Source organism: Prevotella sp. FD3004, from assembly GCF_000746155.1.
Classification (GTDB): domain Bacteria; phylum Bacteroidota; class Bacteroidia; order Bacteroidales; family Bacteroidaceae; genus Prevotella.
Window position 1 is genome coordinate 699,807 of sequence record NZ_KN050819.1, and the last position, 57,671, is coordinate 757,477.

The following is a 57,671-nucleotide window of genomic DNA, read 5'->3' on the forward strand; positions in this document are numbered from 1 at the left end:
CAGATCGCTATGCGCCTCAACAACATCGGCCTGGGGGAATGTCTCGCGCAAAAGCGAAGTCATCAGCGGCTCCATCTCAGGGCGTACGCCGCTACCATAAAAATATACAGCATAAGGAAACTGAGGGGTCAGGATATTAGAACTTTTCAAACGTCTCACATCAGGATCTTCAGTCATCTTTGTTCCAAACTCTTCACGCAGGATACGGACTATCTCTTCACGCGATTGATGAACAGGGTTGATGCCTTGGGTATTAATGACTACAGGTTCTTGACCGCTGGTGACGATGGCCCAATCAGTCTTAGTGCTTCCGCTATCGGCTATTAGAATCATATTATTTATGTTTAAGTGGTTTCTGACTGCAAAAGTAATCAAAAAAGATATAAAACTGCAAGATTATGGCGGAAAACTTTCTTTTAGTCATATTTTTTTTGTACCTTTGCAGTGCTAAATTCACATCAAGATAAACGAACAATATGAAACGCTTTCTACTGACATTCGCCATCCTGCTAGGCTGTGCCGTCGAGGCTAGTGCCGTGCTGAAAGAGAAGGATTTGGAGCAGACACTCATGATTCTTCAGGCAGAATTGGAACAATATAACAACGAGCTTATTATGCGCTCCACCGTACGGAAGGCACGCACCAAGCAGATGATCACTCAACTGTTTCTCACCATGAAGCAGGCCGACCAGAATGCTCTGATGTTATATTCACAGGATCAGGATAACGTGTTCAACATGACCTACGCCTGTCAGGAAGCCACGAAACAGTACAGAAGTTTTCACAAACGTCAGATACCGTTTACGGCATTTCTGGAAAGGAGTGAGCGCGACCGTGCACGCTACGACAGTCTGGTAAGAAGACTGGAGGCGCTGCCTGAGATCATGACCACGAAATACGGCGCGCAACGACGCGACTCATGTCTGAAACTGGCCAAGAGCATACGCTCGACGCTGATTGAGAACGAGAGCCAGCTGAAGCGCAACATACGCTACTACAATCAGACAGAACAGCGATTAAGCGAACTCAACGACTATGCACAGAAGCGATACAGCGACATTCAGCGCAGCATCTTCATCAACGGTGGCGACAGCTACCCTACCCTGCTAAGCAATATCGGACGGCGCTGGAACTCGATGGTCGAGACGGTAAAGAAGAAGTACACCATCAATGACAACGACAACTCGCAGTGGAGCTCGCGATGGATTTTCGGCCTGTTCGTAGCCATCGCCTTCTACATCATCATCGCCGTGGTACTCAACCTGCTGTTCTTCCGTTTTATATTGCCCAAGCGGTTCAAGACCGAAGAGTTCAAGGAGAAGCAGGGCGCCATCACAATGGCCACCACCACGATCACGTTTGCCATCATACAAGGGGTATTGATGAACAACGCCAGCCAGAACTTCCTCATCATGGCCTCAAACCTGTTGGTGGAATATGCCTGGCTGCTGGGCGTCATTCTTATCTCACTGCTCCTGCGCGTAAAAGGGGACCAACTGGGTAGTGCATTCCGTATCTATGCACCACTGATAGCCGTAGGCTTCATCGTGATAGGATGTAGAATCATCCTGATTCCTAACGAGTTGGTGAACATAGCCCTCCCGCCAATTCTGCTCGCCTGCACCATCTGGCAATGGCTCGTTATCAGGAAGCATAACCAGAACATCCCCAAGTCAGACATCTTCTACACTTATATCTCACTCACTGTATCCATCGCCTCGGTCGTCTGCTCGTGGGTGGGCTACACGCTACTTGCCGTACAACTCATCACCTGGTGGATCATGCAGCTGACATGCATTCTCACCATCACTTGTGTGAGCAAGTATCTGGCTATCTACGCAAAACGTAAGGGCTACGACAAAAAACCAATCACACAGACCTGGGCCTATCTGTTTATAGAGAAGGTGGTGATGCCTGTGCTGAGCGTTTACTCTGTCATGTTCTCCGTCTACTGGGCAGCCAAAGTGTTCAACCTCAGCGAACTGTGCTGGCGGATATTCAAATACAACTTCATCAACATGGAGAACCTGCTAGTGAGCATTCTGAAGCTTGCGATGGTCATCACCCTGTGGTATGTGTTCCGTTATATCGTAAAAACCGTGCTAGCGCTGCTGAAGCTACACTACGAAGATAGCGACCCCACCACAGCAGCCTCGAAAGAGGTAATGGGCAAGAACGTGATTCAGGTATTCGTATGGGGTATCTGGCTCATGATATCGCTCTCGCTGCTCCACATCAGCGTAGGCTGGCTGCTCGCCATCTCTGGCGGTTTGTCGACAGGTATCGGTTTCGCTTCGAAAGATATCATCGAGAACATCTACTACGGTGCCACGTTGATGACAGGACGCATAAAAGTGGGCGACTGGATTGAGGTCGACGGACGCATGGGAAAAGTTGCCAGCATCAGTTACACTTCAACGGTGGTAGAGTCGATTTACGGCGAGGTTATCACATTCCAGAACGCACAGCTCTTCGCTAAGAACTACAAGAACCTGACACGAAACCACAACTACGTGCTCACCATCGTGCCCTTCGGTGTAGCCTATGGTTCAAACCTAAAGCAGGTAACCGAACTCGTGGAGACGGCTGCCAACCAGCTGGACATAGAATGGATGGACAAGGAGAAGCCTGTAAAGTGCGTTGTCTCTGAGATGGGCGACTCGAGCGTAAACTTCAAACTTACCGTTTGGGCTGAGGCTCCGAAGAAATCCTACGTGACAAGCGAAGTGCTGAAATGTGTCTATGACACTCTGTATCAGAACAACATAGAGATACCGTTCCCACAGCACGATGTACATATCATCAGCGAAAAGTGAGCCATCAACAGACATGAGCGAACTTTTTTTGCCAAAAATTTGGTAGAATTGATTAAAATAAGTATTTTTGCAGCAATAAAATGAATAGAAAAACAACAATCATAGCTGGTCCCTGCGTCATAGAGTCGGCCGAGCTGCTTGACACCGTGGCACGTAAACTGGTGGAAATCAACACCAAGTTGGGCACCGACATTATCTTTAAGGCTTCGTTCGACAAGGCGAACCGCACCTCAATCCACTCTTTTCGCGGCCCAGGATTGGAGCGTGGACTCCAGATGCTGGCCGACGTAAAGGAGAAGTACGGACTGAGGATTCTGACCGACATTCACGAGCACCATCAGGCCGGTCCTGCTGGCGAAGTGTGCGACGTGCTGCAGATTCCCGCTTTCCTCTGCCGACAGACCGATCTGCTAGTAGCAGCCGCTAAGACGGGATGTATCGTAAACATCAAGAAAGCACAGTTTCTGAGTGGAAAAGACATGAAATATCCAGTAGAAAAGGTACGCGAGTCAGGAGCTAAAGACGTATGGCTTACAGAACGAGGCAACATGATGGGCTACAACAACTTGGTAGTAGACTTCCGTAATATCTCTGATATGCTTGAGATAGTACCTACGGTCATCATGGACTGTACACACAGCGTACAGCGCCCAGGCGGCAGCGACGGAAAGACTGGCGGCGACCGCCGTTTCGTGCCTCAGATGGCACTTGCAGCCAAGGCTTTTGGAGCCACAGGCTATTTCTTTGAAGTACACCCTGACCCAGACAAGGGTCTGAGCGACGCAGCCAACATGCTGGAGCTGGAAAAGCTGGAGTCGCTGGTAGAGAAACTAATATCAGAATAAAACCATGACATCAAGAGAATACGCAATACAATGTTTCAAGGACGAGGCTGAAGCCGTAGTCGGATTGATTTCACAACTCGACGAGAACTTCGACGAAGCCATACGTCTGATATTCGAGTGCAAAGGAAAAGTCATCGTAACAGGTGTAGGCAAGAGCGGGCACATCGGCGCTAAGATAGCCGCAACACTCTCATCTACAGGGACCCCCTCGTTCTTCATCAACCCACTCGACGTGTTTCATGGCGACTTAGGAGTGATGACCTCCGACGATGTGGTGCTTGCCATCTCAAACTCAGGACAGACTGACGAACTGCTACGTTTCATCCCCATGGTACTTCATATGCATATTCCCATCATCGGCATGAGTGGCAATCCAGGGTCACTGCTGGCCAAATATTCTACCTACCATCTGAACGTAAGCGTTGAGAAAGAGGCTTGTCCAATGAATCTGGCTCCAACAAGTTCTACGATGGCCCAGCTGGCCATGGGCGATGCTATCGCCATCGCACTGATGGAGAAGCGTAACTTCCAGCCACGCGACTTCGCACAGTTCCACCCAGGAGGTGAACTCGGCAAACGACTGCTTACAACAGCACAGGACGTAATGTTCAAGGACGACCTGCCCACTCTGCCGCCTGAGATGCATCTGGGCGAGGCCATTATCCTCGTGAGCAAAGGTAAACTGGGACTTGGCATCGCAGAGGTAGAAGGGAAAATCGTTGGATTGATTACCGATGGCGACATCCGTCGCGCAATGGAAAAGTGGAGGGCAGAGTTCTTCGACAGAACGGTGAGCGATATCATGACCCGTACACCGAAGACTGTAAGACCTGAGACTAAGATTACTGAGATACAACGAATCATGAACCAGTATAAAGTACACTCCGTTCTGGTGACTGACGATGACCATCATCTGCTGGGCGTTGTCGACCACTACTCGTGTATGATTTAATTTAGGAAACCGAAGCCTTATGAAAACTATAAAGAAACTTCTGATTGTGTTGTTGCTGACCCTGCCAATGGCGGTGGTAGCCGACTATCTGTTCAAGACCCTGGATGCCCGCGACGGACTGACATCCAGCCAGGTGAACTGCATTCTGAAAGACTCACGTGGCTATGTATGGTTTGGTACGCCAGCAGGATTATACCGTTTCGACGGCTATACCTTCCGCAATTTCCAAAGCGACTCGCAAGACGGTTCGTCGCTGAACGACAGTTACATCAACTCCATTCAGGAGATGCTCGACGGAAACCTGCTGATCTCGACCTCCTCGGGTTATTGCATCTACCACCCGCAGACAGAGAGTTTCGAGCGCGACATGAAGCAGACCTTTGCACGCATGGGTATCGAAACCATCCCATCGATAGTTTTCATAGACCATCATAAGAATCTCTGGGGCGCCATTCCCAACAAAGGTGTGGTATGTTACAATCAACAGCAGCAGTTGCTTTATGAATTTGGCTATACCGACGATGCTCACGGCGTTCCGCAGGGTACGGTCTGCTCTATTGGCGAGTGTCGCGACGGCGCCATCATCGTCTACGACGACGGCCGACTGGTATGTTGCGACGTGATGCATCAACAGCATACGGTATGGGCAACAGAAAGTTTCCCCTCCCTGAAGCGTAAGCGCACTAAGTCGCTGAAGGTCTATGCTGATCAGCAAGACAACATCTGGCTCTACGGACAAGGTACACTGATGATGTACAATAAAAACACTGCGACTTGGGACACCAGCGTTGGCGAACGTCTGGGATTAACAGGCATCGGTGTGGATCGTAACATCAACGGTATGACAGGCGATAAGAACGGAAACATCTGGATTGGCTCCGATCAGCTGGGACTTATCAAGATGGACCAGAACACGCACACAACAGAAAATGTTCAGCCACGTAACATCAACGACAACCAGTGGATCAAGGAAATCATCAGCATCCAAAGCGTCTATGTCGATGATACCGACCTTCTGTGGGTTGGTACGGAGAAATCTGGCGTAGCCTATTGCGGACATTTCATCTACCGCTTCGGCTCTAACCTCATGGGCGACATCACTGCCATGACACAAGATGCAAACGGCACCGTCTGGTATGGAACAAGCGACAAGGGTATCATCGGCTATGATGGTCCACTCGCCAGTTTAAAGGTTTCTTGTATGGAGACAACGCCTGACGGCAGCTTGTGGATAGGATCTAAGCGAAATGGTCTGACTCGCATCAAGAACGGTGTGTCGACCGTGTACTCGTTGGCCCGCGACAGTACGGCAACCCTTATCGATGATCACATCAACGACCTGTGTAAGGATAAGATCGGCAACCTATGGATTGCAACCAATGGCGGCCTGCAGGTGTATAATCCTAGGATGAACTCATTCTCTTCTTATACACGCGAAAACGGCAAACTGACCACCAATAACATCACCAGTCTTTTCTACAACGCCAGCGGCACGACTAACAACCTGCTGATTGGTACAGCCGAGGGACTTATCATCCTGAATCTGTCAACCACGGAGAAGAAACTCGTGACAGGCAATTCGAACAATATCAAGCCGTTCACCAACAACTATATCACTCAGATATTACAGGACTCACGAGGCCTCATCTGGGTGGGAACACGCGAAGGTCTGAACATTCTGAACCTCGAGACCGATGACCTCGAGTACCTCACAGAGAAACAGGGACTCTGCAACAATAACATCTGTGGCATCGCAGAAGACAAGAACCACAACATCTGGGTGACTACCAGTCGTGGCGTAAGCCGTATCGTCGTACAGCGCAATCACGAAGACGGTACAAACAACTACGGTATGTATAACTACACTACCGCTGACGGTTTGCAGAGCAACGAATTCAACATAGGCTCCATTCTCACCAAAGATGATGGCAACGTGCTTTTGGGTGGTCTCTACGGTGTCAACTGGGTATTGCAGAAAGCCGTTGAAGATAATAATGCCCTGCCACGCGTTATGCTGACTCAGCTGTACATTGGCGAGGAAGAAGTGCTGGTTGGACATGAGTATAACGGCAGAGTCATTCTGACACAGGCCATGAACGAGACAAATAAGATTAACCTGGCTCATGACCAGAACACCTTCACCATCAAGTTTGCCGCAGGTAACTACAACCAGAGTGAGCGCCTGCAGTTCATGTACTGGATGGAGGGCAAGGATGAAGACTGGCGCAATGGTAATGCCCTGACCCATGGTGTGACTTTCAAGGATCTTGGAAGCGGACATTATACACTCCACGTTAAAGCGATTAGTGCCGAGGGCGCTGTCAGCAACCAGGAGCGCACACTCGACATAACCGTTGAACATCACTGGCTGCTGTCATGGTGGATGATTATAGCATATCTCATCGTGCTGCTCGTCATTATCTACTTCTGGCGCATCGGAATAAAACAAATGAGAGCCATCAAGGCCAGAAAGGATGCCGTAATCACGGAACTGAAACTTCAGCGCGAGGAAATCAAGGCTGCCAGCGATGACCTTCGCCAGCCGATGGCCCGTATGACCTCTATCATCGGCAACCTCTCAGAGAAAGAAAAGTCGCTCGAAGAAAAGGAACAGCTCAATGCCCTCCACTCACAGATGTTGCAGATCATCACCCGTGTGACTGATATGCAGATGAACCTCGAGCACCCAGAAGTGAGAGCCAAGAACGTGGTACAGGATCGTATGGAACTGAATAACAAGGGCGAAATCGAACTACCAGAGATAGCCAGCGAGGCTCTGACATCAGAAGCTACTCGTTCGCATTCAACCATCGACTCGCCTACATCTAAGTTCATCGTTGTCATGATCGACGATAACGAAGACTTCCTGAAGTTTGCCTCAGCACGTCTGAAGTACGTATACGACTTCCACATCTATAATGACATCATGAAGGCTGCCGACGACCTCGACGAGATGAAGTGCGACATCGTAGTCTGCAAGCAGGAGATGCCAGGTATGACGGGTAGTGAGTTGTGCAACCAGCTTAAGACCAACTTCGCTACGCAGAACATCAAGTTCGTACTTATGACCGACGGTGTGCTTACGCCGCAGGATATGCATACCAAGAATATCACGGTTTCTGCTGACGATTATCTGGCCAAGCCCTTCAATATGCAGGAAGCCACCATGCGCTTCAATCAGGTGCTCGGATTAGGTCCCATTAAGATGAACAGCAACCTTATCGAGGGAGCAGAGACGCGCATGCTTGAAGAGCATAACACCAGTATGACCACCGCTACCGAGAACATCGGTATGGAGGACATCGCTATCGATACTGATACGGAAATCTCTGCCGACGACCCGATGAACAAGGTTGACACGACAATTGTAAGAAAGACGTCGCTGACAAAGATGAACAATCTGCCAGAGGGCATTCTCCCAGAAAACGAGTTGGGCGAAGAAGTCTCTTCAGATTACTCGATGCTCGACGCCATGGATCAGCAACTCATCAAGAACATCGAGCAATATGTGATGCAGAACATGAGTCGCGGACAGATCAGTCTTGAAGAGATGTCGAGCGCTATGGGAATGGGACGCGTGCCGTTCTTCCACCGCATTCGCAACCTGACGGGCAAGACTCCAGCCGAGCTCGTTCGTGACATGCGACTCAAGCACGCCTGCATTCTGCTGAAGCGTACAAATATAAATATGAGTGAGCTGGCCGTCAACGTAGGTTTTATGACTGCGGAGAATTTCATCAACATCTTCCGCGAGAAGTTCGGCATGACGCCACTTGAATATAGATTGAAACACCGAAAATGATAAATGAATACCATCGGATAGCAGGAATAGTCGGCACAGCACTATTCCTGCTACTCTCTCTAACAGGACACGCGCAAACCAGCGATTCCCTTATCGTCGGCGATATGCGGAATCAAGGCATCGATTTCTACAAAAACAACCAGGTGAAGGTCATCACCTCTGGAGTCGAGAAGTTCGAACTGATGTTCGACGATATCCGACGAGCCAAAAGCAGTATACATCTGGAATACTTCAACTTCCGCAATGACTCTATAGCCTCGCTACTGTTCGACATACTCAGAGAGAAGAGAAAGGAAGGCGTAGAAGTCAGAGCCGTTTTCGACGGGTTCGGCAATGACTCTAACAATCAGCCGCTGAAGAAAAAACACCTGCGGAAACTTCGTGCAGACAGTATCGACATCTATGAGTTCGACCCCATCCGTTTCCCTTGGGTGAATCATATCTGGCCAAGAGACCATCGTAAGATTGTAGTCATCGACGGCCGAATCGCCTATACAGGTGGTATGAACGTAGCCGACTACTATCTGGTGGGAACAGAGCAGGTGGGCGAATGGCGCGATATGCATTGCCGTATCGAAGGTCCTGCGGTCAATGAATTGCAAAGAATCTTCGTACGTTTTTGGAAACTCGTAGCAAAAGAAGAGCTCACCAACCAGAAATATTTTCAGGGCGTGCCCAGCGGCTCTAAGATGATCGGCATCGCCAACCGTGAGCCTCACACCTCCAACGAGATCATGCGCCGCTTCTACGTCAGTATGCTCGACAATGCCAAGGATTCCGTCAAGATTATCAATCCTTACTTTGTCCCCACTAATCAAGTTATCAAAGCGCTGAAGCGTTGCGCTGAGCGAGGTGTGAAGATGGACATCCTCATATCTTCGAAGTATGACGAGCCACTGACCCCCGACGTCGTGATGTACAACATGAAGAAACTCATCAAGCGAGGTGCCAACGTATGGCGTTACCGCCCAGGGTTCCATCACTCTAAGATTATGATGGTCGATGGAAAAGTCTGCACTATTGGCAGCACCAATCTCGACTCACGCAGCCTTCGTTATGACTACGAGGCAAATGCCATCATCGCAGACGAAGCCACCACCCGCGAACTCGATAGTCTGTTTATAGAAGACACGAGGAAAAGCGACCTCCTGACTCTTGAAGAATGGAAGAAGAGCCGCACCACCTGGCAGCGGTTCAGAGGTTGGCTGGGTCATTTACTAACATTTGTACTATAGCCACATGAAACGCGACACCGTCATATCCATCGCTAAAGGTATTGCTATCATCTTGATGGTGATAGCCCACGCAGAAGCTCCAGGCTGGTTGTGTAAGTTCATCTTTGAATTCCACATGCCGCTGTTTTTCATTACGGCTGGCTATTTCTTTTCACTGAAATACCTCAACGACGAAGCGACCTTCGTCAAGAAAAGGGTGAAAGGGCTTTACTGGCCCTTCGTCAAATGGTCTGTGTTTTTCCTCGTCATCCACAACTGGATGTTCGACCTTGGCGTACTCAACGAGCGTTTTGGCAACGATGCCGGAGGCGTTACTCATCCCTACACGTGGCATCAGATACAACAGAACCTCTGGACCATCCTTACCGCTATGGGGGGCTACGACCAGTTTCTCTGCGGAGCCTTCTGGTTCTTCCGCGGACTTTTCGTGGCCAGCATTCTGTACCTTATTATATATAAACTCACGATCCGTATCCTTCCCACCAAGATTCACCATGCCGCGCCTTATGTCATCTGTCTCCTCATGTTATTGATATGCGCCTGGAAAACATACGAAGGACTGAAGATCATTACCCTTGTGCAAGGTGGCTATCGCGACCTGATGGGATGCTTTTTCTTTGGCTGCGGTTTTATCTTCAAACAGTATGTTGAGCAATACCGTTCGTTTATATCCAAATATGGCCTCGCTTTATGGATGACTATAGTCTTCGGACTTATCGTATTTCTCTTTTCCAAGTATCTGACGGCCAACATGAACTGGCGCTCTACTTATAAGCAGTTCCTCTCTTTGCCCGTCCCTGCCCTCCTAGGGTTCCTCATGACATACAACATAAGTCTATGGCTCGACAGGCACGATGGGTGGCTTAAGCGTTTCCTCGTCTACACTGGCGACAATACGCTAAACATCTTCATTTTCCACATTGTGGCCTACAAGGTGGTCAGTCTCATAAAGATATGGTATTACGGTCTCGACATCCGACAGGTAGGATGCCACATGGTGATTCACGAATACTCTCAGCAAGACTGCTTCTGGGTACTCTACACCATCGCAGGCGTAGGCCTGCCATTGACGTTTACCTGGCTGAGTCAGAAAATCAGAAAGAGGTATCAGAGTATATAGAGCATCATCAAGGTCTCAGCCTCTGAGATGCCTTTTTCACTCAATAGTTTTGCCTCATTATCTATGATATAACCCTTTTCCTCACCCGTTTCTTTCAGGTAACGGCGGAAGCAGTTGGCTGCCTCGTCGATCTTTCCGCTAAACCACAGGCAGTAGCCAAAGTTCAACAGATCTTCGTTTTCTACCTTCTCTTTCGCAAGTAACTGTGAGTAGAGCCTCTCGGCCTGCTCATATTTTCCATTACACGTCAGCACCCATGCCAGCGAACGAGCCACATTCACATCGTCAGGCTCCTCGTAGTTCAGCTTAAACAGCATTTTCTCTGCCTCTTCATACTGATGCAATTCTATCTGGCAGACTGCCTTATAGAGTAAGTACGACTTTTTCTCTGGCTGTATCTTCAATAGTTTCTCATACACCTCCAGCGATTTTTCATACTCCTCATTTGAGTAGAGCGCTCTGGCATAACCCGCCAACGCCCGCTCGTTCTCAGACTCCAGCTCCACAGCTTTCATGAAATAATCCAGATTATATGGATTCAGATAACCTTGCATCATGTAGTACTGGAAATCGCGCTTATCAACATCCACATACTTCATCACGCGTTTGGCATCTTTGCGTCGCTTCTTCTTAAGCAAGAAAGCTGTTATCTCGTTATAATAGCGCTGTAACGGTGTATCCGAGAACATGTCGTTAGCAAACAACAGATAATCACGTTCCTCCGGATTGAACACATTCTTAAACGCTTCATGCTGTGCGTTCAGTCTGAAGAATCTGTAGAGGTCTTGCAAATATATTCTTCTGAGATAGGTAGGCTTATCAAAGTCCTTATTCACGAACTGGTCGAGGGGGAAGAGTTTATTATCACGACGATCCAATAGCTTTCTTACGCTTTTGGGAATTGAGGCCATTACTTGCTCAAATGCCAGCATAAACGAATACTTGTCGCTATTGCAGAATGGTCCTGTACCCAGCATAGACTTCAAGAGCATATTGTGCTTGTACTTATCGTATATCTCGCTCATTTCCGGATGCTCAAAGTAGAATGGTACAAACCAGTTCACGAGTTCGTTGAAGAACGGATAGCGTTTCATCTGCGCAAAACCCGAGAAGTAGATGTCTGAGCCCTGCTTCTGCATATTTATCATCCGCATAAAACTGCTTTCCATCTTCTCCAGTTTCTCTTCCGCCTCGTTGGGGTGCAGAATATCATCCAGCTGACTCTCCAAATCCTCCTCATCTATCAGCTTGATGGTAATGGGCGAATCAGAGTTCTTACTTGTCGTCGGCGACAAGTTTGGTATAATCTCGCGCTGAATCGTCATATTGTCCTGCTCTGCGGTGACGCAATAGATTAGCTGACGCTGTAACTCTGCCAGTTCTTCACAACAGTGTTCATCCTCCAACAACTGCTTTACAAGCTCCTCTTCTTCAGGATATATGCTATGTGCAATGTCTGCATTCAGCGAGAGCGCCCAGCCAACCAGTGCCCTCTGTTGCACCCGATCGTCTGTAGCTCGCTGATACACATGTACCAGCGTTCTGAACTTCGCGATATCAAAGAAGGTCATTGTCGAGAGCATCACGCTACTCAGAATCTGCTGCTGGTCTACCGTGTCGATGGTTGGCGAGAGCAATATATCTTCTATACCTGCAGCAAACGTGTCGCTCCACAGGTCTGAAGTCAGAATATAATAAAACAGATCCGCCATCTGCTGCTGATGCTTAGCATATAGTTCTTTCTGTTTCGACTCTGCTGTATGAGATGGTTCCAGTTCTAACATTGCCACATCCGACACAAACGATTCAAGTTCCTCCTTTATGGCCAGAGGAGACCAGTCTCTCAGTGATGCATGAACCTTGAAGAGCATCGACGACAGATAAGGTGTATGCCTGATATTATAGTTACTGGCTATGTTAGCATAAAGCATATACATGCGCCTCAACAGGTTGTTGTAAAGGCTGTCCAGCTGCGGGTCCTTAAACCCGTGTTGCCAGTAGTCGGTCATCAGCTGCAGGTCTGTTCTGATGGCATGCAGCCGGTCCGAGTTTATCTGATGCGGATGAACAGCCAAGAAAGCTTCCAACGCAATAATGGCTTCACCGAGATTGCGGTGAAGCAGATGATCATATACAACAGTTAAAGCATCATTCTTAATCATAGCTCCGTTATCCTATTTTCTTGCGAGCCATTGCCGAGCCTTCTCCACATCTTTCTGGCGTGGAGCCACAGCATGCTCAAATTTCAGTGAATCTGGCAGTTGTTTCAACGCCTGTTCCGACAATTTATAATTCTTCTTGATGACATCACTATAATGGCGGACCCCATAATGATTGATTGAGTCACATGCCTCGTTATAGCCTTTCAGGAATGCGTCCATCTGACGCATGCGGTTCTTATCGTTCAATTCTTTCTCACGAAAAGCCAACACCCCCATCTGCATATCCATCTGACGGGTGTCGAGCAGCACCTTATGCTTGCCAAGCAGAGCCTGAGTGACTTGCGGCTCTGTCATCAGCAGAGCGTCCATCTCGTTGTTTTCAAGCATCTTCAGGCGGATGTTCACGTCGTTCACCTGTATGCGGAACACTTGTTCTGGTTTTAGTTTGGCACTGTCGACAGCGATATCGCCTAGCATATCCGTCACTGAGTATCGCGTCATAGCCAGCATGCGGTCGTTCAAGTGCTTCAGGTTCGACATTCTCAACTGGCGATTACTGATCAGCAGCCAGTAGGCATTCGTGGCAGCCACATATCTCAGGGGTATGCCCTGCTTGATGATACGCTCTGTTCTCACCAAGTCACTGACAATCCCTTCCACCCTTCCACGTATCAGGGCTGTATCACAGTCCATCTGGGCATTGAAATGCTTCAGGCGGATATCCACCGCAGTGTCAAACATCTGGTGATCCTTGGCTATGAATATAGGCAGACAATCGAGCGTGGGCATCACGGCAATCTTCAGCGCAGCCGAGTCCTCGCGCCACAACTTCAGGCGCTGAGCCCTTGTGAGTCGCTTTGTTTCCTCATACGACTGTCCGCAGCCTATAACCAGCAGCGCAGTCACGATAAAAATCATCAGTTTCTTCATAAACACTGCAAAGGTAGCAATTTTTTGGCACAGACGTCATAGATTATCACAGATTTATGTTTTTTTTCCTTTTGAATCAGCGAAATCTGTGGCATTTTTATTACTTTTGCACCAATTATGGCAAAAGACAAGATAGCATACGTTTGTTCCAACTGCGGCCAGGAGTCGCCGAAGTGGATAGGCAAATGCCCTGCATGTGGGCAGTGGAATACGTTTAAGGAGATTCGTGTGGCTGCCGACACCAAGCAGCAGGCTGCCACTACGGCTGCCGCCTCAGCTGGCCATGCCCTGCGCAAGAACAAGGCCTTGAAACTGAGCGATATTTCCAACCACGACGACCCTCGCATCGATATGCACGACAACGAGCTCAACCGCGTACTGGGCGGTGGCCTCGTTCCTGGCAGCATCGTACTTCTGGGTGGCGAGCCAGGCATTGGCAAGTCCACTCTCTCGCTTCAGACCATGCTCCGCATGCCAGAGAAGCGCATCCTATACGTCAGCGGCGAGGAGAGCGCCCACCAGCTTAAGATGCGAGCCAACCGTATACCCCATGAGGAGAACGACCACTTCCTCATCCTCTGCGAGAATTCGCTTGAGCATATCTACGACCATATTAAAGAGGTGCAGCCCGAACTGGTCGTCATCGACTCCATTCAGACCATCATGACCGAGGATGTCGAGTCTTCAGCAGGCTCTATCGCTCAAGTACGAGAGTGCGCCTCTTCGCTACTACGTTTTGCCAAGACCAGCGGTGTACCCGTGATCCTCATTGGGCACATCACCAAAGAAGGCACTCTGGCAGGTCCCAAGATCCTTGAACACATTGTCGACACCGTCATCCAGTTCGAGGGCGACCAGCACTACATGTACCGCATTCTCCGCTCTATCAAGAACCGTTTCGGCTCTACCGCCGAACTGGGCATCTACGAGATGCAGCAGAGCGGTCTGCGCCAAGTGAGCAACCCTTCTGAACTGCTGCTTTCACAAGACCATGACGGTCTCTCCGGCATTGCTATCTCGTCGGCCATCGAGGGTGTACGTCCCTTCCTTGTCGAGACACAGGCCCTTGTCTCTACCGCAGCCTACGGCACCCCCCAGCGCTCTGCTACGGGCTTCGACCAGCGCCGTCTCAACATGCTGCTGGCCGTGCTCGAGAAACGTGTGGGTTTCAAGCTCATGCAGAAGGATGTGTTTATCAATATCGCCGGCGGTCTTCGTGTCACTGATCTCGCCATGGATCTCAGTATCATCGCTGCCGTACTGTCCTCGAATGTCGACACCCCCATCGAGTCGGGCTGGTGCATGTGTGGTGAGGTGGGACTCTCGGGCGAGGTACGCCCTGTGAACCGCATAGAGCAGCGCATCGCCGAGGCCGAGAAGCTGGGCTTCACCGATATGATTATCCCCAAGCACAACCTTCAGGGCTTCGATCAGAAGAAGTTCCATATCCGTCTCCACCCTGTGCGTAAAGTCGAAGAAGCCCTCCGTGAGCTTTTCGGATAAAGCTCTTTTGCAATGCGTACCTTACAATATACAGACCGTTACGTAAAAAAAGTATAAATTCTCAATTCCCGATTCTCATTTTTCATTTCATTTTTGTAACTTTGCAGGCGTTTCAAAAATGAAGTTTTATACATATTAAAATATTAAGATCATGACAATCAACGAATTCAACTTTGCCGGTAAGAAGGCAATCGTACGTGTAGACTTCAACGTACCCCTCGATGAGAATGGTAAAATCACTGACGACACCCGTATCCGCGGTGCCCTTCCCACTCTTAAGAAGATTCTGGCCGACGGTGGTGCTACCATCATCATGAGCCACATGGGTAAGCCCAAAGGTAAGGTAGATGCAAAGAAGTCACTCGGTCAGATCCGCGAGGCTGTTGAGAAGGCTCTGGGCGTTCCCGTTGCTTTCGCTCCCGACTGTGCTAAGGCTGCTGATGCTGCTAAGGCTCTGAAGATGGGTGAGGCTCTGCTGCTCGAGAACCTGCGTTTCTATCCCGAGGAAGAGGGTAAGCCTGTAGGTATCGACAAGGCTGATCCTGCATACGACGAGGCTAAGAAGGCTATGAAGGCCAGCCAGAAGGAGTTTGCGAAGACTCTTGCTTCTTACGCTGACTGCTACGTAATGGATGCCTTCGGTACAGCTCACCGCAAGCACGCTTCTACTGCTGTTATCGCTGATTACTTCGACGCTGACAACAAGATGCTGGGTCTGCTGATGGAGAAGGAGGTTCAGGCTGTTGACGCCGTTCTCTCTAACATCAAGCGTCCTTTCGTTGCCATCATGGGTGGTTCTAAGGTATCATCTAAGATCGGTATCATCGAGAACCTGCTCGGTAAGGTTGATAAGCTCATTCTCTGCGGTGGTATGACCTATACCTTCGCAAAGGCTCACAACGGTGAGATTGGTGATTCTATCGTTGAGCTCGACAAGCTGGACGTAGCTCTGGGTGTTGAGGAGCTGGCTAAGAAGAACGGCGTAGAGCTCGTTCTCGGTTCTGACTGCACCGCTACCAACGGTCTCGACTTCGGCACTATGAGTGTTAAGGAGGGTGCTCAGATCATCACTTGCCCAGCTAACCAGGTTCCTGCTGGTTTCGAGGGTGTTGACGCTGGTCCTGAGAGCCAGAAGGCATTCGCCGAGGCTATCAAGGGTGCAAAGACCATCCTGTGGAACGGTCCTGCCGGTGTATTCGAGTGCGACGCTTTCACCGCTGGTTCACGCGCAATTGGCAACGCTATCGCTGAGGCTACCAAGAATGGTGCATTCTCACTGATTGGTGGTGGTGACTCTGTTGCTTGCGTCAACAAGTTCGGTCTGGCTGATCAGGTTAGTTACATCTCTACTGGTGGTGGTGCTCTGCTCGAGGCCATCGAGGGTAAGGTTCTCCCTGGCGTAGCTGCTATCAAAGGAAACGATTAAGTGAGTACAGTAAGAGCCTGCTCTTATTGTCGAGCGTGAGTTTTTTAGAGGCAAAGCCTCAAGGGTGAGTAAAATCTGATTAAACTCCGATTTTAAATAACCAATCAATGACCGTTCTGCATCCCGCAGGCGGTCATTGTGCTTTAAAATTCAAACTAAATTCATCAAGCATGAAGAAACTTCTTGTATCCTTAACAATGGCAGCATGCTGTTTATTGCCGACCGTAGTATTGAATAGTTGCGCCAACGAAGACAATCCCGTACAAACCCAGGAGCTGATAAAATCGAAGCTTGTAGGCAAGTGGACCATCTATTACGTAGAAGAAGGTTACGACCAGGACATGGTCGGTACCGAATGGTGGTATGATGCTGATGGCAGTTTCACCAACGTACAGGGCGAGCACTATACAGGCACAGGCACATACGAGTGGGACGGCGACCTGTTGGTAATGATTATCAACAACATGCCTTGGTCGGCCCAAGTCAAGGAAATCACCGACACCGAAATGATCTGGTACGGCCCCCTCACCGGCAAGACCATCAAACTTAAAAGACAAATCCCAGTAAATTAATACTGGGATTTTCTTGTTTTATGCACGGAAGGTCTCGCGTTTCATCTTAGCATCGAAAAGCCATTTGATGACTTTAGGATAACGCATACCCCATCGGATGAGTCGCCAGCCGATAGGACTGAAGAAGAATTTAAAGACCTTAACCTGATGCTCCATCTTACGGAATTCCTCCGCATTAGCTTCACGGAATGGTATTCCCTCTACTATGGCACGCTTGGCATTGGCAGCAGTCTTGAAAGCATCGTAAAGACCCTCGCCCGTGAGTTTATTGGCAAATCCGCCTGCATCACCGATGAGAATAACATTATCTGCTGTAGGAGGAACGGTGTTCAATGGAATATATGCACCACGAATCTGTCCTAAGGGCACGCCGAACTTAGTGAGAGTCTCACAGAACTTCGCTTTATGACGAGGGAAATCCTCGTTCGACTCTAAAGAAGCAAAACCATACATGTCACGACCTAAGCTGGAGAACTTATAAAACACTCCTGGCTTATAGTTGCTCGAGAAATGAACAAACACGTCGTTATCGGTCTCACCCTCATTGTACTGTTCAAGGAACAATGCATGCAACTTAGGAGCACCATGTATCTGACGACGGATGAGACTGCCTGCACCATCAGCGGCTATCAGATAGCGGCATGAAATCTGCTCACCAGACTTCAGAGTAACAAGGACACGACCATCTGCCTGCTGCTCAAAACGCTCGAAAGAGCCCTTCATCAGTTCACCACCATGAGCCTGATAATACTGCAACAAGGCGTAATCAAAGTCCTTACGACGCGTCATGCGAATGGCATACTCCGCCTGGAACTCACATACGGGGTCGTTCTCGAACTGGCAACGCATGCGGGTGATAGGACGATAGTCGTACTTAATACCAGGCAACAGCATGTCGAGCAAACGCCATGCCTTTACCGTCAGTCCGCCACCACACACCTTGTCGCGTGGAAACGACGCACGATCTACTATTAAGCAATCAACACCAGCCTGCTTCAACAGACTTCCACAAACAGAACCAGCTGGGCCGGCTCCGATAATCAGTACATCTACATGTTTCATTTATTCTTTGTCCAATAATATCTTCATCATCTCAACGGCGGCCTTAGCCACAGAAGTTCCAGGACCGAAGATGGCAGCCACACCAGCCTTGTAGAGGAAGTCATAGTCCTGAGCAGGAATCACACCGCCTGCGATGACCATGATATCCTCACGACCCAGTTTTTTCAACTCTTCGATGAGCTGAGGGATGAGGGTCTTGTGACCGGCAGCGAGTGATGAAGCGCCCACCACGTGGACATCATTCTCGACAGCCTCACGGGCAGCCTCCTCTGGAGTCTGGAACAGCGGTCCCATATCCACATCGAAGCCACAGTCGGCATAACCGGTAGCTACCACTTTTGCACCACGGTCGTGACCATCCTGCCCCATCTTGGCGATGAAGATACGAGGACGACGACCTTCCTTCTCTGCGAACTCATCGGTCAGCTTGCAAGCCAACTCGAAGTCGCTATCGTTCTTTGATTCTGAGCTATACACGCCTGAAATTGTTCTGATTACTGCTTTATAACGACCTACGATCTCCTCGCAGGCATCACTGATCTCACCCAGAGTACAACGCAAGCCAGCAGCCTTTACTGCCAAGTCGAGCAGGTTGTTCTTCGACTTCTTACCTTCATTGAACTCACGAACACACTCCGTAATCTCCTTCAGGGCAGCCTGACAGGCAGCCTCGTCGCGATGAGCACGGAGCTCCTTCAGGTTCTCTACCTGCTGAGTACGTACGGCTGTATTGTCGACCTCGAGGATATCGATAGGATCCTCGTGCTCGAGGCGGTACTTATTGGTACCCACGATGGTCTGAACGCCACTGTCGATACGAGCCTGAGTACGGGCTGCTGCCTCCTCGATACGCATCTTGGGCAAGCCCGTCTCGATGGCCTTAGCCATACCGCCGAGTTTCTCAATCTCCTGAATATGCTCCCAAGCCTTGTGAACGAGCTCGTTGGTCAGGGTCTCTACATAATACGAACCAGCCCATGGGTCGATCTGCTTGCAGACCTTCGTTTCGTTCTGGATGTATATCTGGGTGTTACGGGCGATACGAGCCGAGAAGTCGGTAGGCAGGGCGATGGCCTCATCGAGGGCGTTGGTGTGCAGCGACTGGGTATGACCCAGTACAGCAGCCATAGCCTCGATACAGGTACGACCTACGTTATTGAATGGGTCCTGCTCGGTGAGCGACCAACCAGATGTCTGTGAGTGGGTACGGAGAGCGAGTGACTTCGGATTCTTGGCACCGAAGCTCTTCACGATCTTTGCCCACAGCAGACGACCGGCACGCATCTTGGCAATCTCCATGAAGTGGTTCATACCGATAGCCCAGAAGAATGAGAGTCGAGGAGCGAAAGCATCCACATCGATACCGGCATTCACACCAGTACGCAGGTAATCCATACCGTCGGCCAAGGTATAAGCCAACTCGATGTCAGCCGTAGCACCTGCCTCCTGCATATGATAACCTGAGATAGAGATGCTATTGAACTTAGGCATCTTCTGCGAGGTGTACTCGAAGATATCAGCGATAATCTTCATTGAGAATGCGGGCGGATAGATATAGGTGTTACGAACCATGAACTCCTTCAGGATATCGTTCTGAATCGTACCAGCCATCTCTTCCAGTTTTGCGCCTTGTTCCAGACCTGCGTTGATGTAGAAGGCCAATACAGGTAACACGCCACCATTCATGGTCATAGAGACCGACATCTTGTTGAGGGGGATACCATTGAAGAGAACCTTCATATTCTCAAGTGAGCAGATAGACACACCAGCCTTACCTACATCGCCCACCACACGGGCGTTGTCGGGGTCATAACCACGGTGCGTCGGCAGGTCGAAGGCTACAGAAAGACCCTTCTGACCAGCTGCCAGGTTACGACGATAGAATGCATTCGACTCCTCAGCCGTTGAGAATCCGGCATACTGACGGATGGTCCACGGGCGGAACGGATACATCATCGAATACGGACCACGCAGATAGGGAGGAATACCAGCAGTGAAGTCAAGGTGTTCCATACCTTCGAGGTCTTCTTTCGTATAAACGGGGCGCACCTCAATATGCTCTGGGGTCTTCCAGTTTTCTACGATTCCATTGTCTTTAATCCACTTGGCACCATCCTGAGCCTTGATGCCTGCATAGATATCTATATCTTTAAATTGTTTGCGCATAATTCAAGTCTCCTATTCTTTAGATACCAAGTTTCTGATTATATTCTTTCAAAGTCTCAAGTACGTTGCACTTGACGTGAACGAAGTTCTCGATGCCAGCGGCCTTCAAATCCTCCATGCAAGCGGGCGCACCAGCTACGACGAACATCGCACGACCATTCAAGTACTTGAAAGCAGGGATAGCATACTCGGCATACTCATCGTCACTCGAGCAGATAACCACAATATCGGCCTTAGCCTCGAGAGCGGCATCAACACCTTCCTCTACGGTCTTAAAGCCGAGGTTATCGATCACCTTATAACCAGCACATGCCAGGAAGTTACATGAGAACTGCGCACGAGCCTGACGCATGGCAAGGTTACCGATGGTGAGCATAAACGCAGTTGGCACCTTTGTCTCCTCGGTATGGATGCGCAGATTCTCGAAGTCGGCAGCCAGACGGGTAGTCTCGATAGCCTTGAACGCAACGTTCTCTTCGCCCTGATGGTGCACACCACCACAACTGCAATGGTGCTTGTAGGCGCGCTTGTTCTCGCTCTTCTCAGTAAAGTTCGGGAACTGGTTGGTACCCAGCAGGAACTCCTTACGCTTGGCAGCATCACCATGACGCTTCACGTTGGTAGCGTTGATATCGTCCTGAATGGTTCCAGCCTTGATGGCAGCCAGGAAACCGCCCTCCTCTTCTACCTTCAGGAATATCTTCCAAGCCTCGGTAGCCAGTGCATCGGTGAGGTGCTCGATATAATACGAGCCTGCAGATGGGTCGACGATACGGTCGAAATGGCTCTCCTCCTTAATCAGCAACTGCTGGTTGCGAGCGATACGCTCAGAGAAATCGGTTGCCTCCTCGTAAGGTGCATCAAACGGTGTTACCACCATCGAGTGAACACTACCCAGGGCAGCACTCATAGCCTCGGTCTGCGAACGCAGCAGATTCACATAGCTATCAAACAGCGTCTGGTTATAAGTAGAGGTGGTGGCGTTGATAATCATCTTGCAAGCACAGTCGCACTTAGGCTCGTACTGCTTGACGATCTGAGCCCACAGCAGGCGGGCAGCACGGAACTTGGCAATCTCCATAAAATAGTTCTCGCTAACGCCCATATTAAACTTGATGCTCTTAGCGGCCAGATCAACATCCACACCAGCGTCTACAAGCTGCTGCAGATACTCGTTACCCCAAGCCAATGCATAGCCTAACTCCTGGACGATATAAGCGCCAGCATTGTTAAGTGCATCGCTATGAACGATGATACTGCGGAAGTTGGGATACTCCTTGAGCGACTCAGCCAGTTTGGGACCGAATGCGAGAACAGGTGTTACATCCTTACCCGTCATCACAATCTTCTTCATGGGGTCCCACTCGATAGAGCCTACTATCTTTTCTTTATCATAGCCCTTCTTCTGCCAATAGGTCTTCAGGATCTCGGCGAGTTCGAGCGAATGACGCTGACAGGTAGAGAAGTTAACCTCTACACACTCGCAGTAAATGCCATCGAGCAGCGTCTCGATAGTATCCATCGAAACCAGTTTGCCAGGGATGTGGAAACCCAACGAGTCGATACCCTTATTCAGGATGTCGAGCGCCTTGGCATTGGCCGCCTTAGCAATCTCTTTAGATGTTGCGTTACCCGCGCCATCTAAAGAAATGTTCTGACGAACATACCATGTGTTAGAGTCCTTCTTGTTACCACGTACAAACGGAAACTCTCCTGGGAGAGCATCGGGTGTTTTCAAGTTCGCCAGGTCTTCACGGCGATAGAAGGGCTGTACATTAAAACCTTCATTAGTTCTCCATACCAAGCGCTTCTGGAAATCGGCACCTTTCAGGTCGACCTCAATCTTGTCGAGCCACTCTTGAGTGGTCGGAGCTGTAAACTCGGTAAAGAGCTTTTCTTTGTTTGCCATAGATACGTAAAATTATTATATAAGTTGTTTTAAGCTGCAATTTATTTAGGCGACAAAGATACAAACTTTTTAGACAAATCAATCAATTGAATTGTGAAAGAAATAAAAAAACGGTTTTTATTCAAAATTAAGCACACAAAATTGCATAAGTTGCGCATTTTTTAGTACCTTTGCACTCGAAATTTGAGAATAAAAAAAGTTAGTAGTATTTATGGAATCTTTTCAATGGTTGAAAGACCTGTTTACAACCACTGACACCGTGGCTCACATCACCTTGCTCTATGCTATCGTGATCGCCATTGGTGTATATATGGGAAAAATCAAGGTCTTTGGAATCTCTCTTGGTGTTACTTTCGTTTTATTTGCCGGTATTCTGGCAGGCCACATTGGATTCACAGCCCCCGCCCCGATTCTGACTTTCGTACAAGACTTCGGACTGATTCTGTTTGTCTTTATGATTGGTATGCAGGTCGGACCAGGTTTCTTCGAGAGCTTTGGTACTCAGGGCGTTAAGCTCAACGGACTGGCAGCGAGTGCTATTCTGCTGAACATCCTCGTCATGTTTGCCTGCTATTACATTTTCTTTGATACCAACGAAGTAACCAACCTGCCGATGATGGTAGGTACGCTCTATGGTGCCGTGACAAACACTCCTGGACTTGGTGCTGCCAATGAAGCACTGAACACAGTATTCCCCAATGGTGCTCCCCAGATTGCATCGGCTTATGCCTGTGCCTATCCGCTCGGCGTACTGGGTATTATCGGCGCAACTATATTAATAAGGTATATCTGCAATGTAAAGCTTGAAAAAGAAGAGGAAGAGCTGATTGCAATGGAGGAAACCAACACCAACAAGAAGCCTTACAAGATGCACTTGGAGGTAACCAACAAATACTTGGAGGGTAAGACTCTGCTGCAGGTACACGACTTCCTGAACCGCGACTTTGTGGTGTCACGCCTGGTGCACGAAGGTGAGCTGTTTATCCCTAACCGTGATACCATCTTCCACATGGGCGACCAGATGCTGATTGTTTGTGCAGAAGCCGATCAGGAGGCTATCACTGCCTTTATCGGTCCCAAGCTCGACATCGATTTCGAGCAGCAGGATCAGCCTATGGTTTCAAAGCGCATTGTGATTACCAACCCGAAGGTGAATGGCAAGACACTGGCATCGCTCCACTTCTCGAGCGTTCATGGTGTTAACGTAACCCGTGTAACCCGTCACGGCATGGACATCTTCGCCTCTCCGACCCTGCCCTTGCAGGTAGGCGACCGCATCATGGTCGTAGGTCCTGAGGATGCTGTCGACAATGTGGCTGGCAAGATGGGGAACAGCTTGCGCCGTTTGGATGCGCCAAACATCGCCACCATCTTCGTTGGAATCTTCTTGGGATTGATTTTCGGTTCACTGCCTATTGCTATCCCTGGCATGCCCGTTCCTGTGAAACTGGGTCTGGCAGGTGGTCCGCTGATCATCGCTATCCTGATTGGCCGATATGGCTATAAGATTCATCTGGTAACCTATACCACCACTTCGGCAAACATGATGTTGCGAGAAATAGGGCTGGTGCTCTTCCTGGCCTCTGTAGGTATCAAGGCTGGAGCCAACTTCTTCGAGACAGTAGTACAGGGCGATGGTTTGCTCTATGTACTGACAGGTTTCCTGATTACCATCATACCTATCTTGATAGTCGGTCCTATCGCACGCATGAGGTTCAAGTTCAACTACTTTACCATCGCTGGTATGGTGGCTGGTACCTATACCGATCCCCCCGCACTGGCTTACGCGAACAGCATCTGTTCAAAGGAGGCTCCTGCATTGGGATATTCGACGGTCTACCCGCTCGCAATGTTCCTGCGCATCTTCACGGCACAGATTGTCGTGCTGTTCTTCTGCGGATAGGAATTAGGTATATAACTAGACATAAACATAAATATAATAATACACCTAAACAACAACATGAACAAGTACAGACTTCTGCTCTGCAGTATGATGTTGATAAGCGCCTCGGCGAGTATGGCTCAGGGAGCCAGGAATATTCGAATCAGCGAGGTGCTTACCAACAATACTGCCAGCATTCAGGATGAGTTCGGTGAACGTGAGGCGTGGATTGAGTTGGAAAACATCTCGTTTACTACCTACAATATCCGCGGCATGTATCTTACCACCGACCGGCATGTCCTTGACAAAGAGATGAGCGTCCCCGAACGTATCAAGCGCATGAGTGTAATCCCTAACGGTGACCCTCGTACGCAGATCGGCGGTAGACAGCATCTGGTATTCTTTGCAAACTCTACCCCTACCAAGGGTAAGTTGCACCTCTCACTTCCCGTTCCTATCTCGGAACCTGTATGGATTGGCTTCTACAATGGTAATGCTGTGGAACTGATCGACTCTGTTACGGTACCCGCACTGGCTGCCGACCAGAGCTATGCACGCCATGGTAACAACTGGAGCATCAAGAAAGCTGAAAACGTCACGCCCGGTATTGAGAACTTTATCAAGACCGACGAGACGAAAGACGCCAAACTGAAGCGCGAAGACCCCCACGGATTCGGCATCACTCTGCTGGCCATGGGTATCGTATTCTTCTGTCTGGCCGTTTTGTTCATCTTCTTCTGGTTCTTCGGATTGATTATGGCGCACCTTGACACTGCAAAGAAGGTTGTCAACACACAGCCTATTAAGACAGTGACCAAGACGGTAGAAGTAACTCACGACATCGCCCATGCAACAGGCAACCTCCTGCAAGACGGTCTTAAGACCAAGGGCATCGACAAGGAGCTTTACATAGCCGTCATCTCCATGGCACTCAAGCAGTATCAGGAAGACGTACACGACGTAGAAAGTGGTATCATCACCATCAAGGCAAGACAGTCTGGATGGAATATTATTAAATAACTTACAGATTAAGAGATATGAACAAGTATCAATATAAAGTACAAGGCGTCGATTACGACGTAGAAATAGAAGAAGTAGAGGGCAACGTAGCCAAGGTGAACGTAAACGGCATCCGTTTCGACGTAGAACTGAAGCAGCCCATCAATCCTACCAGTTCGCTGAAGAAGGTGCGTATAGAGGCACCCAAGCCCGTGGCTCGTCCCGCAGTGGTTCCTGCCGCTGCTGCCCCCGCCGCAGCTCCTGCTCCATCTGCAGCTGCCGGTTCTTCTGTAAAAGCACCACTGCCAGGCACCATCATCGATGTGAAGGTCAACGTAGGCGACAAGGTGAACGTTGGCGATACCGTACTCGTACTCGAAGCTATGAAGATGCAGAATAACATAGAGTCAGAATATGCAGGAACCGTTACCTCCATTGCCGTCAAGCAAGGCGAGAGCGTCATGGAAGGTTCAGTTCTTTTAACCATCGGATAAGCTATGGATTTAGGACAGTTTATCATACAGAACTTTCATGAGTTTCTGACTTACACGGCTTTTGCAAATGCCACAGTCGGAAACCTGATCATGATTGCGGTGGGGGCCTTCTTCATCTGGCTGGCCATCAAGAAAGACTTCGAGCCTCTGTTGCTCATTCCTATCGGACTTGGTATCATTCTCGGCAATATTCCTTTCCGAGCAGATGCCGGCCTGGAGATCGGACTCTATGAAGACAATTCCGTGCTGAACATTTTCTATCAAGGTGTACGCCAAGGCTGGTATCCACCTCTGATATTCCTGGGCATCGGAGCCATGACCGACTTCACGGCTCTATTGGCTAATCCAAAGCTCATGCTCATTGGCGCTTCAGCCCAGTTTGGTATTTTCGGAGCATACATGGTGGCCCTTGCCATGGGCTTTGAGCCTTCACAGGCTGCCGGTATCGCTATCATTGGTGGTGCCGATGGTCCTACAGCTATTTTCCTCAGTTCTAAACTCTCACCCAACCTGATGGGTGCCATTGCCGTATGTGCTTACTCTTATATGGCTCTTGTACCCGTGATTCAGCCATTCATCATGCGTCTGCTTACCACCAAGAACGAGCGCGTCATCAAGATGAAGCCTGGGCGTAACGTGTCACAGACTGAGCGTATTCTCTTCCCGATCATCGGACTGTTGCTGACCACGTTCATCGTGCCATCAGGTCTGCCTCTGCTGGGTATGCTCTTCTTCGGCAACCTGCTGAAAGAAAGTGGCAAGACCACCCGCCTGGCAAAGACCGCTGGAGCAGCCCTCAATGATATCGTAGTCATGCTGTTGGGTCTCACCGTAGGTTGCTCGACTCAGGCTTCTGAGTTCCTGACCTTCAACACCATCAAGATATTTGCACTTGGTGCTATGGCCTTCATGATTGCTACCGCATCAGGCGTATGCTTCGTCAAACTGATGAACCTCTTCTTGCCTGAGGGTAAGAAACTGAACCCGCTGATTGGTAATGCCGGTGTCAGTGCCGTACCTATGGCTGCACGTATCAGTAACAACCTCGGTCTGGAGTACGACCGCCACAACTTCCTGCTCATGCACGCCATGGGTCCGAATGTTGCAGGTGTCATCGGCTCTGCTGTTGCCGCAGGTGCTTTATTAGGATTCTTATCATGATGCAAGGAAGACCGAAGGTTGCTATCATCGATCCCAACACGCTCTCATCGCTGGGATTAAAACAGATGTTACAGACTGTCATGCCCATCATGACAGTCGACACCTACGGTTCTTTTCTTGAGCTAGAGGCCAACCACCCGGAGAAGTACTTCCACTTCTTTGTCGCTATGAGCATTGTTCTGGAGCATAAGGAGTTTTTCATGGCGCATCGTCGCAAGACCATCGTACTGACGCTCAGCCTCGACACCATGTCACAGCTCTCCGAGTTCCACTGTCTGTGTATCAATGTTCCCGAACAAGAACTGGTACGCTCACTGCTGATGCTCGAGCAGCATGCTCATGGGAAGGGTGAGAACCTGCCACCGATGCCAAAGGTGCTAAGTCAGAAGATTCTTACCGACCGTGAGATCGAAGTGATGAGTCTTATTGTTCAGGGCTATATCAACAAGGAGATAGCCGACAAGCTCAATATTGGTCTGGCAACAGTCATCACCCATCGTAAAAACATCATGGAGAAACTGGGCATGAAGAGTGTTTCGGCACTAACCATCTATGCCGTCATGCATGGCTATGTCGACATCAACGCCATATAAAACAAAAAATCCCCGCCGCAATGGTGGGGATTTCTTTTATAGTTTCACACTACTTATATCAACAAGTCCGTTTACGATGGCATAAATCGTCAAGCCTGCAGGAGAATGTATCTGGAGCTTGCGGGCTATGTTCCTTCTGTGCGTAATCACTGTGTTGATAGAGATACACAGGTGGTCGGCAATCTCCTTATTCGCCATCCCCTGTACCAATGCGACAATCACATCCTTCTCACGGTCAGAGAGGGCATCCTGATTCTGCGCAACGCCATTCTTGAACACCATGTCTGAGATATTCTTCGACACATCATTCTGCTTGGTCATCTGCTCCAGACGACGAATGGCAGGTACGAAAATATGATCCTCCACCTGTGCATGCTGACGCAGCCAGGCCTCGTTGTCATAGATATCATGCAGGGTTGCCGTAAGCTGGTTATTATGCAAGCCGTCCTGAGGCAGATACTTGATAATAAGCAGTTTCAACTCACGCAACTTCTTGTCGGCAGCACCATGATGCTTCGAGAATGTCTCTACATTATAATCATTGGCCGGCCGTCCTTCCAGCAATGTCTGCACATAAGGGAACAGTGTTTTCTGCTCGTACTGCATATGACGACGTATCTCATGGGCGTATTCGTCGTAGAATCGCAGTATCAGTCTGGCCAACGAGTCATCTTCGTTCAGCGACTCAGAAAGTTCTCGGCGTATAAAGGGCAACTGGAAGTCAAGGAAATAGGCGTGACTGGCTTCCAGATAATGCATCAGCGTAGGAACACTGATCTGCTCATCGGCATCAAACTCACCATAACCGTTGATGGTATAGTTGACCACAGCCAGGAAAGTATAGGTATCTACATTATTATCCTCACATGTCTCTTTCACGGTCTTATCACCGAAGCCAAGACTGATGCCGAAACTGCCAAGCGACTGCAGCAGGTCATAATTATCGCGGATCAAAGAGATCATCTTATCGTCCGCTTCATACATCTTTTGATTCTTCATCTTTTGTATGTACCTAATAATGATTACGGCTGCAAAATTATACATTATTTTTGGAATACGCAATAATCATTATTAGGTATTTTTATCCTCCTAACTCTTTTATATAGGTCTATTTAACCCATTTTCATAATTTTTAGGTATTGTGTAATCACTAGGAAAGGTCTACCTTTGCAGCCGATTTTAGTAATGGTTCTAGGTTTATACAAAATGAAGAATAAGACTATTTTTACAATGTGTGCCATGGTTGGTCTTTTTACCACCACGTTACAGGCACAAGAGGTGGCTGGCGACAGCGTGATGCAACATGCCACTGGCAAGAAGTTTTCTGTAGGAGGTTATGGCGAAATTGCTTACAGCCGTAATTATTTTAGCGACCACGTAAGCCGGTACAGTCAGCCGGAACAGCATAAGAACGACCCCAGCCACGGACGTTTCGATATTCCCCACATGGTAGTATATATGGGTTACGACTTCGGAAAGGGTTGGACCTTCGGTACTGAGATCGAGTTTGAGCATGGCGGTACCGGTATCGCTTATGAGAAAGAAGATGAGGAAGGTGGCGAATGGGAGCAGGAGACAGAGAAAGGCGGTGAGGTAGAACTTGAGCAGTTCTGGATCCAGAAGACCTTCTCGAATGCAGCCCATCTGAAATTCGGTCATATCGTTGTACCCGTAGGACTCACCAATGCCTATCATGAACCGCTGAACTTCTTCACGGTCTATCGCCCAGAAGGCGAGAACACCATCATGCCCTCTACATGGCATCAGACCGGTGTCAGTTTCTGGGGACGTGCCGGTAAGTTCCGCTATGAGGCACAGTTCCTTGCTGGATTGAATGCCGACAATTTCACCAATGTAGGATGGGTTCGTAAAGGCCATAAGTCACCTCTGGAGTTTGACGTTGCCAACAAATATGGTGTAGCGCTCCGTATCGACAACTATTCTGTTCCCGGTCTGCGCCTTGGTCTGAGCGGCTACTATGGCCAGAGCATCGGCAACAGCTATCCCCGCAACGCCAATGGTGTCGACGCCGAATACAAAGGAGATGTTCTGATTGGTGCTTTCGACTTCACCTACAAAGGACACAACTGGATTGTTCGCGGACAGGCAGACTATGGATATCTGGGCGATGCCGACCAGTTGAAGTACGTATACAATCGCCTCAACTCCAAGTCGCCTTACAAGCACTCCGCCTTTGTCAGCAAAAATGCCTATGCCATTGGCATCGAAGCAGGCTACGACATCTTCTCACAGATACAGCAGCTGCGTGATGACAATAAGAAACTTTTCGTTTTCGGACGTTATGAGCAATACAACCCCTATGCCAGTAACACAAAAGGCACCGCCTACGATTATACAGAAGTAAAACGCATGGCTGTCGGTGTGAACTACCATCCCGTACCTCAGATAGCCATCAAGGCAGAATACTCAAAACGTTTTCTGAAGAGCCTCTACAACAACGAGCCTTCCGTAAACATCGGTGTTGCATACGAGGGCTTTTTCTTGTAAAGCATAATCATAAAAGTAAAAAGTTAACATAATAATTATCAACAATGAAAAAGTATTTTATTCTTTCAGCTGCACTCCTGATGGGTGCTATGACTTTTACATCATGTAGCGATGATGACAAAAACGAGAACGAAGAGACCTCTTTCGATCTTGTTAAGACAACACCAATTGTAGACGAGGACAATTACGACCTGAATACAGTTGCTGCTAACTATTCTGTTAAGAGTTTTGGCGAGGCAGCCATCGACAATTGCGGTGACCTGGTCGACCAGCTGACTTCAGCTAATGCCGCTATTCAGCAGGCAAAGCTGTCTGAGGCTCAGGAGACTTATCTCCGCGAGGTGCTGAAGAATCTGGTTAGCAATGTCATCATCCCCACCTATACCCAGCTGGCCGATGAGACTGAGAAACTGGAAAAGACCCTCAACGGACTGACTGTAAGCACCATCACACAGGCACAGATCAACTCAGCTTGTGAGGACTTCAAGGAAGCACGTAAGTATTGGGAGCGTAGTGAAGCGTTCCTGATGGGTGCCGCTTCCGACTTCGACGTTGACCCGACTATCGACTCATGGCCTCTGAACCGCTCGCTGCTGCTGAGCTATTTCAATAACGGTATGAACGACGAGATGCTGGAGGATGCCACCATCCTTGGTTTCCACGCCTTGGAGTTCATCCTGTTCCGCGACGGTCAGCCACGTAAGGTTGCTGAGCTGCAGGCCAACGACACCTATAAGAATTTCGAGAATATTTCCGGTGCTAAGGAGCTGGCTTATGCCCAGACCATCTGTACGCTGCTGAAGCAGCGCACCTTCCAGTTGCAGGTTGCATGGGAAGGCGAGAAGAACAGCAGTCGTGTAGCTGTTGTCAAAGCCGCAGGTCTCGACTACACCACAGAGGCAGGCCTCTCTTATGGCGATAACCTCATCAACGCCGGTATTGACGGCAGCAAGAGCACCTTCCCCACCCTGAAGGCCGCCATCTCACAGATCCTTTCCGACGATGAGGGTAGCTGCGTAGGTATCGCCAACGAGGTTGGTACAGCCAAGATTGCCAATCCGTTTGCCTCAGGCGACATCTCTTATGTAGAGTCACCTTATAGCTACAACTCTATTGCCGACTTCCGCGACAACATCCGCTCTATCCGCAACATCTGGTTGGGTTCTACAGATAAGAAAGCCAACGATTACAGCTTCCACACATTCTTTGCCAGTGTAAAGAGCGAGGGTGTCAACACCGCCGTCGAGAATGGCTATGTAAAAGCCATCGAGGCCATCAGCAATATGCCATCAGCATTTGTAAAGTACTGCAGCACCATCTGGGGCATTGCTTTCGAAGATGATGAAGACTGGGAAGTAGAAGAGTAGGAATATCTCTATACGTTATACAACAGCGCCTCACCTGAAACATGGTGGGACGCTTTATCGCTTAAAATAAACAAAACAATTCTTTATGACAAACTTTAAAAGTATCTCAAAGTTCACGCTTATCAGTCTGTTAGCCTTTCAGGGCCTTACAAGTTGCTCTGACGACAATAGCAGTGAACTTGGTCCGCTGGTCCCCGAGGAACAAGCCTTCGGCAAGGCCAACGATGTCTTCAGCGCTGAAGAGTGGTTTCCCGGTGGAGAATTAGGAACTACCGAGAAAGCCAGTTACTCTGCCCCAACCCCTGCTGTCGTGAACATTGCAGGTATGGAGGACCATTTCAATACAGGTGAGGATTTCTTCGAGCATCTTTACACCTTCGACGTAGCACCCCGTAAAGGTCTGGGCCCGGCATGGGTTCGTAACAGCTGCATAGCCTGTCATCCAAGCTACGGCCATGGTAAGCGCCAGACGGAATACCGTGCCAACACCATCGGCAACGGCTATCTGCTGGTCATCTACCACCCCGACAACAACGCCTACATCTCTGAGGTAACAGGTATGCCGCAGACGGCAGCCATGGCTCCGTTTAAAGCGCCAATCGACGAGAACCAGATACAGATTGACTGGAAGACCGTGACTGCCATGGAGAGCGGACTGGCTATGACATTCCCCGATGGTGAGAAGTACGAGCTGATTTATCCGGAGGTTCGTATTCCTCAGTCGGCTTTCAACACCAATCCTAAGCCAACCAACTACGACGTACGTTTAGAGTCGACCATCGGTGTCTATGGTACGGGATTGCTCGACGCCATCGACGACGAGGAGATTGAGAAACAGTGGGCTGCCGAGGCTAAGCATGCCGAGTTGAATCCTGCCATGTGGGACAAAGAGGCCAACACCTTCAAGGCCAGTGCCTACTACAGTGCTCCTTACAACGACACAGGTGCTCATCACGGTTCTCATGGACCTCTGAAGCGTTTCACTTACGCCATGACCCGTGGTTCGTTGCAGGATGGTGCCGGTGCCAATGCCGTCTGGAACATCACCAACGTGACGCGTAGCGACCGCCACTGGCTCTACACCACCACAGCCTGGGCTAAGGCTCAGAGCGAGGATCCTGAGGTCATCAGTTATATCAAAGAGCACGGTTCCTCATTTGCCAGCATTCTGCATCCCTACTATGCCGACGGTACCGACGAAGGCATTGCCGCACGTGTCTATGAAGTGCTGAACACACCATCCATCGCCTACAAGGATACTTTCGAGAAATACCTGCTTAACGATGAGTACTATGGTGGTGAGGAAGAGATGAACGACAAGCAGTACTACCAGTTCATGGTATGGCACCGCGGTCTTGCCGTTCCTGCCGCCCGTAATCTGAACGACGATGCCGTAAAGCGTGGCAAGACCCTCTTCACCGAGATCGGTTGCGCTAACTGTCATCGCCCGTCATGGAAGACCGGTGCCGACAATCTGTGGATCGACGCCAGCATCAAGGCCTACGCCAAGAGCATCGGCAAGGATGCCAAGAGCATCATGCCCCGTTATGCCAACCAGACCATCTGGCCTTATACCGACTTGGTTCAGCACCGTCTGTTCATGATGAACGACATTCGTACCGGTTGGTGCCGCACCACGCCACTTTGGGGTCGTGGTCTCTCACGCCAGCTGACAGGTGCCGACGACCGTCTGCACGATTGCCGTGCCCGAACCGTTATCGAGGCTATCATGTGGCATGGCTATAGCAAGAAGTCCGACGCCTACCGTCCGACAGAGAAGTTCTATAATCTGCCCAAGGCCGACCGTGATGCCATTGTCAAATTCATAGAGTCCATCTAAATGCAGAATCGTAACAGACGCTATACAACACTCATACTGACCCTGCTGTTTATGGCAGGGTCAGTATTTGCTATGCCTGCACCGCTCATCATGCCGAAAGCTCAGGCAGCACACTTCTGCAGGTTACTCATCAACGACGGAGAGAGCATCGCCCCGCTCAGTTCACATGCCCATCGGCTCATGGCGGCCAACGACAGTCTGACCTCTGAGCAGATATTCGCATCCTACATCTTCAGACAGTCTAACTGGATCACACTGCGCGTTTTCCCCCATACCGAGACCGACGGCACTGTTGCCTGGTATTCAGCATCCGACCTCCTTCCCGCTTCGGTCAGCACTGAACACCAGAAGTATATCCGCGAGGTCTTCCCCCACCTCCAGGCAGAGATAGAGGCAGGACATTGGACCACCGTCGATGCCTATATCGACAAGATGATTGAATACCAATGCAAGTTCGCTAACAACGATCAGGCAGTCTCTACACCGTCTTACCTGATCTATGTTGTTGCACTTTTCTTTGCGGTTTTGCTTATTTCTCGAATAATATTCGTAAATTTGCACCCTAAAAGAACAAAACAATGAAACCAAAACTCATAAACCTGGATTTTAAGGACACACGCGCCGAAGTCTTTTGCTTCGATTGCGGCACCGATGTCTGCGAATATCATGCGATGCTTCATGTCAGCGACCAGCGTTTGCCGTATGCCAAGCAGCTGGAAGCCATTATGAACGCATACCAGACACTACTCGACAAGCTGCCAGGCACTCAGGCCGTATTTAAGCGCTACTTCCTGAGCGACGCAGCCAATCAGGCCGACGATGTCATTGTGGCCGATGTCACCGACTGTGCGAAGAGTATCATACAGCAGGCCCCGCTCAACGGCACGAAGATTGCCCTGTGGGTCTATCTCATGACCAACGTTCAGACGGGCATGACCAACAGCGGTCTCTATGAGGTCAGTCATGGCGAGTTCCGCCATCTCTATAATGCCTCAGCCCATAACCTTGCAGCCAACTCAGAATACCAGATGCGCCTGCTCTTCAACGAGTATATCATGCAACTGGCAGAGGAGGGCTGCAAACTCTCCGAGAACTGCATTCGCACATGGCTCTTCGTCAACGATATCGACTTAAACTACGGCGGTGTGGTTCGTGCCCGTAACCAGGTATTCTTCACCCAAGGCCTTACTGTCCACACCCACTTCATTGCCTCTACAGGCATCGGTGGCCGCCAGCAGGATCCCAATGTGCTCTCTCAGATGGACAACTATGCCATCGCCGGCATCCGCCAGGAGCAGATTCACTATCTGTATGCCCCCACCCATCTCAATCGTACCAGCGACTATGGTGTAAGTTTCGAGCGTGGTACCTATGTCGACTATGCCGACCGACGCCATGTCTTTATCTCGGGAACAGCCTCTATCAACAACAAGGGAGAGATTATGTTCCCTAAGGACATTGAGAAACAAACCCTTCGCATGTGGGAGAATGTCGAGGCTTTGCTGAAGGAGGCCGAATGCACCTACGACGACGTGGCAGAGATGATTGTCTATCTGCGCGACGTGGCCGACTACAATCTGGTTCGCTCTCTCTTCGAGGAGCGTTTCCCCGGTAAGCCCTGCGTCATTGTCCACGCTCCCGTCTGTCGCCCGGGCTGGCTGATAGAGATGGAGTGCATGGCCATTAAAGCAGTAAACCTACCGGCCCTGCCTCAGTTCTGATTTTCCTTATTACCCAAACAATAAATGCGGACAGGCTTCACAGTCTATCCGCATTCTTATTATCAATGATTTATACAAAAAAAGTTGTTTATTTAACTCTATATTACTTCAGTCGCTGATAACCATAAGCAGCCTGCTCGCCAAGTTCCTCTTCGATACGGATAAGCTGGTTGTACTTAGCCATACGATCAGTGCGGCTCAGCGAACCTGTCTTAATCTGACCGCTGTTGGTAGCCACGGCGATATCGGCAATCGTGGTATCCTCAGTCTCACCAGAACGGTGTGAGGTCACAGTGGTGTAACCATGACGGTGAGCCATCTCGATAGCCTCAAGGGTCTCAGTGAGCGAACCAATCTGATTTACCTTAATCAGGATTGAGTTGGCAGCTCCCATCTTGATGCCCTTCTCCAGGAACTTGGTGTTGGTCACAAACAAGTCGTCGCCCACCAACTGACAACGGTCACCGATCTTCTCTGTCAGCTTCACCCAGTTGTCCCAGTCGTTCTCATCAAGACCATCCTCGATACTGTCGATAGGATACTTGGTAATCAACTGCTCCAGATAGGCAATCTGCTCATCGGCAGAAAGTTTCTTACCGTTAGGATCTTTCTTGGCACCGTTCTTCAGCTGACGATAGTCATAGAACCACTTACCGTCCTCACAGGTAGCAAACTCAGAGGCGGCACAGTCCATGGCGATCTTCACATCCTTACCAGGCTCGTAACCAGCCTTCTTGATAGCCTCGACAATCGTGTCGAGCGCATCCTCGATACCATCGAAGTCAGGCGCATAGCCACCCTCGTCACCTACGGCTGTTGAAAGACCACGAGCCTTCAGCAACTTAGCCAGGTTGTGGAACACCTCAGCACCCATACGGATAGCCTCTTTCTCGTTGCTGGCACCTACCGGACGGATCATGAATTCCTGGAAGGCAATAGGAGCGGCAGAGTGAGCACCACCATTCACGATGTTCATCATAGGAACAGGCAGCGTATAGGCGTTGGCACCACCGATATACCTATAAAGGGGGATGTTCAGAGCCTTAGCGGCAGCCTGAGCACAAGCCAGCGACACACCGAGGATGGCATTGGCACCGAGTTTCGACTTCGTTGGTGTACCGTCGAGTGCCAGCATCTTATAGTCGATGGCACGCTGCTCCAGCACACAGTCGCCCTTCAATGCAGGTGCAATTACCTTATTTACATTCTCAACGGCCTTCAGCACACCTTTACCGAGATAGCGTCCCTTGTCGCCATCACGAAGTTCCAGAGCCTCGTTCTCGCCTGTAGAAGCACCTGATGGAACGGCTGCGCGTCCCATGACACCATTCTCAAGCGTTACTTCAACTTCTACTGTAGGATTACCTCTTGAATCGAGGATTTCTCTTGCATGAATCTTTTCAATCTTCATAATTACTCTTTTATTCTAATAACAAAACCATTATTTCCGTGTGCAAAATTACAAATAAATAATCACTCGGACAATACTTAGAAATTATGATTTTCTCTGTCCAGAGCAACAAATTGCGTATCGGCTCTTGCACAAGAAATAAATAATCCGTAACTTTGCACCCCGAAATATTTAATAAGAAGACATGAGAAAGATTAGTTTTAGGATTATCGGCGGCTGCGCACTGATGGCAGCCGTATTCGCAGTACAGAGTTTCATGGTTGGCGACAACACCATCACAAAAGAGAATGATGTCTATGTCATCAATACCACTACGATCGGCAAGAACATCGAGGGCTATAACGGTCCCACCCCAATGAAGGTCTATATTAAAAAGAATAAGGTAGAGAAGGTTGAGTTCCTCAAGTCGCAGGAATCTCCCAAATACTATGCAAAGGTCAAGAAGGCATTGGCCGAGAAATGGAACGGCCTGAAGGTGAAGGATGCCAAGACCCGACAGGTCGATGCCGTTACAGGCGCCACCTACTCGTCCAAGTCCGTCATCCAGAACGTCCAGCTGGCACTCGATTACTACCAGAAGAACAAATAAAAAAGGCTCGCAGTTGCGAGCCCTTTTTTATTGTAAGCAATCTGTTTATTTTGCGTAAGCAACAGAACGTGTCTCTCGGATGACGGTAATCTTCACCTGTCCGGGATAGGTCATCTCGTTCTGGATCTTCGTGGCGATATCACTGCTCAGAGCCTCGCTCTCGGCATCGTTCATCTTGTCGGCACCGACAATCACACGGAGCTCACGACCAGCCTGGATGGCGTAGGTCTTGGTAACACCGGGATAGCTCATGGCGATAGCCTCAAGATCGTTCAGACGCTTGATGTAAGCCTCAACAATCTCACGACGGGCACCAGGACGGGCACCAGAGATAGCGTCGCACACCTGAACGATCGGAGCCAGCAGCGTCTGCATCTCCATCTCGTCGTGGTGGGCACCGATAGCATTGCAGATATCGGGCTTCTCCTTATACATCTCTGCAATCTTGGCACCATAGAGTGCGTGTGGCATCTCGCTCTCCTCATCGGGCACCTTACCTATATCGTGCAACAAGCCTGCGCGCTTAGCCTTCTTCGGGTTCAGTCCCAGCTCAGCAGCCATCACAGCACAGAGGTTAGCTGTCTCACGGGCATGCTGTAACAGGTTCTGACCGTATGAAGAACGGTATTTCATCTTACCGATGATACGGATCAGCTCAGGATGCAGACCATGGATACCCAGGTCGATGGCCGTACGCTTACCAGTTTCGATAATCTCGTTGTCGAGCTGCTTCTTCACCTTGGCAACCACCTCCTCGATACGGGCAGGATGGATACGACCGTCGCTCACCAGCTGATGCAGGGCCAGGCGACAAGTCTCACGACGCACAGGATCGAAACCGCTGATAACGATAGCCTCAGGCGTATCGTCGACCACGATCTCGACACCGCAGGCAGCCTCCAGTGCACGGATGTTACGTCCCTCACGACCGATCACACGACCCTTCACGTCGTCATTGTCGATATGGAACACGCTCACCGAGTTCTCAACAGCCGTCTCAGTAGCCACGCGCTGAATGGTCTGAATCACAATCTTCTTGGCCTGCTGGTTAGCGTTGAGCTTAGCCTCGTCCATAATCTCGTTGATATAGCTGGCAGCAGCAGTCTTAGCCTCGTCCTTCATCGACTCCACCAGTCGGTTCTTGGCTTCCTCGGCGCTCAAGCCGGAAACTTCCTCCAGCTTCTCGCGCTCCTTCAGCTGCATCTTCTCCAGTTCTTCAGCCTTCACGCTCAGCAACTTCTTCTCGTTGTCGATGCGGTTCTGCTGGTTGTCGAGTTCGTTCTTCTTTCGTCCCAACTCCTCCTGACGCTGGTTCAGCGAGATCTCGCGCTGCTTCAGGCGGTTCTCGTTCTGCTGGATATGCTGGTTGCGCTGCTGCACCTCCTTCTCCAGCTCGCTCTTCTTGTTCAGGAACTTCTCCTTCACTTCGAGCAGTTTTTTCTCTTTGATCACCTCAGCCTCCTTCGTAGCAGAGTCGATCATTTCCTTGTATTTCCCTTTCAATACATAACGGAAAACAAGATATCCGCCAACGCCTCCTAATACGAGAGCACCGGCAGCAATCAGTAATACAAAAATTAAATCCATATATAATCTATGTTGTTAAATTGATACTCTCTCCGAATCATCCAGTGCTTCCTCAATCTCAGAAGTCAACTTAGAGAGAATATCCTTGAAGGGAGCCGTGTCGTTCTTGCCACGCTCCCGCTCATACATCAAGGCCACATCAATCAGCGTCATAAGCGCGATGGTGTGCTCGCCTTTCCTGCCCTTATAAGCCTGTGCATAGGCATTATAACGGTCAGTGATGAGCTTGGCTGCCCTACGGTAATACTCCTCGTCGGAGCGATTGACCGTCACCTCGACTTCCTCGTCGTAGACGTGCAGCCTGATATGTAGTTTCTCGTCATTCACTTCTGGCATTGTATAGCACCTTTATTTATTCTTCGTCGCTGAGAATGGCGATGCATTTATTCACGTCGCGTATCATCTTGGACAGCCGCCCCTTGGCGCTCTCCAGATCACCGTCGGTGATTTCAATCATCTTGGCCATCTTCAGCGATTGATAGTCGTTTTCCGCCTGAGTCAGCTTGGCCTGCAGGTCTTTAATGTCCTGGCCGTTTTTCTCAATCTGCGCACGCAGGCTCTCCGTCTCCTTTTTCATATCCTGAAATCGGAGAATCATCTGCCGCACACGCGTTTCGAAAGTCGCTAATGCCTTCTCGTTTGGATTCATCACATAACTATTTGGTGTACAAAGTTAAAGCAAAATAATCAGAATGTCTGCTTCAAAGCTGACATTTTAATATTTTTTAATCTTCGTTCCTTTTAGGTTCCTTCTTGGCGAGCATCACGACCTTGTATACAAAGTCGGTCACCCATTTCTGCGAGAAGCCCAGTCGGCGATTATATTCACGTACAGCCACAACAGTCTTCATCACCGATGCGTCGCTGAAGTCGTTCTTATTGAAGATGTCACCCACTGTTTTCTCGGTCATGCCATAGAGGGCTTTCTTCATGAAGCCCGGCAGACGTAGCTTGAACTTCATCAGATTACCTGTGAGCATCATGATGTCCTGTGTGAAGCCCTGAAACTGGAGCATATAGGTCTGAGCGTCCTGCACCTTCTTACAACGCTTGCGCAGGCTCTGGTCTATCTCCTTGAAGAAATCGTCCTCCATACCATACATCTCTTTCAGCATTTTCTTACAGCGACTACGTTCGCCCACGCCTAGCTTATTATTAACCGTTGGCACCTTGAGGGTTGCCTTGAACACGCGCAGATCGGGCAGTGCAGCCAGGTTGGTGATACCGAGGTCCGATGCCATCGCAGCCTGGAAGTATACGCGGATCAGCGTCATGAAGTCCTCCATGCCGCCTACTTTCTGCTCATCGTTCTTACCGAAAATATGATTCCAAAAACCCATGTTTTATACTTTTTATACAATTTTGGCTGCAAAGTTACGAAAAATAATTGTAACTTTGCAGCGAATATTAAAATAATTATGAATTATCGTGCAAGCCGAATGCCATAAAAACTCGTTTTTAATGGCTGAGGCGCCGCCGATGATGCATATTTGAACAAAGTGAAAATATGAAAGGTATCGTATTAGCCGGTGGTTCTGGCACACGCCTCTACCCTATCACAAAAGGTATCAGCAAGCAGCTGATTCCCATTTTCGACAAACCGATGATTTATTACCCTATCTCAACCCTGATGCTGGCAGGCATCCGCGAGATACTCATCATATCAACACCTTACGATCTGCCAGGTTTCAAGCGTCTGTTGGGCGACGGGTCAGACATAGGTGTACGTTTTGAATATGCCGAGCAGCCATCTCCCGACGGGCTGGCACAGGCCTTCATCATCGGCGAGAAGTTCATAGGCGACGACTGTGCCTGTCTTGTACTTGGCGACAACATCTTCTATGGCAGCGGTTTCACAGGTATGTTGAAGCAGGCAGTAGCCAATGCCGAGCAGAACAACCGCGCCACGGTGTTCGGCTACTACGTCAACGACCCCGAGCGCTATGGTGTGGCAGAGTTCGACGCCGACGGCAACTGTCTCAGTATTGAGGAGAAGCCCGCGCACCCCAAGTCGAACTATGCGGTGGTAGGCCTTTACTTCTACCCCAACAGCGTGGTCGAGATAGCCAAGAACATCAAGCCATCAGCCCGTGGCGAGTTGGAGATCACCACCGTCAACCAGCAGTATCTCGCCAAGAAAGAGCTGTTGGTCCAGACACTTCAGCGCGGCTTCGCCTGGCTCGACACAGGCACCCACGACTCGCTCTCTGAGGCATCCACCTTCATCGAGGTGATTGAGAAGCGCCAGGGACTCAAGGTGGCCTGTCTTGAAGAGATAGCCTACAAGCGAGGCTGGATCAGCAAGGAGCAAGTACGCAGGCTCGCAGAGCCCATGATCAAGAACGACTACGGCCGATACCTCATAAACATCACGAAATAGGTAAAGAAAAGAATCCCCGGTGTCATCACGACAGCGGGGATTCAGCTCTAATAAAGTATTAAATTATACACCAAAGATGTAAAGCATTCATGCTTTTATGGTAAAGACTATCGACGTGCCTTTCTTCCTATGCGGATCCTGATAGATGGTGCCGCCCAGCAGACGTACCAGCGCACGACAAAGGCGCAGACGCACCACGACTATCTTGATAGACACATCAGTGTTCCGTATCCGTTCGAAGGCACTCTCTTTTGCTTCCTCAGGAATACCAAGTCCTGTATCACTGACGGCAAACGACAATTCGTTCTGCTGATGGCATCGTTTCACCACGAGCACGATCTCGCCCTCGTGGGTAAACTGCATCGAGCATTTCAGCAGATTGACCAGCACCTTCTGCAGACACTTCATGTTTGTCGTAACGGTCTCATCGTCGTCCAGACAAGTCTCCAGGCGCATATCCACGTTACCGTCCCGGTAGGTCAGGCAACTATCGAACACATCCTGACAGAAGCTGTTCACAGGTATCTGGTCGTTCCGTTCTATCTCGGTCATGTCCTCATAGTCCATCAGTTCCAGTGTGCCGTTCACCATCTCGGCCATCTGATCCGTCCGTTTCTTCAGTTCGTTGCGCACCATGTTCCACTCCCCTTGGCCAGGCTGCAAGTCCGTCGAGGTGATCAGTTTCGTGTAGCTGGCCATACACTCCTGTAACGTCTGCACTTCGAGGAGCACTTTGTGATAGAAATCCAGTTTGCTATTCATCACATGAGCCTGTCTGTCCATGGCCACCCGATCCCTCATGCGGTCCATATGTACGGCTTCCATCTGCTGTCCTAACTGGTTCTGCAGGTTCACTTCACTGTCAGACTTAAGCTGCTCGTATTGGGCATTGGCAAGCATACTGTTCTTCTTCACCACCTTACGCCAGTAGAGCGCTGTCAAGCCAATCGCCAAGGCCATCAGCACCAAGGGGATCAGCGTATGTAAAAAGACATGCATTGTTGTCATAATTATAATCTTTTTATATGTAGTACATTTATCGTGCGAGGCAAAGCCTCAGAGAGCGCATCACGGGGACAAAGCCCGTTTTATTTAAAATGCAAGAACTGGTCGTACCCGATAACTGAAAGTGCAAATCTGATAATAAAGAAGGAGATCATCACTATCGGCAAAGTTTAGAGCATATACAGCTCCTCCAGATGTAATAACTGTAGACGACCAATATGTCTTACCTGAATGACTTTGATCCCATGCAGAAAATAGACTACTCTGATTATTAAACTTTGTATTAAAATAATTATTCATAGCTGATCCACAATTATGTGCTATATTATCCCAATAACAATCATTTGCTTCAGGACGGAACACAGTTGGAACAGTTTTCCAATTTCCGAAATACCATAACCACAAGTACTGCTGACCTATACTTGGTAGATACCAGCCACTAGTATTTGCAGGAGCAACAGAACCATTTGCTGAGGATGCATAGTTTACCGCCTTATAGGCAGCAGGATAAGTATTCGTAATATCCGAAAGATTTGTATTAGCGTATGATTTACCAGAAGCTTTGGCAGCTATCTTCAGCGTGTTAGTAAGACCATTCAGGTCAATACTAGCAGGGCTTGATAGGACACTATTCTCTGCATTATTACCAAACTGGCCAGCCTTCGATATATGATACTCATCCATTATTCCATTTACATTACTAGTATTGTTAGCCCACTTCGTATCATTTGATTCTGCATAATCCTTCAATGCCAGAACATAACCATGTGTGTAACCACGGGCGATATCATCAGAAGTAGGTGTAATACAAAATACAAGTCCAATAACAGTCTTATCGATAATACGATCGGTACTCCATGTTCCATCTGCATAGAAATAATCACCCACAACAGGAGGTTGCATTACGCTCACTTCTGCGCTGCTTGTGGTGGTGGAGGACCAGGGGGAGACGGTGCAGGTGACGACGAGCTGCTCCTCGTGGAGGTCGACGTTGAAGATGTACTGCAGGCCGCTCTGGAACGTGATGGCGTTAGGCAGCTTGTAGGTCAGCGGCGCGCTGCTGTGTAAGGCAGAGGTCACCTCGATGAGGGTGGCATCGGCCGCCTTGCTCTGTGGCGGAATGAGCGCCACGCAGTTTATGTTCGCCGTCTGTCCCGAATGACTGTACATGGTGATGTCGGTGGCGCTGCCACTTGCTGTGCCGAGTGTTCCGTCAGAGGCGTTAAACGGCACTGTGGGCAGTATGCCCTTCAGCTTTATCGTCTTAATGCTCGACACACGCGTGGTGGTGGTTACTTTTATCTTCGCCATCTTATGGGCAAAGGTCAGCGCACCCGTCGATGCGGGGAAAACCTTCGTGATATTAGCCGAGGCGAACATCAGATCGCTGGCACGATAGGCATCGTCGCCGCTCTGGTTGGCCTCAACCGTAAACGAGGTGGTAGCCTCAGTGACCGACGAGGGGTAATAGGCCCTGACGCCGGTGCTGGTCTCAGAGAGTTTGAAGTAAGGCTGACTGGCAGGCGTGGTGCCACCTGCCCCGTCGGCCGTAAAGGTGCTGCTCCGCGGCACCACGTCGGCACTGGTGAAGTAGGCATAGAACGTCTGTCCACTGGCCAGCTGGGCCGACTGGATGTCGGTGGTGGCGGTACGGGTAGAAACAGCCTTGGGGCTTACCGTGAGGTTGATAGGCACCATCCCCTCCCCCGTTGCCGACTTGTCCATGCTGTCTTCTATGCAACTGACGGGCAGTAGCATGACGACACTCATCATGAGCAAGCGCGATAGCGTGCAGAGAATTGTATGGAGCTGTTTCATACCGTTCTTCGTGTTTACTTAATTAAGCGCTTCAGTACCGTCGTTCACCAGTGTCTCCGTACCGCCATTGTCCCAGTTGGTGATGGCAGTCGTGATGCCGATAGACGATGCACTGATCGTGATGTTAAATGTGTAGGAGCTACCGCTGGCGAACGTCTTATTATCGAGACTGTATGTAGCCGTACCCATATTGGTGACCACCTGTAGGAATGCTCCCGTAATGGTCTCGGGCACTACCAGGGCTGCACGTTCTGCCGTGGCCGACGTACCGCCTGTATAGACGGATATATAGTCGCTTGTCGTATTAGCATCGGTGAGCGTGGTGCCGAGGGTACAAGTCTGTGGCGTGGCGATGTCGATGGTGCGGTGACCACCCACGATACGTATGTCGGTGATGGTGCTCACACCCTTGCTGGTATTGGCCGTAGCCGATACGATGATCTTCGCCATGCGGTGGTAGAAGGTAAGCGTGCCGGAGCCTTGGGCATCCCCCGGGTTGCGGGTGGCCTCGCCGTAGGCATACATCAGGTCGCTGGCCTTGTAGTTGGCATCAGCGGTCTGATCGGCTGCCACAGAGAACGACGACGTGGTGTTTGTAACCGCCGAGGGGTAATAGGCATGCACAGGAACGTTTGTGACGGCCGCCGGGAAATACAGCTGCTGCGCAGTCGCGGGGGTCGTGGAACCATCGGTGGAGAACGTGACATGGTCGCCATCCGTGGTTCCTATGCGTACGCCATTAGGGAAGTAGGCGTAGAAATGCTCGCCCGAATCGAACTGCGTAGACTGTATCGCTGTGCTGGCACGGGTAAACCCTGCCTCAGGGTTCTCCTGCACAAACCCAAGCATGTCGCCCTGCATGACCACAGACGTAGCCAGCCAGATTCGTGCCAAGGCAGGTCTTGGCTGCGGACCTTCCTCGACACCACCGTCATTCGACGGTGTTGTCGGCAGGTCGTCGTTGATGCAGCCAGTAGCCAGCAATAGCAGCCCCACTAACGCGGAGTATAGAAACTTTGTCTTACGCATAGCCGTAATGTTGTTTACACCGTCGGATTAGAGATTGATTATTCCGGGCGTCGTACTTCCAGCGGTCCAGTCATTAATTGTCACTGACTCGAGTGACAGTCCTGCCAGATTAAGCGTGAAATTGTAGGTATACTTGCTACCGGCTGCAAATGTCTGGTCTGCAGGAAGGTTATAAGTATAGTCGGTGCCGTTGTAGGTGATGGTGAAGAGCTTAGTTCCATTCGCCACCATCTGCGGAACGATGATACCTATATTGCTCAGATAGGCGCTACTAGAATCGAGCGTACCAAGTATGGCGATATCGCCGACCGAACCATTCGCCGTGGCAGTAACCACTCCTGTTGGGACACTACTACCATCGACGCCGAAAGTAAGATCAGCCGTAGGAATGGTGTTGTTGATAGTCACGGCAGTCACGTTGGTAGAGATATCCGATGCTGTAATACCGTTACCTGGCTGAAGCGTCACGATGATCTGCGACATGGCGTGGTTGAATGTCAGCCCGTGGGTAGTGCCTTTTGCCTTATTGGTGAGCTTCGTGGCATACATCAGGTCGCTGCTGCGATAGTTGGCCACATTGGTCGTGGTCTGGTCGGCATTCACCGTGAACGTCGCTGTAGGCGTAGGTGTAGTCACGACTGTTGAGGGATAATAGGCACAGATGTCGATGTTCTGCGTAGGATGGTAGTACATCGTACCGCTAAGCTGGATACTTCCTGCCGTGGTTCCTGCAGTACTTGTGGTAGTGTAGGTGGCAGTAGTGTAGGTGGTTGTACCACCTGTAGGATAAGCCTCAACCTCGATGCCAAGGCCGTCGATGAACTGGGTGTTCTGCAGAGCGTCTATTTCAGAAGCACGGGTAGCAGCCCTGTTGGTGAGGTCACTACCGAGACCTTCTACTGAGAGGTGAACAAGCATAGGGTCATACTCATCGTTGATGCACGAAGATACAGAGATAGTTGCCGTAGCCAAGGCGGCTATCAGATAAAAATACTGCTTTTTCATAATTGTAATGTTTTATAGATTGTTACTTAATATTACCTAATCACTTATTATTATTTGTTTTTAATTGGTTCTTTTTCCTTCAATTTGTGTTATTTGTCAGAATTCCAAATCAATGTTGTCGTTAGTTCCTGTAGTCCAGTCGATGATGCTGACGGAAACCTCGATAGGCAGCAAGGTGTCACTGATCACCAGATCGCCGCCCTGTCTACCCGGGCCTCCAGGCGTGGTGTCGACATCTGCATCGCTGGGGTCTTGAGGGTTCACTGGGTTCGGGTCAATCTTACCTGCACCACCGCCGTTGGTAAAGAACGCCACGTTATAGATGTACTTATGTCCCGACTGCCAGACCTGATCGACAGGCAGGGCGGCAAAGCCATACTTGGTGGGGTCGGTGGGATAGATGCAGTTGCTCAGCTCGTCCTTGATACGACAGAGCACAGAGAGATAGGCGCCGTCGGCCGCAGAGCCACCCGTCCACGCCAGAAGCTCCTGGGGGATGAGCAGGAAATTATGATCGCCGAACATGATGCTCTGCTGTGTGGACGTCAGCGTGATGGGCGTAGTGCCCTTGATGATATAGTCCTCAGGTCCTGAGGCTGTACTCCACACAGGATCGGCATTCGCATCCGTCTGGAACGTCATGTCGGCCGTAGAGGGTATGCGGCTGATCTTCACACCCAGCACCTCGACGGTGTACTTGGTCGGATCGCCGTTCTTAGCCACCACCTCGATCTGCGACAGCGCATGGCGGAAGCCCAGCACAGCTGCTCCTTTGGCACTGTTCTGGTTGGCACGCACATAAGCCGTCACGATATCGGCCTGATTGATGGCGTTCGACGCAGGCTGATAGCCCGTGAGCTTCTGCTGGGAGTTATCCACAGTCACCTGCTCTTTCAGACTCGCCGGGGCATAGCCGAAGAACCGCAGAGGATAAGGAGGCCAGTACTTCGTAGAGGCCGTCTCCCAATCGCCACCCGACTGCTTCGTCACCTTCAGGTTCTGGAAGTAAGGGGTAGCATCGCCCAAGGACGTCACCAGAAACTCGGTGAACGTGGCACCAGTGTAAGAGGCACGCGTAGATGGTTCACACACGTCGGTACTGAAGCGTATCTCCTTAGGGGCAGCGGTGTCGCCATCACTACCGTCAAAGATACATCCCGACATTAATAAGGGGATGGCTGCAAGCAGCCACGAAAAGCGTTTAGTCTTAGTTTTTACTCTTTTCTTTTTCTCAACTCTTTTAATCATTATTATTCCAATTATAGGTCTCAGCTTTCAGTGCGCGCAGGGCCGTAGTGGCCTCCTGTACACCCTGGGCTTCCGCCAGACGGAGATGTACCTCGGCACGGGTGGCATCACCCTTGAGGAGGAACATAACGCCCAGGTGAAGATCGGCACGACTGTCCTGCCGCCATGGATGGAGGTAGGCAGCCGCACGTTCTACATCTCCCCTGAGAAGCGCCACACCGGCCGCATTGATGGCGGCCTCGGCATTGTCAGGGAACAATCGGGCGGCAAGGTCTATGATATCGGAATATTCAGTTGATCCTGGTTTGTGGTTGGCAGCGGTAGCATAGAGCCCCTGAAGCGACACCTGCGAACCGTCGGCAGCGACGGGGCGCGAGGCTATCAGTACATCGTAGTCGATGCGCTGCACCTGCGGGAACACTTCCTGCTGCAACTGACGGTAGGTCTCGCCTCCGGCCAGCATCTTGAGCTGCTGCTCGCGGCCCTTCTGCACGTCTATATGCTCCATGATGTCGAGAGCGGCGGCCTGCAGGGGCAGGTTCTGCAGCTGGCGGGTCAGACGGATGATGCCCTCCCAGTCTTCGGGGATCCAGGCCACCGTCACTTTTCCTGCTGCAAGTCGGTTGGTGAGTACACTCTTCAGCTCTTGCATCTTCAGACTACCACGCATCTCACTGCGACGGGCATTGCCAGAAGGCGCACCATAGCAGATGAGCTCTACGCTCGAAAGCATCTTATCGGGAGACAGCGTACCAATATGCTGACGAATCTCGTCGGCCAGGGCCTCGCCCAAGCGCTGCTTACTGAGATTGCCAAGCTTACGGCTGTCGGCCAGAGGCAATGAACCGCTAACGGTCTGAGAACTGGCCTGTGCCGATGGCGGCACGATACGAATCCACGATGCATCGGCACGGTCGAAACGACTAGCCGACTGAGCTGCTGCTCCCAGCGATACTAATAGTCCAAAGAGAAGAAAGAATCTTTTCATCTTAAGTTTTTATTTATTCGGTCATTTATGTTTCTTGTTTAATAGATCACATACACCAGACTGATGCCTGTGCCTATGGGCAGTACTATACCCCTTTCGAAATGTCCCTCGTACTCGCCGACATTAAAGCGGTCGTAGCTGGTCAGCAGCACGTCGGCACCCAGCGAGAACTCAAGGTTCCAGTGCGTAGAGAGCATCTTGTGATAGCCCACGGAGAGACCTGTTCCCATCATATAGCCTTGACGGTGCTTGTCGCCAAGCCCTCCTATCTGGACGTTATTTATGTTGAAGCCTCCACCGATGACGTTGATACCCATGAACCATCCCATGAAGGGAGCCTCTCGCCACAGGCGCAACTCAGGTTGTACGCTCCAGTTCTTCCATTTCTTGTCACCAGAGTTGAAGCGGTTGTAGGTCCCCATCAGCGAAATACTGTGTCGATCGCTAAGAGCGTACTCTGCACCCAGTGAGGGAATTAACATGGCATCATATGCCAGATTGGTACGTATCGTCCAACTCTGTCCTAATACTTTCTGGTTAGCCCCTGCTAACAGCGTCAAAAGGAAAACGAATACAAACTTCTTGATATTCATCTTAAATTGTTTTTAGGTTCCTCCGTTAATAGAGTCTCGTATATTTCTTATCGCAAAGGTAGATTTTATTCTCATATATGCAAAATAAAATTAACACGATTAACAATTATTTATCAAAATACTACCACATTTAACATAAATTATACAAACGCCGAAACAAAACGCACGTAGAAGATATCACGTCCCCATGATAAGAGCTACCCCCCCTCTATACATGCCCTCCCCTCTGTAAAGAGGGAGGGCTATAGTATGAGGGGGTGCTCTGTACGGGGGGACGTCATAACGGCAAAGGGATACCTCCTAAGGTCTACGGAGACAGTCTCCACGGAGCACGGAGATAATCTCCACGGGTGACGGAGATAATCCCCATGGGGGTATAGATGACGTCTCCATAGGGGTACAGATGACGTCTCCACGGGGCGTAGAGACTATCTGAACAACTCACAGGAGATATCCCGACGACCCACAGATGACGTTCCTTTAGCTGGATGGGGTGTTATTTGCCGAAAGACTCGACGGCAGTAACGAGAGCGGCAGGGTTGCCCATGTCGTACATACGGCCCTTGAGACAGACACCGACCATGCCGCTGCGCTGACGGACGGCTTCAAGGGCTGAGGTGAGCTCAATCTCTGAGACATGGTCGCCGGCGATCTCACGCTGAATGATGTCTTCATGCAACTGCGAGAACACCTCTGGCGTGAGGATGTACTGACCAAAGACACTGTAATACTCTTTCTCACCATTCTGATTGCGCACAGCCAGGAAATCCTCGGCATAGCTGGCCTTGGGTTTCTCCATGATGGTGTCGACATGAAGCACACGGTGATCCTTGTCTTCCCACACGCCATGAAGGATGCCATAGCGGCTGACCTCAGCCAGAGGGATGGGATGGATGCTGACCATGAGCGAGTTGTGGCGCTCGTACTCCTCAACCATCTGCAGGGCACAGGGTTTGTGGCTGTCGCTGCGGTAGAGGGTGTCGCCAAGGAGCAGCATGACGGGCTCGTTGCCGGCGAACTGGGCCGCCTGATAGACGGCATGGCCGAAGCCGCGCTTCTCGCGCTGATAGACGTAATGCAGGCGCTTGCCGATGTCGAGGATGTGGTTCTCATAGTCCTGTGCCTCAGGAGGGAGCTTGCGCAGATGCTCCTCGGAGAGAGGGCGCTCGAAGAAGTCGGCATACTGCTGGCGTTCCTCTTCAGAGCCGAGCACCAGACAGATGTCCTCGATACCGCTCTGGATGAGTTCCTCGAGCAGGATGAGGATGACGGGGCGCACCATACCGTCGGGACAGGGTATCGGGAAGAAGTCTTTCTTGAGGGCACGGGTGGCAGGATAGAGACGGGTGCCGAAGCCTGCCACGGGGATAATGGCCTTGCGGACGGTATGGACGGGCTTGAGGGTGAGCGTATAGGCTTTCAAGCCCTGACCGTTAAGGTAGTCGACCAGCTGCTGCTGAGCCTCCTCGCTCCTGGCCAGGAACTGCACGGAGCCGTCGCCATGGGAGCCGACACCCTTGCCGCCCCACACCATGGGCTGGATGACGGGATCGTTCAGAACAGCATGAAGCTTGGGCGAATACAAGGCGGGCGACATGGGGGCCACCTGAGCATCGAAAAGGGCTTCAGCCTCGGTCATCAGTTTACCGAGAGCCTCGGCATCGCCTTCTGCCATATAACGGATGGCGCGGTCGACAATGTCAAGGTTTTTCTGACCTAATGCCTCGTGTTCAAGCCGCTCGGCCTCGTTTGTAGGGAACGGATAGGCCTTGTTCAGGTCGGAGAGTATCTTGATGGTATTCTTCTCTGCACAGAGGTCGGCAAAGACCCAATACAGATGCTTTTTCACATTCAGCGAACGCACCTCGATCTCATCACCGTCGAAAGTCATCAGGTTGGGTTTCACACCAAAGGCACAGGCCTGGTCGAGACGGCCGCAACGGCTACTGGTGCGCAGCTCGCCGAGATAAGCGATATTCATCTCGCCTAAGGTGTTAAGATTCAGATTATAGAGCGAGTTGAACGCACGGGCCACGAGCACACAGATGGCTGCCGACGACGACAAACCGCTCTTCATGGGGAGCGTCATCGACGTGATGCGGATACGCACGCCACCCACCTTGTACCACTCTAACATATAGGAGGCCACACCGGCACAATAGCAGAAGAAATCGCCCGACTTGGCGATACGCTTCAGCTCGGTCTCGTCCATACGGCACGAGAAATCCTTCCATACGTCGCTAATCTCCTCGGCGTCGCTATACAGTTCAAATTTTCCTGATTTTTCGACCTCGGCATAGATTCCCTGCTCGATTCCGGTCACGATGGCAGCGCCGGGTTTGATGTCGGCGTTCATCGTACGATAGTGTCCAGCCCAGTCTGTATGTTCTCCAAATAGGCACAAGCGCCCTGGCACGAATAATTTCATCTCTCTCGTTGTTTTAGATTGCTATTTTTGATGCAAAGGTAAGAAAAAAGCCACAGATGATGCAGATTTTTGAAGATTTTTTTGGATGTTACGACAAAAATAGCTACTTTTGCCCCAGATTAATAACCCTTTAAACAGATTATCGCCTATCGAAACAGACTTTACCCCATTCAAATTTTGAGGAGTATGAGTACATTAGAAAGTATGTCCGACGAACAGTTGGCATTAGCTTACATCGATGGCAATAATCGTGCATTTGACGAGTTACTTTCAAGAAACCAGGAGAAGATCTTCACCTATATCATGTATGTGGTAAAGGATGAGGACCTGGCTAACGACTTGTTTCAGGAGACGTTCCTGAAGGTCATCACCAAACTGCAGAACCACCAGTATTCGGATACGGGTAAGTTTGTGTGGTGGATCACACGCATAGCCCACAACGTGATTATCGACCACTACCGCGCCCAGAAGAGCAGCAAGATTGTGGAGGCACCGAAGGAGAACGACCTGAGCAACCTGCGCAGCGCGTCGGTGATGGGCGACAACCGCGAGAACCAGATGAACAACGAGGAGGTGCTGAACGACGTGAAACGACTGATGGAGGCACTGCCCGAGGTGCAGCGCGACGTGGTGTATATGCGATACTTCCAGGAGCTGTCGTTCAAGGAGATTGCCAAACTGACGAACGTGAGCATCAACACGTCACTGGGGCGCATGCGCTACGCCCTGATTAACCTGCGCAAGCTGACCCAGCTGCACAACGTCAACCTCGTCCTGGAATAGTTTACAGGCTGCGGAGGGAATGGATGACCTGCTCGGGATCGGGAGCACTGAAGACATAGGAACCGCTGACAAGGACGTCGACACCTGCTGCCACCAGACGGGGAGCCGTCTCTCCCTGTACGCCGCCGTCGACTTCAATCAAAGTCTTACAGCCCTTCGTCTCAATCAGCTGGCGCAGACGCTTCACCTTGTCGATGGTGTTCTCGATGAACTTCTGTCCGCCGAAACCGGGATTGACACTCATCAGCAGCACCATATCCACATCGCCGATAATATCCTCGAGCACGCTTACCGGTGTTGACGGGTTGAGCGTGACACCAGCCTTCATACCTGCATTATGGATTTCCTGAATGGTGCGATGCAGATGTACGCAAGCCTCGTAGTGCACGTTCATCATCATGGCACCCAGCTTAGCCGTCTGCTGGATATAACGCTCAGGGCGCTCAATCATATAATGAACGTCGAGCGGTTTCTTACAGGCCTTGGCTACAGCCTCGAGCACAGGGAAGCCAAACGAGATGTTGGGAACGAACGAGCCGTCCATCACGTCGAGATGAAGCCAATCGGCCTCACTACGATTAATCATGTCGATGTCGCGGTCGAGATGCAGAAAGTCGGCAGCGAGTAAAGAAGGTGATACTAATGCCATAAACTTTTTTCTTAGTTCAGGCTCGAGGCCTGGTTGATGTTTGTACGATAGGTGTAGGCTATCTGACGAATGATGTCTAGCGTCTGCGCTCTCGGCTTGAACTTCTCTGGAGTAGAATACTTCATAGGCAATCACTTTTAGAATGAGTTCTTACCTAAGAAACGCAGCCACACCTTATTTTATTTTATAGTTCTCGAAATTTTTTATACCGTTGAGGAAGTCACGCCCGCTCATGCGCTTCTTTCCTGACAACTGGAGTTCCTCTATCATCAGCAGCTCGTCGGCGCAACGGATGCAGGGTTTTCTGTCTGCCACGGCCGTCATACGGAGCTCACCCTGACGGAGACTCGTGCGGGATGTCTTGAAGATTTTCAGAACGGTCTCCTTGCCGTCGGGCGATACGAGCGTCGTCCATGCACCAGGGTAAGGACTGAGTCCCCGAACGAAGTCGTAGACCCGCTTGGCAGGCTGGTCCCAGTTAATCTGACAGGTCTCCTTGAAGATCTTCGGTGCAGCATGCAGTTCGTTGCCTACGGCAATCATGTCTTCCTGTGGAATGCTCTCAGGATGTCCGTCGGCAGCAATGATGCGGTCGAGCGTCTCCAGACAGATGTCGGCGCCCAGATGCATCAGTCCGTCGTACACGTATTCCACATCAGCGGTATCGGGGATGTCGAAGGGCTTCTGCATGATGATGCGGCCAGTGTCGATGTCGTGGTCGAGGAAGAACGTGGTGACACCTGTCCGGGTCTCGCCATTGATGACTGCCCAGTTGATGGGGGCAGCACCACGATACTGAGGCAACAGGGCGGCATGCACGTTAAAGGTGCCGTACTGCGGCATGTCCCACACCACCTCGGGGAGCATGCGGAAGGCCACAACCACCTGCAGGTTGGCCTGATACGAGCGCAACTGCTCTACAAACTCGGGGTCTTTCATCTTCACGGGTTGCAGCACGGGCAGGTTGTGCGCCAAGGCGTACTTCTTCACCTCCGAGGGTTGAAGCTCGGTCTGGTGACGGCCCACGGCCTTGTCGGGCTGGGTCACCACAGCCACCACATTATAATCGTTCTCGACCAGAGCCTTCAGTGTCTCCACCGCAAACTCCGGCGTTCCCATAAACACAATTCGTAAATCCTCTTTTTTCATCTTCTATTTATTTATAGGCACGGATTACACGGATTAACACAGATTTCTTTCTGTTTCCGTCTTTTCCTGTGCCATTCTTTGACTCTTTTCCTTTTGGCACGGATTACACGGATTAACACAGATTTTTTTCTGTTTCCGTTCTATCCATTACCTTCTTCTATATTCGTTATTATTGAATTACAAATAATCCGTGTAAATCCGTGAAATCCGTGCCTAATATTAATCTTCCGACATGTCTGCTACCATCTTTCTATACATTGTATATATTCGCTGGCGGGAGATGTAGCCCTTGAGGCGACACTCTACGTCGAGCACCGGCAGCCAGTTGGCACCCGTACGATCGAACGCACGCATCACATCGGCCATGGGCATCGTGTCACTCAGCAGCGCCTTCGGGTCGGTCATCAGCTGTGAGGCTTTGAAATGGTGATAGAGCTCGATGCGGAACACCACATTACGGATCTTCATGATGTCGATCTCGCCCAACAGCATGCCACCGGCATTCAACACAGGGATAACCGTAGAATGGCTGCGGCTGATCTTATGGACAATCTGTCCCAGTTCCATGTCGGGCGGCGCACTCAGATAGTCTTTCTCGATGACTGAGTCGAGGTTCATCAGGGTGAGCACGGCATGGTCGGTATGATGGGTGAGCAGACGGCCCTGCTTGGCCAGGCGAGAGCCATAGATGCTGTGAGGCTCAAAGATGATGATGGTGAGATAGGCACACACGCTGACAATCATCAGAGGCATGAACATGCTGTAGCCACCCGTCAGTTCTGCAATGAGGAAGATGCCGGTCAACGGCGCATGCATGACGCCCGACATGACACCGGCCATACCCAGCAGGGCGAAGTTCTTCTCGGGTACATAGACGCCCAGACCGTTGATGTTCCACAGGCGAGAGAACAGGAAACCCGTAAAGCAGCCTATGAACAACGAGGGGGCAAACGTACCACCACAACCGCCGCCGCCATTGGTGGCAGAGGTGGCCACGACCTTCGTAAACAATACCAGGGCGATATAAGGCAGCAGCATGGCACCCTGACCCGAGAACAACGAGTTGTTGAGGATGCGGTTCCAGTCGGCTTCGGTCTGACCGTTCAGCAACAGGTTGATGCTGCTATAGCCCTCACCATAGAGAGCGGGGAACAGGAAGATAAGCAGACTGAGCGCCGTGCCACCGATGGCCAGTTTGATATGAGGATGCTCCTTGAACTTGGCAAACACATCCTCGCAGGCACCCATCATACGGATGAAATAGAGGGATACCAGGCCACAGAAGATGCCCAGCAGTACGCAGGCGGGGATGCGATGCACAGACCACTCGCTGTCGAGATGGAAGGTGAACAGGGCGGCGTCGCCACTGAAGATATAGGTGAAGACGGTGGCCGTGACACACGACACCAGGATAGGCAGCAACGCCGACATGGTCATATCGATCATCAGCACCTCAAGGGTGAACACCAGTCCTGCTATCGGCGCCTTGAAGATGCCGGCAATGGCACCGGCAGCACCACAGCCGACCAGCGTCATGAGCATCTTACGGTCGAGGTGGAATATCTGACCAAGGTTCGAACCGATGGCAGAGCCGGTGAGTACAATCGGCGCCTCGGCTCCCACTGATCCGCCGAAGCCGATGGTGATGGCAGAGGCGATGACACTCGACCAGCAGTTATGTGACTTAAGACGCGACTTGTTGCTGGAGATGGCGTAAAGGATACGGGTGATACCGTGGGAGATGTTGTCCTTGACGACATAGCGCACAAAGAGCGACGTGAGATAGATGCCCACGACAGGATAGACCAGATAGAGCCAGTTGGCATGCGACTGTTCGAAAGAACTGGTAAGCACTGTGACAATCTGGTTGATGATCCAGTGAAGCACAAAGGCAGCCACGGCTGAGAAAAAGCCCACAAGCAGTGCGAGGATGATCATAAACGCCCTCTCGCTGACATGCTCCACGCGCCACTCATGCAGCCGCCTCAGCCACTCCGGTCTTCTATCTACAACTGTCGTCTCCATTATATTCTTTTTAGGCACGGATTACACGGATTAACACAGATTTCTTTTCCGTATCCGTCTTTTCCTGTGCCATTCTTTATCTTCTTTTCCTTTTGGCACGGATTACACGGATTAACACAGATTTTTATCTGTTTCCGTTCTATCCATTACCTTCTTCTATATTCGTTATTAATGAATTACAAATAATCCGTGTAAATCCGTGAAATCCGTGCCTTTTTATTTACGAATCACGGTAACTTCGCCGTTTTCTTTCAGTTTGATGATGCTGGAGGGCGTGTGAGGCTTGTGCTCCTGACGACGAGACCAGCATACATAGTCGACTGCCTCGAGAATACGAGGGTCGATATCACCATAGTTCTGAGCGGCAGGCTCACCACTGATATTGGCAGAGGTCGACACGATAGCCTTCTGGAAACGGAAACAGAGTTCCTTGGAGAAGGGCTCGTTGGTGATGCGGATACCCAGACTGCCATCGTCGGCAATGAGGTTCTCTGCCAGATTGATGGCACCGTCGAGGATGAGTGTCGTGGGCTTGGCATCCTCGGCACCCTTCAGACTGTCAATCAACTGCCATGCCACATCGGGCACGTTTCTGAAATAGCGCTGCATGCGGGCATCGCTGTCGACCAGACAGATCAGTGCTTTCGAGTCGTCGCGCTGTTTGATCTCGTAGATGCGCTTCACTGCCTCGGCATTGGTTGCATCGCAACCGATGCCCCACACGGTGTCGGTAGGATAGAGAATCACCCCACCCTTGCGCATCGTCTCAACAGCATTTCTTATATCGTCTTCTTGCTTCATACTTTTTTCTTTATTAGGCACGGATTACACGGATTAACACAGATTTCTTTCTGTTTCCGTCTTTTCCTGTGCCATTCTTTATCTTCTTTTCCTTTTGGCACGGATTACACGGATTAACACAGATTTTTATCTGTTTCCGATCTATCCATTACCTTCTTCTATATTCGTTATTATTGAATTACAAATAATCCGTGTAAATCCGTGAAATCCGTGCCTAATATTAAAACTCGCTAGTAAAGTGGAACTTGATGTTCTTGAAGTCTTCCTGCGCCATGCTCAGCACGTAGCCACTGTCGGCGAGGAAGACATCACGGCCCTCCTTGTCCTTAGCCATATACTGATACTTGCGCTTCTTGAAGTTCTCGAGTTCAGCAGGATCGTCGCTCTCAATCCAACAGGCCTTATAGAGATGAACCGGCTCCCAACGGCATTTGGCGTTGTACTCGTTCTCCAGACGGTACTGGATCACCTCGAACTGCAGCTGACCGACGGTGCCGATAATCTTGCGGTTGTTAAACTGGTTGACGAACAACTGGGCCACACCCTCGTCCATGAGCTGGTCGATACCCTTTTGGAGCTGCTTGGCCTTCATGGGGTCGTCGTTCTCGATATACTTAAAGAGCTCTGGCGAGAACGAGGGCAGTCCGCGGAAATGGAGCTGCTCGCCCTCGGTGAGCGTGTCGCCAATCTTAAAGATACCATTGTCGGGCAGACCGACGATGTCGCCTGGCCATGCCTCGTCGATGGTGCTCTTGCGCTGCGCCATGAACTGTGTGGGCGACGAGAAACGCAGCGTCTTACCCTGACGCACATGCAGATAGGGCTGGTTGCGCTGGAACTTTCCGCTGCACACCTTACAGAAGGCAATACAAGAACGGTGGTTGGGGTCGATATTGGCGGTAATCTTGAAGATGAAGCCAGTGAACTTCTTCTCTTCGGGGTTCACGTCGCGCTCCTCAGCCTTTGTTGGGCGTGGCGACGGGGCAATCTCAACAAAGCAGTTGAGCAGTTCCTGTACACCGAAGTTGTTAAGGGCTGAGCCGAAGAACACGGGTGCCACCTCTGCCTCACGATAGGTCTCCACGTCGAACTCGGGGTACACACCGTCGACCAGCTCC

The 57,671-nt window shown here is 50.3% G+C and carries 47 protein-coding genes (2 of these 47 cut by a window edge); 22 read left to right on the forward strand and 25 right to left on the reverse strand.

The genetic code is table 11. The features are described 5' to 3' along the window. A protein-coding gene (locus T325_RS10015) for a hypothetical protein (RefSeq protein ID WP_036913139.1) crosses the window boundary here: on the reverse strand, positions 1-333 show its 5' end (the start). 558 nt of this gene lie to the left of the window's left edge; only the first 333 of its 891 coding nucleotides appear in the window; the start codon lies at positions 331-333; its stop codon lies beyond the left edge, outside the window. Positions 334-476: 143 nt separating this feature from the next. Here T325_RS10015 and T325_RS10020 point away from each other — a divergent pair, with 143 nt between their 5' ends. The 6 genes from T325_RS10020 (at position 477) to T325_RS10045 (ending at position 10,770) form a co-directional block, all read left to right on the forward strand. Further along, positions 477-2,816, forward strand: a complete 2,340-nt coding sequence (locus T325_RS10020) for a mechanosensitive ion channel family protein (RefSeq protein ID WP_051949837.1) — start codon at positions 477-479, stop codon at positions 2,814-2,816. Between the two features lie 80 nt (positions 2,817-2,896). Beyond that, positions 2,897-3,661 (forward strand): 3-deoxy-8-phosphooctulonate synthase, encoded by a 765-nt coding sequence (kdsA, locus tag T325_RS10025; RefSeq protein WP_036913143.1) that lies wholly within the window; start codon positions 2,897-2,899, stop codon positions 3,659-3,661. 4 nt (positions 3,662-3,665) lie between these two features. Next, positions 3,666-4,613, forward strand: coding sequence for a KpsF/GutQ family sugar-phosphate isomerase (locus tag T325_RS10030; RefSeq protein ID WP_036913146.1), 948 nt, complete (start codon positions 3,666-3,668; stop codon positions 4,611-4,613). 19 nt (positions 4,614-4,632) lie between these two features. Continuing rightward, positions 4,633-8,415 (forward strand): two-component regulator propeller domain-containing protein, encoded by a 3,783-nt coding sequence (locus T325_RS10035; RefSeq protein WP_036913148.1) that lies wholly within the window; start codon positions 4,633-4,635, stop codon positions 8,413-8,415. Next, positions 8,412-9,650, forward strand: a complete 1,239-nt coding sequence (gene cls, locus T325_RS10040) for a cardiolipin synthase (protein WP_051949838.1) — start codon at positions 8,412-8,414, stop codon at positions 9,648-9,650. Before T325_RS10035 ends, cls begins: the two co-directional genes overlap by 4 nt. 4 nt (positions 9,651-9,654) lie before the next feature. After that, positions 9,655-10,770 carry an acyltransferase family protein gene (locus tag T325_RS10045; RefSeq protein ID WP_036913151.1) on the forward strand — a complete coding sequence of 372 codons (1,116 nt, stop codon included), beginning with the start codon at positions 9,655-9,657 and terminating at the stop codon, positions 10,768-10,770. Here the strand turns inward: T325_RS10045 and T325_RS10050 are convergent. Beyond that, positions 10,758-12,932 (reverse strand): tetratricopeptide repeat protein, encoded by a 2,175-nt coding sequence (locus tag T325_RS10050; protein WP_036913155.1) that lies wholly within the window; start codon positions 12,930-12,932, stop codon positions 10,758-10,760. The genes T325_RS10045 and T325_RS10050 overlap by 13 nt on opposite strands. Before the next feature lie 12 nt (positions 12,933-12,944). Further along, positions 12,945-13,862, reverse strand: a complete 918-nt coding sequence (locus T325_RS10055) for an ABC transporter substrate-binding protein (protein ID WP_036913157.1) — start codon at positions 13,860-13,862, stop codon at positions 12,945-12,947. Between the two features lie 117 nt (positions 13,863-13,979). On the opposite strand from T325_RS10055, the gene radA reads away from it, so the two are divergent. From radA to T325_RS10070, 3 genes are all read left to right on the forward strand, one after another. Continuing rightward, complete coding sequence (radA, locus tag T325_RS10060) at positions 13,980-15,365, forward strand: DNA repair protein RadA (protein WP_036913160.1); 1,386 nt, start codon at positions 13,980-13,982, stop codon at positions 15,363-15,365. 151 nt (positions 15,366-15,516) lie between these two features. Further along, positions 15,517-16,791, forward strand: a complete 1,275-nt coding sequence (gene pgk / locus T325_RS10065) for a phosphoglycerate kinase (protein ID WP_036913164.1) — start codon at positions 15,517-15,519, stop codon at positions 16,789-16,791. Positions 16,792-16,961: 170 nt separating this feature from the next. Then, complete coding sequence (locus T325_RS10070) at positions 16,962-17,363, forward strand: hypothetical protein (RefSeq protein WP_143058300.1); 402 nt, start codon at positions 16,962-16,964, stop codon at positions 17,361-17,363. Positions 17,364-17,381: 18 nt separating this feature from the next. Here the strand turns inward: T325_RS10070 and T325_RS10075 are convergent, their stop codons facing one another. Genes T325_RS10075 through mutA form a run of 3 tightly spaced genes read right to left on the reverse strand, consistent with a single transcriptional unit; the run spans position 17,382 to position 22,500 of the window. Further along, positions 17,382-18,425: an NAD(P)/FAD-dependent oxidoreductase gene (locus T325_RS10075; RefSeq protein ID WP_036913167.1), complete on the reverse strand. Its 1,044-nt coding sequence runs from the start codon at positions 18,423-18,425 to the stop codon at positions 17,382-17,384. Then, positions 18,426-20,591: a methylmalonyl-CoA mutase gene (gene scpA, locus T325_RS10080; protein ID WP_036913170.1), complete on the reverse strand. Its 2,166-nt coding sequence runs from the start codon at positions 20,589-20,591 to the stop codon at positions 18,426-18,428. It lies immediately after the preceding gene. A gap of 19 nt (positions 20,592-20,610) precedes the next feature. Continuing rightward, positions 20,611-22,500: a methylmalonyl-CoA mutase small subunit gene (gene mutA / locus T325_RS10085; RefSeq protein WP_036913173.1), complete on the reverse strand. Its 1,890-nt coding sequence runs from the start codon at positions 22,498-22,500 to the stop codon at positions 20,611-20,613. A gap of 211 nt (positions 22,501-22,711) precedes the next feature. Between mutA and T325_RS10090 the strand changes: the two genes are divergently transcribed. The 5 genes from T325_RS10090 to T325_RS10110 are packed head-to-tail and all read left to right on the forward strand — an operon-like array spanning position 22,712 to position 27,629. Continuing rightward, complete coding sequence (locus T325_RS10090) at positions 22,712-24,403, forward strand: putative transporter (protein ID WP_036913176.1); 1,692 nt, start codon at positions 22,712-22,714, stop codon at positions 24,401-24,403. Positions 24,404-24,460: 57 nt separating this feature from the next. Beyond that, a complete protein-coding gene (locus T325_RS10095; RefSeq protein ID WP_081911142.1) occupies positions 24,461-25,402 on the forward strand; it encodes an OadG family protein in 942 nt (313 codons plus the stop codon). 17 nt (positions 25,403-25,419) lie between these two features. Then, positions 25,420-25,875 carry a biotin/lipoyl-containing protein gene (locus T325_RS10100; RefSeq protein WP_036913181.1) on the forward strand — a complete coding sequence of 152 codons (456 nt, stop codon included), beginning with the start codon at positions 25,420-25,422 and terminating at the stop codon, positions 25,873-25,875. A gap of 3 nt (positions 25,876-25,878) precedes the next feature. Beyond that, positions 25,879-27,036, forward strand: coding sequence for a sodium ion-translocating decarboxylase subunit beta (locus tag T325_RS10105; protein ID WP_036913184.1), 1,158 nt, complete (start codon positions 25,879-25,881; stop codon positions 27,034-27,036). Then, a complete protein-coding gene (locus T325_RS10110) occupies positions 27,036-27,629 on the forward strand; it encodes a response regulator transcription factor (RefSeq protein WP_036913707.1) in 594 nt (197 codons plus the stop codon). Before T325_RS10105 ends, T325_RS10110 begins: the two co-directional genes overlap by 1 nt. A 36-nt stretch (positions 27,630-27,665) precedes the next feature. Here the strand turns inward: T325_RS10110 and T325_RS10115 are convergent, their stop codons facing one another. Further along, on the reverse strand, positions 27,666-28,628 hold the full coding sequence (locus T325_RS10115; RefSeq protein WP_177171997.1) for a LuxR C-terminal-related transcriptional regulator: 963 nt from the start codon (positions 28,626-28,628) through the stop codon (positions 27,666-27,668). Positions 28,629-28,835: 207 nt separating this feature from the next. Here T325_RS10115 and T325_RS10120 point away from each other — a divergent pair, with 207 nt between their 5' ends. The 5 genes from T325_RS10120 (at position 28,836) to T325_RS10140 (ending at position 35,065) form a co-directional block, all read left to right on the forward strand. Next, positions 28,836-30,137, forward strand: a complete 1,302-nt coding sequence (locus T325_RS10120) for a hypothetical protein (RefSeq protein WP_036913186.1) — start codon at positions 28,836-28,838, stop codon at positions 30,135-30,137. Positions 30,138-30,181: 44 nt separating this feature from the next. After that, complete coding sequence (locus T325_RS10125; protein ID WP_036913189.1) at positions 30,182-31,504, forward strand: imelysin family protein; 1,323 nt, start codon at positions 30,182-30,184, stop codon at positions 31,502-31,504. An 85-nt stretch (positions 31,505-31,589) separates the two neighbouring features. After that, positions 31,590-33,344, forward strand: a complete 1,755-nt coding sequence (locus T325_RS10130) for a di-heme oxidoredictase family protein (protein ID WP_051949839.1) — start codon at positions 31,590-31,592, stop codon at positions 33,342-33,344. Beyond that, the gene (locus tag T325_RS10135; protein WP_036913191.1) at positions 33,345-33,926 is read left to right on the forward strand and encodes a hypothetical protein; all 582 of its coding nucleotides are present in this window, start codon (positions 33,345-33,347) and stop codon (positions 33,924-33,926) included. Then, on the forward strand, positions 33,923-35,065 hold the full coding sequence (locus tag T325_RS10140; RefSeq protein ID WP_036913194.1) for a Rid family hydrolase: 1,143 nt from the start codon (positions 33,923-33,925) through the stop codon (positions 35,063-35,065). The genes T325_RS10135 and T325_RS10140 overlap by 4 nt, the downstream gene beginning before the upstream one ends. A gap of 103 nt (positions 35,066-35,168) precedes the next feature. On the opposite strand, the gene eno is transcribed toward T325_RS10140, so the two are convergent. After that, on the reverse strand, positions 35,169-36,476 hold the full coding sequence (gene eno, locus T325_RS10145) for a phosphopyruvate hydratase (RefSeq protein WP_036913197.1): 1,308 nt from the start codon (positions 36,474-36,476) through the stop codon (positions 35,169-35,171). Between the two features lie 184 nt (positions 36,477-36,660). On the opposite strand from eno, the gene T325_RS10150 reads away from it, so the two are divergent. After that, entirely contained in the window at positions 36,661-37,065 is a 405-nt protein-coding gene (locus T325_RS10150) for an FMN-binding protein (RefSeq protein WP_036913201.1), read from the forward strand. Between the two features lie 45 nt (positions 37,066-37,110). On the opposite strand, the gene rny is transcribed toward T325_RS10150, so the two are convergent. The 4 genes from rny to T325_RS10170 form a co-directional block, all read right to left on the reverse strand. Continuing rightward, a complete protein-coding gene (gene rny, locus T325_RS10155; protein WP_036913204.1) occupies positions 37,111-38,652 on the reverse strand; it encodes a ribonuclease Y in 1,542 nt (513 codons plus the stop codon). Positions 38,653-38,667: 15 nt separating this feature from the next. Continuing rightward, positions 38,668-38,988 (reverse strand): cell division protein ZapA, encoded by a 321-nt coding sequence (locus T325_RS10160; protein WP_036913207.1) that lies wholly within the window; start codon positions 38,986-38,988, stop codon positions 38,668-38,670. 16 nt (positions 38,989-39,004) lie between these two features. Then, complete coding sequence (locus T325_RS10165; protein ID WP_036913210.1) at positions 39,005-39,301, reverse strand: coiled-coil domain-containing protein; 297 nt, start codon at positions 39,299-39,301, stop codon at positions 39,005-39,007. 76 nt (positions 39,302-39,377) lie between these two features. Further along, complete coding sequence (locus T325_RS10170; protein ID WP_036913213.1) at positions 39,378-39,992, reverse strand: hypothetical protein; 615 nt, start codon at positions 39,990-39,992, stop codon at positions 39,378-39,380. 167 nt (positions 39,993-40,159) lie between these two features. Between T325_RS10170 and rfbA the strand changes: the two genes are divergently transcribed. Continuing rightward, positions 40,160-41,032, forward strand: coding sequence for a glucose-1-phosphate thymidylyltransferase RfbA (gene rfbA, locus T325_RS10175; RefSeq protein ID WP_036913216.1), 873 nt, complete (start codon positions 40,160-40,162; stop codon positions 41,030-41,032). 87 nt (positions 41,033-41,119) lie between these two features. Here the strand turns inward: rfbA and T325_RS10180 are convergent, their stop codons facing one another. The 8 genes from T325_RS10180 to T325_RS10215 all read right to left on the reverse strand — a co-directional run bounded on the left by T325_RS10180 (position 41,120) and on the right by T325_RS10215 (position 51,146). Then, positions 41,120-42,040 carry a sensor histidine kinase gene (locus tag T325_RS10180; protein ID WP_081911143.1) on the reverse strand — a complete coding sequence of 307 codons (921 nt, stop codon included), beginning with the start codon at positions 42,038-42,040 and terminating at the stop codon, positions 41,120-41,122. Between the two features lie 84 nt (positions 42,041-42,124). Beyond that, the gene (locus tag T325_RS10185) at positions 42,125-43,855 is read right to left on the reverse strand and encodes a fimbrillin family protein (protein ID WP_081911144.1); all 1,731 of its coding nucleotides are present in this window, start codon (positions 43,853-43,855) and stop codon (positions 42,125-42,127) included. A gap of 18 nt (positions 43,856-43,873) precedes the next feature. After that, complete coding sequence (locus tag T325_RS10190; RefSeq protein ID WP_081911145.1) at positions 43,874-44,884, reverse strand: fimbrillin family protein; 1,011 nt, start codon at positions 44,882-44,884, stop codon at positions 43,874-43,876. A gap of 27 nt (positions 44,885-44,911) precedes the next feature. Then, positions 44,912-45,889 (reverse strand): fimbrillin family protein, encoded by a 978-nt coding sequence (locus T325_RS10195; RefSeq protein ID WP_036913227.1) that lies wholly within the window; start codon positions 45,887-45,889, stop codon positions 44,912-44,914. Between the two features lie 96 nt (positions 45,890-45,985). Next, complete coding sequence (locus T325_RS10200; protein WP_081911146.1) at positions 45,986-47,137, reverse strand: fimbrillin family protein; 1,152 nt, start codon at positions 47,135-47,137, stop codon at positions 45,986-45,988. Continuing rightward, complete coding sequence (locus T325_RS10205; protein ID WP_036913233.1) at positions 47,130-48,125, reverse strand: hypothetical protein; 996 nt, start codon at positions 48,123-48,125, stop codon at positions 47,130-47,132. Before T325_RS10205 ends, T325_RS10200 begins: the two co-directional genes overlap by 8 nt. 38 nt (positions 48,126-48,163) lie before the next feature. Then, positions 48,164-48,718: a DUF3575 domain-containing protein gene (locus T325_RS10210; protein ID WP_036913236.1), complete on the reverse strand. Its 555-nt coding sequence runs from the start codon at positions 48,716-48,718 to the stop codon at positions 48,164-48,166. Positions 48,719-49,214: 496 nt separating this feature from the next. After that, a complete protein-coding gene (locus tag T325_RS10215) occupies positions 49,215-51,146 on the reverse strand; it encodes a sugar phosphate nucleotidyltransferase (RefSeq protein ID WP_036913239.1) in 1,932 nt (643 codons plus the stop codon). A gap of 186 nt (positions 51,147-51,332) precedes the next feature. Here T325_RS10215 and T325_RS10220 point away from each other — a divergent pair, with 186 nt between their 5' ends. After that, complete coding sequence (locus tag T325_RS10220; RefSeq protein WP_036913242.1) at positions 51,333-51,929, forward strand: RNA polymerase sigma factor; 597 nt, start codon at positions 51,333-51,335, stop codon at positions 51,927-51,929. Between the two features lies 1 nt (position 51,930). Here the strand turns inward: T325_RS10220 and rpe are convergent, their stop codons facing one another. The 5 genes from rpe to T325_RS10245 form a co-directional block, all read right to left on the reverse strand. Next, on the reverse strand, positions 51,931-52,578 hold the full coding sequence (gene rpe, locus T325_RS10225) for a ribulose-phosphate 3-epimerase (protein ID WP_036913244.1): 648 nt from the start codon (positions 52,576-52,578) through the stop codon (positions 51,931-51,933). 174 nt (positions 52,579-52,752) lie between these two features. Then, positions 52,753-53,727: a methionyl-tRNA formyltransferase gene (fmt, locus tag T325_RS10230; protein ID WP_036913247.1), complete on the reverse strand. Its 975-nt coding sequence runs from the start codon at positions 53,725-53,727 to the stop codon at positions 52,753-52,755. Between the two features lie 219 nt (positions 53,728-53,946). Then, positions 53,947-55,752 carry a chloride channel protein gene (locus T325_RS10235; RefSeq protein ID WP_036913249.1) on the reverse strand — a complete coding sequence of 602 codons (1,806 nt, stop codon included), beginning with the start codon at positions 55,750-55,752 and terminating at the stop codon, positions 53,947-53,949. 216 nt (positions 55,753-55,968) lie between these two features. After that, entirely contained in the window at positions 55,969-56,553 is a 585-nt protein-coding gene (locus tag T325_RS10240; RefSeq protein WP_036913252.1) for an L-threonylcarbamoyladenylate synthase, read from the reverse strand. Between the two features lie 220 nt (positions 56,554-56,773). Beyond that, positions 56,774-57,671: the 3' portion of a peptide chain release factor 3 gene (locus tag T325_RS10245; RefSeq protein ID WP_036913715.1), read on the reverse strand. 689 nt of this gene lie beyond the right edge of the window; the window shows 898 of its 1,587 coding nt (coding positions 690-1,587); its start codon lies off the right edge, out of view; the stop codon is at positions 56,774-56,776.

Bases quoted from the DNA above. Each gene is read 5' to 3' on its own strand.
- T325_RS10020 (WP_051949837.1), top strand. From the start codon at position 477: ATGAAACGCTTTCTACTGACATTCGCCATCCTGCTAGGCTGTGCCGTC.
- kdsA (WP_036913143.1), top strand. From the start codon at position 2,897: ATGAATAGAAAAACAACAATCATAGCTGGTCCCTGCGTCATAGAGTCG.
- T325_RS10030 (WP_036913146.1), top strand. From the start codon at position 3,666: ATGACATCAAGAGAATACGCAATACAATGTTTCAAGGACGAGGCTGAA.
- T325_RS10035 (WP_036913148.1), top strand. From the start codon at position 4,633: ATGAAAACTATAAAGAAACTTCTGATTGTGTTGTTGCTGACCCTGCCA.
- cls (WP_051949838.1), top strand. From the start codon at position 8,412: ATGATAAATGAATACCATCGGATAGCAGGAATAGTCGGCACAGCACTA.
- T325_RS10045 (WP_036913151.1), top strand. From the start codon at position 9,655: ATGAAACGCGACACCGTCATATCCATCGCTAAAGGTATTGCTATCATC.
- T325_RS10050 (WP_036913155.1), bottom strand. From the start codon at position 12,932: ATGATTAAGAATGATGCTTTAACTGTTGTATATGATCATCTGCTTCAC.
- T325_RS10055 (WP_036913157.1), bottom strand. From the start codon at position 13,862: ATGAAGAAACTGATGATTTTTATCGTGACTGCGCTGCTGGTTATAGGC.
- radA (WP_036913160.1), top strand. From the start codon at position 13,980: ATGGCAAAAGACAAGATAGCATACGTTTGTTCCAACTGCGGCCAGGAG.
- pgk (WP_036913164.1), top strand. From the start codon at position 15,517: ATGACAATCAACGAATTCAACTTTGCCGGTAAGAAGGCAATCGTACGT.
- T325_RS10070 (WP_143058300.1), top strand. From the start codon at position 16,962: ATGAAGAAACTTCTTGTATCCTTAACAATGGCAGCATGCTGTTTATTG.
- T325_RS10075 (WP_036913167.1), bottom strand. From the start codon at position 18,425: ATGAAACATGTAGATGTACTGATTATCGGAGCCGGCCCAGCTGGTTCT.
- scpA (WP_036913170.1), bottom strand. From the start codon at position 20,591: ATGCGCAAACAATTTAAAGATATAGATATCTATGCAGGCATCAAGGCT.
- mutA (WP_036913173.1), bottom strand. From the start codon at position 22,500: ATGGCAAACAAAGAAAAGCTCTTTACCGAGTTTACAGCTCCGACCACT.
- T325_RS10090 (WP_036913176.1), top strand. From the start codon at position 22,712: ATGGAATCTTTTCAATGGTTGAAAGACCTGTTTACAACCACTGACACC.
- T325_RS10095 (WP_081911142.1), top strand. From the start codon at position 24,461: ATGAACAAGTACAGACTTCTGCTCTGCAGTATGATGTTGATAAGCGCC.
- T325_RS10100 (WP_036913181.1), top strand. From the start codon at position 25,420: ATGAACAAGTATCAATATAAAGTACAAGGCGTCGATTACGACGTAGAA.
- T325_RS10105 (WP_036913184.1), top strand. From the start codon at position 25,879: ATGGATTTAGGACAGTTTATCATACAGAACTTTCATGAGTTTCTGACT.
- T325_RS10110 (WP_036913707.1), top strand. From the start codon at position 27,036: ATGCAAGGAAGACCGAAGGTTGCTATCATCGATCCCAACACGCTCTCA.
- T325_RS10115 (WP_177171997.1), bottom strand. From the start codon at position 28,628: ATGAAGAATCAAAAGATGTATGAAGCGGACGATAAGATGATCTCTTTG.
- T325_RS10120 (WP_036913186.1), top strand. From the start codon at position 28,836: ATGAAGAATAAGACTATTTTTACAATGTGTGCCATGGTTGGTCTTTTT.
- T325_RS10125 (WP_036913189.1), top strand. From the start codon at position 30,182: ATGAAAAAGTATTTTATTCTTTCAGCTGCACTCCTGATGGGTGCTATG.
- T325_RS10130 (WP_051949839.1), top strand. From the start codon at position 31,590: ATGACAAACTTTAAAAGTATCTCAAAGTTCACGCTTATCAGTCTGTTA.
- T325_RS10135 (WP_036913191.1), top strand. From the start codon at position 33,345: ATGCAGAATCGTAACAGACGCTATACAACACTCATACTGACCCTGCTG.
- T325_RS10140 (WP_036913194.1), top strand. From the start codon at position 33,923: ATGAAACCAAAACTCATAAACCTGGATTTTAAGGACACACGCGCCGAA.
- eno (WP_036913197.1), bottom strand. From the start codon at position 36,476: ATGAAGATTGAAAAGATTCATGCAAGAGAAATCCTCGATTCAAGAGGT.
- T325_RS10150 (WP_036913201.1), top strand. From the start codon at position 36,661: ATGAGAAAGATTAGTTTTAGGATTATCGGCGGCTGCGCACTGATGGCA.
- rny (WP_036913204.1), bottom strand. From the start codon at position 38,652: ATGGATTTAATTTTTGTATTACTGATTGCTGCCGGTGCTCTCGTATTA.
- T325_RS10160 (WP_036913207.1), bottom strand. From the start codon at position 38,988: ATGCCAGAAGTGAATGACGAGAAACTACATATCAGGCTGCACGTCTAC.
- T325_RS10165 (WP_036913210.1), bottom strand. From the start codon at position 39,301: ATGAATCCAAACGAGAAGGCATTAGCGACTTTCGAAACGCGTGTGCGG.
- T325_RS10170 (WP_036913213.1), bottom strand. From the start codon at position 39,992: ATGGGTTTTTGGAATCATATTTTCGGTAAGAACGATGAGCAGAAAGTA.
- rfbA (WP_036913216.1), top strand. From the start codon at position 40,160: ATGAAAGGTATCGTATTAGCCGGTGGTTCTGGCACACGCCTCTACCCT.
- T325_RS10180 (WP_081911143.1), bottom strand. From the start codon at position 42,040: ATGACAACAATGCATGTCTTTTTACATACGCTGATCCCCTTGGTGCTG.
- T325_RS10185 (WP_081911144.1), bottom strand. From the start codon at position 43,855: ATGAAACAGCTCCATACAATTCTCTGCACGCTATCGCGCTTGCTCATG.
- T325_RS10190 (WP_081911145.1), bottom strand. From the start codon at position 44,884: ATGCGTAAGACAAAGTTTCTATACTCCGCGTTAGTGGGGCTGCTATTG.
- T325_RS10195 (WP_036913227.1), bottom strand. From the start codon at position 45,889: ATGAAAAAGCAGTATTTTTATCTGATAGCCGCCTTGGCTACGGCAACT.
- T325_RS10200 (WP_081911146.1), bottom strand. From the start codon at position 47,137: ATGATTAAAAGAGTTGAGAAAAAGAAAAGAGTAAAAACTAAGACTAAA.
- T325_RS10205 (WP_036913233.1), bottom strand. From the start codon at position 48,125: ATGAAAAGATTCTTTCTTCTCTTTGGACTATTAGTATCGCTGGGAGCA.
- T325_RS10210 (WP_036913236.1), bottom strand. From the start codon at position 48,718: ATGAATATCAAGAAGTTTGTATTCGTTTTCCTTTTGACGCTGTTAGCA.
- T325_RS10215 (WP_036913239.1), bottom strand. From the start codon at position 51,146: ATGAAATTATTCGTGCCAGGGCGCTTGTGCCTATTTGGAGAACATACA.
- T325_RS10220 (WP_036913242.1), top strand. From the start codon at position 51,333: ATGAGTACATTAGAAAGTATGTCCGACGAACAGTTGGCATTAGCTTAC.
- rpe (WP_036913244.1), bottom strand. From the start codon at position 52,578: ATGGCATTAGTATCACCTTCTTTACTCGCTGCCGACTTTCTGCATCTC.
- fmt (WP_036913247.1), bottom strand. From the start codon at position 53,727: ATGAAAAAAGAGGATTTACGAATTGTGTTTATGGGAACGCCGGAGTTT.
- T325_RS10235 (WP_036913249.1), bottom strand. From the start codon at position 55,752: ATGGAGACGACAGTTGTAGATAGAAGACCGGAGTGGCTGAGGCGGCTG.
- T325_RS10240 (WP_036913252.1), bottom strand. From the start codon at position 56,553: ATGAAGCAAGAAGACGATATAAGAAATGCTGTTGAGACGATGCGCAAG.